Raw genomic sequence first — 57,671 nt, forward strand, 5'->3', positions numbered from 1 at the left:
GATCAAGTAGAGGTACTGAAAGGGGCCTCTTCCGTATTATATGGCTCTTCTGCGTTGAATGGTCTGATCCATGTGAAAACGAAACGCCCCGGATTAGATCCGGTAACACAGGTGAACGTACAAGGAGGATTGTATGGGAAGCCACGCCAAGACGGGACGCCTTTATATGGAGGGTTGGATCTCTCTCATTCCCGTAGGATCAAGAATTTTGATTTGACAGTGGGGGCTAATACATTCTTGGACGACGGGTATCGGCAGGATAATTACAACCGCCGTGTCCGGGTCGGTGGGAATCTTACGTATCACGATCCCCGGGTACAAGGGTTGAACTATGGTGTGAACGTGAATTACTTGTATAACGATTATACAGGTTTCTTTATCTGGCGTTCTCCGGAGGAACCCTATATTCAATCTCCGCTGGCGAATATGGGACGCCGTGAGAATACATTTTATATAGATCCCTTCTTGAATTATACGAATTCGGAAAAAGGGACGACTCATCGTTTCAAGGGGCGTTTCTTCCATCGGGGAAGCCGTATCATCACGCATACCACGGATAAGTCTCTTTTTGACATAACGAATAATATGGGTTTTGATATCTCATCTGTTCCGGAGATTATCAATATGGCGCAAAACTGGCAAACCGAGTTATTGCCGACCTTCTTACCGTATTTGCCGGAGGTGATGAACGGGAAGGTGAGCGGATTGATGGGTGAATTGGGCAAGCTGGGAAATCATTTTTTCCCGACAGCTACCTCGGCGGATTATATGGACTTGATTTCTTGGGTGATGGGACGTACTCCGCTACCCGATAAGAATAACGTAGGGGCTTGGTTGGTAGATGCCATGAAGCCGGTGGAGAAAAAGGCGCCGGAGGCTACGGATCATACTTATTCCTATAATCTGGATTACCAATTCAGCAAGAAGTTCGATCATTCACAACTCACGGTTGGAGGTACTTATGAGCGTATTCATGCGGATTCGAAAGTGACCGGGCAGCATAGTAGCGATAATGTGGCTACCTTCCTGCAATATGATCATAAATTTATCGATCGTTTGAACGTCTCGGTCGGTGTTCGTCTGGAGTATTACCGGGTCGATGATTTCTACAGGGAAGCGGAGACGAAGATTTTCGGGGCGAAGGTTCCGATAAAACCTGTTTTCCGTGGAGGCTTGAATTATGAGTTGGGTGAGTATAGTTTTATCCGGGCATCTTTCGGACAGGGATACCGTTATCCATCCGTTACGGAGAAGTTTATCCTGAAGGATATCGGAGGTGTGGGAGCTTTCCCGAACGCTGAATTGAAAGCGGAGCAAGGTTATAATGCCGAACTTGGTTTCAAGCAAGGTTATAAGTTCGGCAATTTGAAAGGCTTTATCGATGTGGCCGGCTTTTATACCCGTTACAAGGATATGATCGAGTTCCGTTTCGGCCTGTTTAATAATAAGACCTTCGATTATATCGATGGGCTTTCCAAGTTGTTCAATGCGTTCTCTAGCGGCGACGGCTTAGGAATCGGCGCTCAGTTCACGAACGTAGGCCGGGCGGAGATTTATGGGGTAGACTTGTCTACCTCGGGTGTGTATGAGTTTAACCGTGATACTCGTCTGGCATATACTTTGGGGTATGTTTATACGAATCCGATCGATATGGACGTGGATTCACGGAACGCGGAGGAGGAAGCGAATGATGACTTAATGGCGATGCGTTCGAAATCGAATGACAGCAAGTATTTAAAATATCGCCAGAAACATTCCGTAAAGGGGGTATTCGATCTGGAATGGAAACGGTTTAATATCGGAACGAATATGTCATGGAAAAGCAAGACATTGGCGGTCGATTATTTTATGGTCGATGAGCGTATGAAGGCGGAGCCTAACCTGATGGATTATATGCGTTCGATGCTATTCGGAAACTTACATGATTATTGGGCAGAGAACAATAAAGGATATTTCGTCATGGATATGCGTGTCGGGATGAAAGTGACGAAGAATATCCATGTACAAGGACTGGTGAACAACCTCTTAAACAAGCGCTATAGCGCTCGCCCGATGGATGTCGGCGCACCCCGGACTTTCATCCTGCAAGTGGGAGCCAATTTCTGACAATTCACCCAGTTGTAGAGACGGAGCGTGCTCCGTCTCATCCCCTCACAACATATGATAACTTTTCAACTCATTTCGTAAACGAATCGCTTGATTGTCCGTCACCTTATCCATCAGTTTCCAGAACCTTTCGCTATGGTTCATCTCTATCGTATGGCAAAGCTCATGCAATAATACATAATTCACCAAATGCCAAGGAAGAAGCATTAATGATTGCGAGAGATTAATGCTCTTCTTCATTGTACAACTTCCCCAATGCGTTTTGCTATTATTGATTTTCACCCCGGTCAACATAAATCCATGTTGCCTTGCCAATAGCGTGATACGTTCCGGCAACAACCGTTTCGCCTCGTGGCGGAGCGCCTTCTCCAGCATGGATTTCAGTAAGGATTGCACCTCTTCCTCTTCGAAACGAGTCTCATTCGGACAAGCGATATGCAGTACCCCATCCTCCAATCTCATGTAGAAATTACTTCGCTCGGTGCGGAAGATATGCAAGCGGAATGTCGTAGCCTGTAACTCCGATCTTTCGTCGAGCAGGGGCCGGGCCGGATACTTCTGGAGCGCTTTTACCAGCCGGGCCTTGTTCTCCATGATAAAAGCGATCATACGTTTCTCGTCTCCCCCGGGTGGCATCGTGGCGGTTATCTTTCCTTTTGATATCTTGAGCGTGTATCGAGTGGCCCGGGGAGTGGTACGGAGCGTTATGACTCCCAAATCCTTGTCTTGTATATCCTTTTCCATTCCTGCCACAAAAGTAATACATTGAGAGAAACAATAATACGATGGAATTGATTATCTTCGCGATCGTAAAGGTTAAAAACATAATCAATATAATAAATTAGCAATCATGAGCAAAAAAGCACTTTTAATTATCTGTGATGGTTGGGGAATTGGTGACAAAGGTAAAGACGACGTGATCTTTAACACGCCGACTCCATATTGGGACGAGTTATTGAAAACTTATCCAGCCTCACAGTTGCAGGCTTCTGGCGAGAACGTTGGTTTGCCTGACGGACAAATGGGTAACTCTGAGGTGGGCCACTTGAACATCGGTGCTGGCCGTATCGTTTACCAAGATTTGGTGAAGATCAACATCGCTTGCCGCGAGAATACGATCATGGAGAACCCGGAGATCAAACGTGCTTATGGCTATGCGAAAGAGAATAATAAGCAGATCCACTTCATGGGCTTGGTTTCCGATGGTGGTGTACATAGCTCTTTGGAGCATTTAATGAAACTGACGGATATCGCCAAGGAATACGGAATCAGCAAGGCTTATGTACATTGCTTCATGGATGGCCGTGATACGGACCCGAAGAGTGGTAAAGGCTTTATCGAGACGTTGGAGAATCATCTGAAGACTACCGGCGGTAAGATCGCTTCTATCATCGGACGTTATTACGCTATGGACCGTGACAAACGTTGGGAACGTGTGAAAGAGGCTTACGACTTATTGGTCGAAGGTAAGGGTAAGCAAGCCGAGTGCATGGTAAAAGCGATGGAAGAGTCGTACGCCGAGGGTGTAACGGACGAGTTCATCAAGCCGATCGTTCACGTTGAGAACGGAAAGCCGGTTGCTGTTATCGAGGAAGGCGATGTCGTGATCTTCTTCAACTATCGTAACGACCGTGCGAAAGAGCTTACGGTTGTATTGACTCAGCAAGATATGCCGGAGGCTGGTATGCATACGATCCCGGGCTTGCAATATTTCTGTATGACTCCGTACGACGCTAGCTTCAAGGGTGTTCATATCTTGTTCGACAAAGAGAACGTAAATAATACGCTGGGTGAGTTCTTGGCAAACGTAGGTAAGACTCAGTTGCATATCGCCGAGACAGAGAAATACGCTCACGTGACTTTCTTCTTCAACGGTGGCCGCGAGACTCCGTTCGATAGCGAGGAGCGTATCTTGGTCCCTTCTCCTAAAGTGGCTACTTACGACTTAAAACCGGAAATGAGCGCTTTCGAGGTGAAAGATAAATTGGTGGACGCTATCAATACGAAGAAATTCGATTTCATCGTAGTGAACTACGCCAACGGTGATATGGTAGGCCATACGGGTATCTACAAAGCGATCGAGAAAGCGGTCGTAACGATCGACGCTTGCTTGCACGATACGGTTGAGGCCGCTAAAGCCAACGACTATGAGGTAATCATCATTGCTGACCATGGTAATGCGGATCACGCCTTGAACGAGGATGGCACTCCGAATACGGCTCACTCCTTGAACCCTGTTCCATTCGTTTATGTGACAGCCAACAAGGACGCTAAAGTAGAGGATGGTATCTTGGCCGATGTGGCTCCTTCAATCCTTCACATCTTGGGCTTGAAACAGCCGAAGGAGATGACTGGTAAGTCATTGATTAAATAAGAGCTAGGCGCATCTTATGATCCAGATAGATGACACTTTAGTAAGTCTTGACGTTATCGAGCGTTATTTTTTATGTGATCTTTCCAAATGTAAGGGGGTATGCTGCGTGGAAGGAGATTCCGGCGCTCCATTAGAGGATTCGGAGTTGGCGAAGCTCCAGAAAGTATTGCCCATTATTTGGGATGATTTATCCCCGAAAGCTCAAGAGGTCATTCATAAGCAAGGCGTAGCTTATATCGATGAGGAAGGCGATACGGTTACCTCTATCGTGAACGGCAAAGATTGTGTCTTTACCTGTTACGACGCCGATGGTACTTGTAAATGCGCTATCGAGAAAGCATACCGGGAAGGTAAGACGGATTTCTATAAGCCTGTTTCTTGCCATCTTTACCCGATACGTGTCACTCAGTATCGGGATTTCAAGGCCGTGAACTATCATCGCTGGAGCGTTTGTAAGGCAGCGGAGATCTTAGGAAAGAAAGAGCAATTACCGGTTTATAAGTTCCTCAAGGAGCCCTTGATCCGTAAGTTCGGCCAGGCTTGGTATAAGGCCTTGGAAGAGTGTGCGGAGGAATGGAAGAAGCAGCGTGAGGAGTAGCTTTTAGATCGTTTATAAATATAAAAAATCCCTTCAGTCTCTTCCTTTGATAACTATACGTTAAAAACGGATGGAGGCTGAAGGGATTTTGTTTTATAGTCGCTCTATTTCCTCAAGGGAAAGGCCGGTGCATTTTTGGATGATAAGAGGGGTTATTCCCTCGGCTTTCATATTACGTGCCGTAGATTCTTTTCCTTTTTGCAATCCTTCTTGCAATCCTTCTTCCATTCCTTTTTTCATGCCTTTCTCAACGGCGAAATCCAAGGTGTTATAATAATCATTATACATCTTCCACTCCGCCTCGTACTGCGCCCGTTGTTTGGGGGTGAGGTTCGCCATGGATCCGATGCGTTCCAACCGTTCGAATATGGCCTTGCGTGCCTTGAAAGGCATTCTGTCTAATGTATCCATATGCTTTAGTACATAAATCCAACGTTCAAAATCTGTCTCGCATTCTTCCTCCTCTTTGCTGAATCGAGGAAGCTCAATATAGATTTGGCGGAACTTGGGGTTGAATACCTGTCCGTTCTCCCGGTCCGCCAATATGATGTCCCTTCGGAATTTTCCCTCCTTCCCGTTTTTGTCTGACCCGTTCTCTTCGTCGAGCGTGAAGTTCAAGAAGAATACTCCGTACACGGCCGCCAGCTCATAGTCCCATGTTCCCTTTATACCCTGTTCCACCACCGAGTGCGAGAGGTAGTATAAGGCCCTGTCCTTGAAGTGGGGCTGTTCCCTGTTCTGCATCTCGATTATGATCCGTTCGCCCTTGTCGGTCTCGCAATGGATATCGAAGATGACTTTCCTTCCTTGCTCTGTCTCGGGCAATCGCTCATTGTTCATGATCCTCAGGTCCATGATCGTATGCTCCCCTTCGAGGAGGTCATTCAGGAACTCGATTAGTATGTCCTTGTCCATTTCCCTACCGAATATGTGCTTGAAGCCGAAATCGGTGAAGGGGTTGATAAATTTTCCCATAGTGTTTATAGGTTTTAGTGATTAATAGGATATAGATGGCTCTTTTCCATCTTTGGCGATAAAGATACGATTTTTATTATATGGGGCATTCATTTAGGCTTTAAAAAAACACGAACGTCTTTTTTCGGAAACACCTTGTGTAGTTTGAGTGAAGACGAGATATAGTGAACGCATAAAGGATACAGCCTTAAAGCTAAAGGTGGGTTAATGAGGCTTTCCGCGTCAAATGTAAGCCAGAGCTTATTTTAAATGCGGGAAACATGTGCCTGTACAGGCCTTGATAACCAATAAACGGGCCCTCTCATTGGCTGTTGAAGTGAATAACTAATCACTTGGAAAGCCTCTTTATACCGGAATCAACAATGTCTTCTCAGTGGCTTTGGGATGCGGTTCAGTTATCCTGCGGGGCTTTTCTATGTCGATTATTCTGTTATAGCCCTTGCGGATGGATGGTAAGCGAAGCGGCGATAATCATGACAGTTTGTGCGAAACAAGGCTGTTTGTTTGACATACCTCTTCTTTGGAGAAGTCTAACCAGAGAGAAGAAATAGGTGAAAAGGGCCTTTTTGTCTCTTATTTATAGGTAAAAGGTCGCTTTTCCGGTGAGAAAGGTGGTGTTTGCCCACGCGAATATATGCGTTAGCCGACGCAACCGTATGTTTTAGCCGACATAACCGTATGTATTAGGTGATACATACGGTAGTAATCCCTATCGCATACGATAGAAATAGCCTTCACATACGGATGAATTATAGGTTTTAGCCTTAAGAATATGAATTAGGATGAATAATTTTCGCCAGAATGAAAGGGCGTATTCCGTTATCTTATTATGGAATAACTACTTGCGAATATTTTTTCTCGTTTTACGGAACTATATGTATAATCTCCCGGAAAATTCGATTCTCAAGGGCTTTAATTTACAAAGTGTCATAATGACAATCCGTAAATTCCGGATGACTTGTTTAATATAATATTAATGTACGCCTGTACATTATTAATGCTATACTATAAAAGTTGATGAATAATAGATTGAAATGATATCTGGAGTATGGAAACGACTAGTTTAAACGAACGATTCTTTTAGTCATTTGCAAAGGTACGCGTTTCTTCGATACTTGCAACCCTTCCGGGCTATTTTTTTACAGCTTATTCTCTTTCTTATCAATAGGATAGGTTATCCTTTACGAAACAAGCGATTCCTTCAACAAACCTTTCTATTTACCCCTTATAAAACGCAAGATTAAAACCTTCGTTTAAACTAGTCGTTTTTGAATGACAAAGCAATCGATACGATAACGTAATGAGCTGATTATCTTAATAAACACTAGTATTAATATTAATTTTAGAATTATGAACAAAAAGTTTTCTACTCTTTTGGCTGGTGCTGCGCTTCTGGGTGCGGTGACGGCTAATGCGGGAGGACCCGTGAAGACTGTCGCTGCTGATGGTTTATATCAGTTGGCGGTTGATGTCACTGGGGCAACTACTGGCACAGACAAGGTCCTTACAATGGACAAGGACGGCAAGCTTCTTCCGTTGACGTATAATCAGATTGCTGCAAATCCCGACACTCTTGCGTATTCCTTGTGGTGTGTTGAGGTAACTGCTGAGGGTTATGGAAAAGCTCCTGTCTACAACTTCACGAATAAGGCTACAGGTCAGCGTTTGGATGTTGCGTATGCCGGTACAGCGCTGAATGGTGCGGCTAAACCTGCTTCGGGTGCTACATATGCTGCAACTGGTGCTGTCGTAGGTGGTGAGATGCAAGATTGGGCTTTCTCTGCGACTTATAAGGATGCGATGAACCCTGCTACTTTGTATTCTTATTTCCACGCAGATTCAGTGGTTGGTCTTAAGCTTAATACATCAAATGTATTCGTGTTAGGAAAAGCGACTGCTACAACTGCTCAAGCAGATGCTCAAACTGGTTCTGTATTTACTAAATTCACTTTGGTAGAACCGGATTCAATCGTAATGAACGCGAATGCTGTTAATACAATCTTCGGAACTCAAACCGCTGATAAGGGTGTTAAGCTGACATTCGTTGACGACAAGAATAACACTACTTTGAAGAATTATTTCACGGACGACGCTAAGTTCTTCGCTGTAGATGCAGAGGATAACGGTACGGTAGACCCTTCTTGGTTGCGTATCATTACAGGTAAGAAAGCTGATTCTACTTTCGTTTATGTAGATACTGCTTATGTAAATGAGAATGGTGCTCGTTTCTTAGGTTTCAACACAAAACAACTTACTTATGCTAAATTGAACGCAGCTGGAACGACGAAGCATACAGTAGCTGATACATTGGGCACAGCTTTGAAAGATCAATCTAAGTTCCGTTTCGTTTACTTCCCTGCAAAAGATAGCTTGGTTATTCAGGTTAAGCAAGTTACTTATACGAAGGATGGCAAGAACGGTAAGTTTGGTGCGGCTATTGCAGCTAATACTGCGGAAATCATTAAGTTAAAAGCCGATGGTACGTTTGACAGTACTAATTCTGTTAATGCTACCAATGCGGATGTTGATCAATATGGAAAAGCAAACTACGTAACTGTTCAAGACTTGGTTAAGGCTGACCAAATCCGTATCGCTACGATCTATTTCAAGAAAGAGGTTGAGATCGCTTTGAACTATAAGGGCTGTGGCACTTATACGACAACGAAGACTTCTATCGCTGATGGCGTATATTTGATCAAGAGCGCTAAGACTGGTAAGTATTTGTCAGTCCCTATCCATAACGATACTACTTGGGTTAATAACGTAGAGCAAACGAATACAGCAGAATGGGTGACTTTGGACTTACAGGATGCTAATCATATGCCGGCTTATCAATGGGTTGTATTGAAGGTGAACGCTACGGATAAGAATAATGTTTCTCCGATCAATGCTTGGAACCGTGAGTATTCTCCAGCAGTTACTTATTCTGGTATTCAGTTGAATAAGAATGTAGGTGCTAAATATTACTATGCTTCAAACTTCGCTGGAGATTCTTTGGAATTTGTACCGGTAGATAAGAAGTACTATAGCGATAAATATCTTGGTTACAAGAATCTGTCTGAAGAAGAGTTGATGATCAACAAGTATACATTCAACTACTGGCATCCATATGCGACAGACAAATACATCGCTGTCGTGAAAGATTCTACGATGACTGTAAAGGATGGTATGACTGCGTTCAAGATCCAGACTAAAGGCAAAGAACATGCTTATGGTTATAATCCTTCCGCTATCAATGGTGACAAGGGCAGAATCCCGGGCTTGGCTCAGTTGGTTAGAAAGATGTACCAGATTTCTTATGATGGAGCGATCTTCGGTAACTACGATGAGGCTAAAGAGAACAAATACACTGTAAGTAAGTTGAATGCATCTTCGGATTCGGTTTACTTCAAGGAGAACAACTGTATTGAGTTGGCGGAAGGTGCTGGCTATAATCATTACTATGCGATCTTGGAGGCTAGTACAAATGGTATCATCCGTAACTATAAGGCTGGTGTTTCTGACTATGACGCTAACGCTTCCTTGAAGGCTCAGACCTTGAAAGAGACAAGAACTTCTGCTTTCTATATCGCTCCGGATCAGACTCCGTTGTATCGTCAGTTCGATAATAAGCTTGTAGGTGAGAATGCTGATAACTCAACAGATAGCTTGTATTTCGTTGAGTCTATTCGTCAGGAATACTTGATGGATGAGTGGAACCCGAACTTGACTACGGAGACTGTTGATTACGCTGGTATCTGGAATAAAGATAAAGCAAATGGTAAATTGGCCTTCCGTATCGATACCGCTTGGTTGACTCGTGGCGCAGGTAAGGTTAAACCTCAATACTTGGTTTCTGCTTATCGTGAGTTGATCGAGGGTGAGAAGATCATTCCTTGTACGGAGACTACAAATAATCACATCACTGCTGACGGTAAAGTTACAGACGATCCATATCAATGTGTACATGCCGTTCATGTGAAGACTCCGGCTTTCATCTATGGTAAGTATTTGGTTAACTTCTCTGACTCAGCTAAAGCAAACATCGCTGCTTCTGTTAACCCGTATTTGTTCAATACCAAGGCTGTTTCTAACAGTAGCTATACTCGCGTAGGTTTCGTTCCTGCCGTTCAATACGGTGATACTTTGTTTGTTTTGACAGGCAAATACAAAGGTATGACTGCTGAGCAATTGAAGAACGAGGGTATCGAGGCGATCAGCGCAGACTACCACAAGAACTACGCTAGCTTCATCAACGTATTGACAGGTGACAAGCATAAGAATGTAACTTGGTCATTCCGTTATGTAAATCCTGATTTGGCTGCTATCGCTTATGTAGATGGTAAAGAGGGTGAGAACAACTCATTCTTGATCGAGTCTAACGTATATGGCGCAACTGATACTCAATATCAGACCGTAGCTGGTGACGCTTCTCGTGCAATCGCTCCTAAAAATGCTGCCGCTTGGTTGAAGATGCATAATGGATGTTTAGTATTGACCGACAAGGCCGCTACATTCGAGGCTGCTAAGACTGGTGGTGACGGTGCATTGGTATTCAACGCATACCAGAAGACAGACGCTGAGGATATGGTAACTTCTAACGATGAAGTTTCTGTAGAAGGCGTATCTGTAGTAGCTGGTAACGGTACTGTAACTGTTCAAGGTGCCGCTGGCAAGTCTGTAGTTATCACTAACATCTTAGGTAAGGTTGTCGCTGAGACAGTTCTTACTTCTGATAACGCTACAATCTCCGTACCTGCTGGTATCGTAGCAGTAGCTGTTGATGGTGAAGAGGCTGTTAAGACAGTCGTTAAATAAGATAAGCCGTATAGCTTAAAATAATAGAGGCGGGGAGACCCGCCTTTATGTAATATATATAATTAAATAACTATGCCACAATAAAAAAGTATCCCGTGACGGGTGAACACGTGGCATATTAATACTAAAGTAATTAAAAGTTCTTCCGCAGGTATCCTCGTGAGAAGAGAGAGCGGATCAAAAAACAAGCCCCGTGGGATTTATCCTATGGGGCTTTTATTTATCGTATCGCCACCTTGCGTACCGTATCGCCAATGCGGATGATATAATATCCCTTTGCGATATCTACGACATATTCGGCGGTGGACTGCTTGACTTCGATTTCTTTCACCTTGATGCCTACGACACTGTAGATTTCCAAGATACTCCCGACAGGAGCGTTCTCTACCTTGATGCGATTCTCGTAGGCCGTGATTTCGATAGGAGAGGGATCTTCTTGCCTAGAAGCAAATGTCTTGACTCCCGATTTATTAGCTTGCGCGTAAACCGGATAACTTGCGGAGAATGCAAGTGCCAAAGCGATGATATGTATAAGCTTCATTTACTTGTCCCTAAATTCGTACAAATGTAGAAAGTTTTCTGCATATTAGAAAGTAATTAGCTTTATTTCGTAAAACGGATGTATGATTATACGCTAAGCCTCATACCTTCCTCTCCTAAGATCGTGCCGGGAAATATCTTGTCTGCTTCTTTCTTTAACGGTGCCATATCCTCGTAACGAGCCGAGTAATGACCGATAACCAATCGCTTCACTTGGGCTTTATAAGCAATCTCGGCTGCTTGGCGGGCGGTAGAGTGGAAGGTCTCTTTCGCACGTGCGGCGTCACATTCAGCGAAAGTCGCCTCGTGGTATAATAAATCCACCCCTTCAATGATGGGGATTATAGATGGGTGAAAAGCTGTATCCGAGCAATAAGCATACCGTTTGGGAGCGACGGCAGGGCGGGTTAAGCGGGCATTCGGGATTACCTCTCCTTCCGGGGTGACGAAATCAGCGCCCCTTTTGATCTCTTGCATCATACGGACGGGAACTTGATAGAAATCTGTCATCTCCCGGATGATATGCGCTTCTTTGGCTTTCTCGGCGAATAAATAGCCACAACAGGGTATACGGTGCTTTAACGGAATGGAATAAACGCTTAAGGAGCGATCTTCCATAACTAACGAATGAGTTGTCGGATCGATTAGGTTAAAACGGATCTCATAAGGCAACCCTTTGCAAAAGATATCAAGTATCGGACGCATATAGCTCTCGATCTCTTTCGGCCCATGAATAACAAGTTCTCCATTACGTCCCAGCATACCTAATGTAGAAATCAATCCCGGTAGCCCGAAGCAATGATCTCCGTGTAGGTGGGAGATGAAGATATGATTTAAACGGCTGAATTTTATACGCATACGACGCATTTGCACTTGCGTGCCTTCCCCGCAGTCGATCATGTATAGTTTATCTCGTAAATCTACTATTTGAGAGGTCGCCAGATGGCGTGTCGTGGGCAATGCGGAACCGCATCCCAATATGTTTATATCAAAATCAGCCATTTGTTGTCTATGGGAATAATTGAGTGCAAAGATAATACAAAAGCATTTCTGTTCTGTGAAAAATAACAAAAAAACAAAGTGTAATGTATGCAGGATGAGGTGGATTCCATATATTTGTTTGCTGTCCTTCGGGAAAGCGAATATACAGTCGGTAAATAGACTTAAGATATTTTTTTCTAAGCCTTAACTAACTTTTTCTTTTTGTTTAAAACGGTTAAATGTAGAAACGGCCAAGCGTGAGCTTCGCCGTTTCCTTTTTTTATTGTTATTTTGAAATCTAAATACCTATATCTAATAAATTATGTCATTTAACAATCTACGATTATGAACAAGAATTTTATCTCTGTTTTTCTTCTGATGCTCGCTATGGGCGTATCTGTTATGGCCCAGAGTTATGAGGAAGATTTGGCTTTTTTTAAGGAACGAGTAAAGACTTTAGGCTCGGATGAGTTCGGAGGGCGTAAGCCTTTGACCGAGTATGAGACGAAAACAATCCATTACATCGCTGATGAATTTAAGAAACTAGGTCTTCAGCCTGCTAATGGCGATAGTTATTTCCAGCCGGTGAAGGAAATATCTACTTTTACCCGTCCGGTAAAGAATAAGATCACGGTGAAATGCGCGAAAGGCTCTATGGATTTGAAGTTCTCGGATGATATTGTCGTTTGGACGAACCGGGGGACTGAAAAGGTAGTTATTCCTACTACGGATTATGTGTTCTGTGGGTTTGGTATTAATGCGCCGGAATATGGTTGGAACGATTATGCGAATGTAGACGTGAAGGGGAAAATCGTTATCGCTATGGTGAATGATCCCGGTTTTTATGATACGTCTTTGTTTCGCGGAAAGAACATGACCTATTATGGTCGTTGGACTTATAAGTTCGAGGAGGCGCAACGCCAAGGTGCTGCAGGTTTATTGGTTCTTCATAACGAGGCGGCCGCTTCGTATGGTTGGAAGGTCTGTCAGGCTTCTCACGTGCAGACAAATATCGCTCTTTGCTCGGAGACAATGAATGCGGAAGCTTTGGGCATGAAGGGATGGCTCTCGGAGGAGGCTTGCAAGAAAATGTTCGCCCTTAGCGGATTGAATTTTGATGAGACGATTGCCGCGGCGAAGAAACCGGGTTTCAAGAGTTTTACGATGAAGGCGAAGAGTAAGGTTATATTAAATGTAAAGATGACCGTAGGCGAGTCTCATAATGTGGCGGCTGTTTTACCGGGCACGGACTTGAAAGATGAATACTTGGTTTTTACCGCTCATTGGGATCATTTTGGGATCGGTACTCCGATAGATGGGGATAGTATCTATAATGGCGCTAGTGATAATGCTTCGGGTGTGGCTACCTTAATGCTATTAGCTAAGAAATATCAATCATTGCCTGTTCGTCCTCGTCGCTCTATCGTATTCGTGGCGGTGACTTCCGAGGAATGTGGCTTATTAGGTTCTCAGTACTATTGTGAGCATCCTTTGTTCCCGTTATCTAAAACAGCTATTAACTTGAATTTTGACGGCACTGCTCCGCGTGAGCGTACCCATGATGTTTCTCTCCGGGCAGCGGGCAAGACGGATACAGATGCCTTGGTGATCGCTATGGCCTCGGCACAAGGGCGGACCGTGAAGGTTATCACCGAAGATCCTGCGGGTGGTTATTTCCGTTCCGATCATTTTAATTTCGTGAAAAAAGGCGTACCTACGATTTTAGTTGGTGGCGGTAAGGATTACGTGGATAAAGCACGCCATGAGGCTAAACCGAAAGTTTACCGGTATCACCAACCGAATGATGAGTATGATGAATCTTGGTGGGATTTTGATGGGGCTATGGAAGATATGAACTTAATGTTTAGTATCGGTTTAGTTATCGCCAACAATGATGAGATGCCTAAGTGGACAAAAGAGGCGGACTTCCAAAGGCAATAAATTAATGTGCCAATGTAGCAATATGCCAATATGCTAATGTGTCAATTAAGATACTATCACTTGCATTCTCACTGGCACATTGACATATTGGCACATTGGCATATTATTTAATTTGCACATTATTTAATAGGTATGACCTCCTTCTTGCATTTCCTTACTATTGATCTTATGTAGATCAAGCGCTCTCCAAGCATAGAAAATGTAGGCTAATACGAATGGGACGAGAATAGATACATAGCTCATTACTTTCAACGTGAATGGGCTTGAGCAACTATTCTGGATCGTCAATGAACTTTGTAGATCCGCCAAAGATGGGTAGTAAGCCGTATTATTCCATCCTGCGCAAAGTAATAAAGCTAATACGGTCAAGACAGTCCCTGCTCCCGCGAACCAGATGCCTTTTCTCCAAGTCTTCGAGAATATCGTTTTCCCTATGCCGAATAACACGCCAACCACGCCAATCAATAATACAGCTAACACGATTGGCATCTTGATCAGGTTCATAAAATACTTATACGGTTGCATAAATACTTCTCCGGTATCCGGATTTACGGCAAAACCGTCCACCAACAATAAACGGATCAAGAATGTCAAGAAAAAGACGAGGAACAAGATTGTCTCCGGTATCAATTGTTTCCGGCTTTTAGCGACAATCTCTGGATCATCGATATTGTTGATAAAATAGAGTAGGGCCAGAGCTCGTGCCAAGAAGAAAACTGCCAGTCCTAGGCACAAATTCCAAAATACCAAAGCCGCCTCTAATCCATGCCAAGGATTGGCCCACGTGGAAATGACGGGCATGGCTACATCAGTCAACTGTTCTTTGTTAACAATAAATTCGGCGCCGTTAAAGAAGGTCGCTACAGCGGTTCCGAGTAAGATCGGACCTGCTATACCATTGATCATAAGAAATACTTGATACGTCTTTTTCCCGAGTAAGTTGCCTTTTTTCGCTTGATACTCGTAAGATACAGCTTGTATCACGAAGCAAAGTAAGATCAGCATCCATACCCAATAGGCTCCGCCGAAGCTTGTGGAATAAAATAAAGGGAAAGAGGCGAAGAAAGCACCTCCGAAAGTGACCAACGTAGTGAAAGTAAACTCCCACTTACGCCCGGTCGAGTTCAATAACATTTTTTGCTGTATCTCCGTCTTGCCGATAGTGAAGAGTAGAGATTGGCCTCCTTGTACAAAAAGAAGGAATACTAATAGCGCTCCCAGTAGAGATACCAGAAACCACCAGTAATGTTGTAACAATATATATGTACTATCCATAGGACTTTCTAATTAAGAATTGATATTTGAAAATTGAAAATTAGTGGGCGGCAGCTTCCGGCCCTTTCTTGATGGCCTTAACCATGATTCCAATCTCTGCGATCAGCAGGATCGTAAATAAGATAAGGAACAGGTAGAAAGTGGTCTGTACCGAGGACGGGTTTAACTTGGATATCGAAGCGCTGGTCGGCAAGATATCCTGTATAGCCCAAGGCTGACGTCCTACCTCCGCTACGATCCAACCGGCTTGTCCCGCTATATATCCTAAAGGTATAGACCATAGGCCCACGTATTGCAACCAACGTGTATTAGCGATTTTCCCTTTTTTATCCCATATCAACGTAATAATGAATAGTAAGATGAAGAAACAACCAAGGATCACCATCACACGGAAAGAATAGAATGTCAATCCTACATGCGGGATTAACTCTGCCGGATCCTTAATATAACCATATCCGAAATAGGGGAAATTCTCTTCCAAAGTTACCCTGTATTGCCCGGCGGCTGCGGTATCTTTATCTTTGACCGCTTTACGATAATCAGCTAACGCTTTGATAGCGGCTTTACCTTTCTCAATTTTTTCTTTGGCGGAGAGCGCTACCGTTCCCTTATTGGTCGTATAGCCTCCCTCTATCAAGTTTACGATACCCGGAATGTATGCGTTGATGTCACGTTCTGCTAAGAAGGAGAGGAGCTTGGGGAACTTAATGTCAAAAATAAATGCGTTCTGGTTATCCAGATAACTCGTCTTTGCCGGATTTAAGATGCCGATACCTACGAGTCCTACTCCGTTGCCACCCTCATAAAGACCTTCCATGGCGGCTAGTTTCATCGGCTGCTTTTGAGCGACTTGGTAAGCGGAGCCATCACCCGTCCAGATAATAAGGATGGAGGCTACCAACCCGAATATAGCGCTGACCTTGATACTTGACAAAGCGAATTCGGTATTCCGTTTCTTTAATAAATACCAGCAGCTGATTCCTAGTACGAACAAGGCGCCTACGATCCAACCGGACAATACCGTATGGAAAAACTTATTAATGGCGACAGGCGATAAGGCTACGGCCCAGAAATCGAACATCTCGTTACGGACCGTATCCGGATTGAAATGCATACCGACCGGATATTGCATCCATGCGTTAGCGATCAAGATCCAGAGGGCGGAAAGAGTAGCGCCGATAATCGTCAGCCAAGTGGAGGCGAGATGGAAGCGTTTGCTAACCTTGTCCCAGCCAAAAAACATAACAGCGATAAAAGTAGCTTCCATAAAGAAGGCGAGAATTCCCTCGATAGCCAAAGGTGCCCCGAAGATATCCCCGACAAACCAACTATAGTTAGACCAGTTGGTTCCGAACTCGAACTCGAGGATCAATCCCGTAGCGACACCGATAGCGAAATTGATACCGAATAATTTCATCCAAAATTGGGCGGTCTTTTTCCATGCCTCATTACCTGTCCGATAATAAATCGTCTCCATAATAGCTTGGATGACGCCAAGTCCTAGTGTTAGTGGCACGAAGAGCCAATGATACATGGCCGTAAGGGCAAATTGAGCCCTCGACCAATCGATCAATGAAGTGTCAATGTTTTCAATCATATTTATTAATGTTTTAAGGATTTATTGCCCGTTGTATGAGTTCGTTCGATACGTGGTTCTCCTTCTCACTATCGCTATCGAATTGCCCGAGATAATTAGGAAAGAAGAATAATCTCAAGATAAAAAACATGATAAACAATTTGACTAGAATGATTAGCCAAAGAGTCTTGCCCAGCTTCATCTCCCGGAATCCTTCCAGATAAAAGCGATATATTCGTATGAATGCAGATTCTTTTTTCATATAGTTGTTCTCATTTAAGATAACAGTTGTTAATATGAATATGTTTTCATGTTTTTACAAATATATCCAAACTGCGTTAATAAAATACCCCCAATCCTATAGATAATATTTATGAAATTATAAATAAGATCTATCCTGTCTGTTAAAAAAAACTATTTTAAATAAGAAAGCGGTCTTTTGATCTTGTCAATAATACAGCATTGGCTATATTTGCGACAATTTGTTGCCTGTAAAGGTGTAAGACACATGAAATATCATTGTTAAGTGCTAATCTATAAAAAATTATTACTATGTCAAACATTACTAGAAGATCTTTTCTTCAAAAAGGTACGGCTGCCGCAGCAGCTTTGACTATTGTTCCGAGTGCGGTCCTAGGTAAAACCCATGGTCATATCGCTCCAACTGATAAATTGAATATTGCCGGTGTAGGTATCGGAGGTATGGGTAACGCTAACTTAAAGAACATGGAGACTACCGAGAATATCGTAGCTCTTTGTGATATTGACTGGAAGTATGCGAAACCGGTATTCGACCGTCATCCTCAAGCTAAGAAATACTGGGATTATCGTAAGATGTATGATGAGATGGGTAAATCTATCGACGCTGTGTTGGTAGCTACCGCCGACCATACTCATGCCATGATCACGGCTGACGCTATGACGCTTGGCAAACACGTATACACTCAGAAACCGTTGACTCACTCTGTTTATGAGTCCCGTTTGCTTACGAACTTGGCTAAGAAGTATGACGTAGCTACTCAGATGGGTAACCAAGGTTCTTCATTGGCTGAAGGTGTAGATTTGATCTGCGAATGGATTTGGAATGGTGAGATTGGTGAGGTTACTAAAGTAGAATGCGCTACCAACCGTCCTATTTGGCCGCAAGGTTTGAACGCTCCTGAGAAAGTAGATAAGATTCCTTCTACATTGAATTGGGATTTGTTTACGGGTCCTGCTAAATTGAGACCGTTTAATAAGACATATCATCCTTGGAACTGGCGCGGATGGTGGGATTATGGTACAGGTGCGTTGGGTGATATGGCTTGCCACATCTTGCATCCGGTATTCAAAGGCTTGAATTTAGGCTATCCGACAAGAGTACAAGGTTCTTCTACATTGTTATTACAAGACTGTGCTCCTAACGCTCAGCATGTTAAGTTGGTATTCCCGGCTCGTGATAATATGCCGAAGGTAGCTATGCCGGAGGTTGAAGTTCACTGGTATGATGGTGGTATGATGCCGGATCGTCCAGAAGGATTCCCTCAAGGTAAGGAATTGATGGGTGAAGGTGGTGGATTGTGTATCTTCCACGGTACGAAAGATACATTGATCTGCGGTTGCTACGGTGTTAACCCATGGTTGTTATCTGGTCGTAAACCGAACGTTCCTCAAACATTGCGCCGTGTGAAAGATGCTATGAAGGGTGGTCACGAACAAGACTGGATCCGTGCTTGTAAGGAAAGCGCTGGTAGCCGTGTTCAGACGAAGTCTAACTTCTTGGAGGCTGGTCCGTTCAATGAAATGGTTGTAATGGGTGTATTGGCTGTTCGTTTACAAAGATTGAATAAAGAATTGTTGTGGGATGGTCCTAACATGAGATTTACGAATATCGATCCGAATGATACGATCAAGATTATCCAGAAAGATACCTTCGAGGTTATCGATGGCGACCCGAAATTTAAGACAGTGTGGACGGATCCTATCAACGCTCAAGAATTTGCTGCAGGTTTGATTAAGCACAATTATCGTGACGGTTGGAAGCTGGTAGATATGCCGAGATAATAGTTTTAACTCAATAAATAAAATGAAAAAGTCAGTATTATTAGCAAGTGCTGCTATCATGATGTGTTATTTTACATCTTGTGGTGGTGGAAAGAAAACAGAAGAAGCTCCTGCAGCTGCTGAGACTACAACAGAAGCCGCAGCTCCTGAGTACAAGCTCATGACAGATCTTCCTACTGTAGATATCACGACTTTCCCGAAAGATAAAGAGGGTAGATATGTGATCTTCGATGGTAAGACATTCAATGGCTGGAGAGGTTATGACCGTGCTGACGTTCCGGGTGCTTGGACAATCGAGGACGGAGCGATCAAAATCAATGGCTCTGGTGCTGGTGAGGCTGGTGCTTCCAACGGTGGGGACTTGATCTTCGCTCATAAGTTGGGTAACTTCGAGCTTGAGTTCGAATGGAAAGTAGGTAAAGGCTCTAACTCTGGTGTATTCATCATGATTCAAGAGGTAGAGGGACAACCTTCTTACATCTCTGCTCCTGAGTACCAAGTATTGGATAACGAGAACCACCCCGACGCTAAGTTAGGTAAGGATGGCAACCGTAAATCTTCTTCTTTGTATGACATGATTCCTGCTAAACCGCAGAACGCAAAACCGTTCGGTGAGTGGAACAAGGGTAAGATCATGTGCTATAAGGGTACAGTTGTTCACTATTTGAATAGCGATGAACCTGTTGTTGAGTATCACTTGTGGACTCCGCAGTGGAAAGAAATGTTGGATAACAGCAAATTTAGCAAAGACAAATGGCCGTTGGCTTATGAGTTGTTGTTGAATTGCGGTGGCGCTAACAAAGAAGGTTTCATCGGATTTCAAGACCACGGGGATGATGTTTGGTTCCGTAACATTACTGTTAAAGTTTTGGATTAATCGTATCAAGCACATTTTAGCATAAATAACGCCCGAGGCCTAAATCTATGATTTTAGCTTCGGGTGTTGTGTTTTTAATAATCGACTTTTTCTAAACCAATTTTTTAGGACCAAGAAATGAAAATAGAACAAGGTTACACGAAAGCGCAGATGACTTGGCTGATGATGCTGCGTCTTTTTATAGGTTGGCACTTTATGTATGAAGGCCTAGTAAAAATCATGAACCCAAAATGGACATCTCTACCCTATCTACTCGATTCAAAGGGTCCCGCTGCTTCATTTTTTATCAAATTGACTCAAGACGACAGTTTGATGACAACTATCAACCTCTTGAATGAGTGGGCTCTGTTATTGATCGGCCTAGGCTTGACTTTAGGCTGTTTGTATCGTTTATCTTCTGTTGGAGGTATGATTCTTCTCGCTATGTACACGTTATCCCACCCCTCTTTTGTGGGAGCGAGCTATATGATGCCGTTTGAAGGCTCTTATTTATGGATTGACAAGAACCTTGTGGAGTTCGCCGCTTTAGGCTTGATGTGCGTATTCCCTACATCACAAATCATAGGATTCGATCGTGTGTTAGGACGTGTGTGTCCGATATTGCATAAACTTAAATTTATTTGATACCCATGGCAACAGAAGATGCAAAGAATACTCCTTCTCAGGAGCAAATGCCCGATAAAGGACGTCGGGACACATTGAAGACATTGGCTACAGTGCCTATCTTAGGTGCTTTGGCATATGGCGTTTACCAAAAAAGGAAAGACGCTTTAAGAGGCCGTAACATATCAGATGTATTTCAGGTAAGTAACAGACAGGCCTCCTATTTGGAGCCGCAAGGCGATGGCAAGAAGATCCGTATCGGTTTGGTCGGCTTCGGTATTCGTGGAAAGCAATTGATGCGTGCCGCAGGTTTCGCTGAGCCTTCTTGGATCGATAAGATGAAAGAAGCTAATAAGTTGAATAAGAAAGACACGCGTTATCAGCAATATATGGAGCAAGATGATCTGAATATTGAGATAACCGCGGTTTGTGATATATTTGATGTATATGGTGAGGCCGCTGTATTGACCGGTTCCAATATCCATCGTGAGGGTAGCGGCGGTAAGTTCGGGCCTGCTCCGAAACGTTACCGGACTTATCAAGAGTTGGTAACGGCTCCGGATGTGGATGCCGTTATTATCGCTGGTCCGGACCACTGGCATAGCACGATCGCTATGGCTGCGGCACGTGCCGGAAAGCATGTGTATTGCGAGAAACCGTTATCATGGACGGTTCCTGAGACGTATATGGTTCGCCAAGTGATCAAAGAGACCGGCGTTGTATTTCAGTTAGGTCACCAAGGACGTCAGACCGACTGTTATCAGAAGGCCGAGGAGATTATCGGTAACGGATTATTAGGCCCTGTTAACTTGATCGAGGTTTGTACGAACCGTAACTCTCCAAATGGTGCTTGGGTATATGATATTATCGAAGGCTCAAATCCTAATACGATTGATTGGAAGCAGTTCGAGGGTGATCCTGAGCGTATTAAGGAATATATGGATTATATGACATCCAACAAGCTTGAAAGATATATCGGTCCGGACGAGCGTAGCAAGTTCAGTCTGGAACGTTTCTTCCGCTGGCGTTGCTGGTGGGATTATAGTACAGGTCTTTCCGGTGACTTGTTGACACATGAGTATGACGCTGTCAACCAGATCATGCATGTGGGTATACCTCATTCCGCTACTTCATCCGGCGGTGTTTATTTCTTCAAGGACGGACGTACGGTACCTGATGTATTGCAGACTACTTTCGAGTGGCCGGATCGTGACTTGACGATGTTGTATAGCGCTACATTGGCAAGTAGCCGTAACCGTGGCAAGGTGTTCATGGGGCATGATGCTTCTATGGAGGTTTCCAATATCTTGGCTATTACGGTTGACCAAGATTCCACTCGTTATGCGGATAAGATCAAGGAAGGTATTATTCCTACAGATACTCCGTTCTATACCTATGTACCGGGACAAAATAGCTCGGATTCCGTTACATCTCCTACGGAGTTGTATTTCGCTAAACGTGGTTTGCTGTATACGTATGTAAATGGTAAACGTTATGATACGACTCACTTGCATATCCGTGAGTGGCTGGAATGTATCCGTCAAGGCAAGACTCCTAGCTGTAATATCGACGCTGCTTTCCAAGAAGCTATGACTGCCCACATGGGTACGCGTGCTTATCTGGAAGGACGTACGATGTACTGGGATAAGGACAAAGAAGAGATCGTAAGAGGTGAACTTGCGTAAGTATCTAAAAAGACGATAAATAACTTTCCCAAGAAGCGAACTTCATAAATGGATGGAGTTCGCTTCTTTTATTTGTGCATGTATAAAATTTCTTCTCTTTTTTGTAACCGATTTGTGATTACTCATGTCTTATTGATAAAAGCGAATAATTTATTAAACCTTTAAAGAATAAAAGATATGAACGAGTTGTGGATTCCTATTTTAGGTGTTATTTGTGCGGTAGGTATGCCGGTATTGTTAGGTATTATCGCTAGTTACATGACCATTAAAAGTAAGCATGAGGAAAAGATGGCGATGATCGAGAAAGGAATTGTGCTGGAAGAGGCTATGCGCCCCGAGAGAAGGCCTAATCGTTATAATACCCTGCGTAACGGTATTTTTATGATCGGTTTGTCATTGGGTGTGATTGTCGGTATGATGCTCGACTCTGCTTTCACTTACGATAGCGATTGGTTCTTTTTGTTAGTTCCGGCTATTACGATTATGTTCGGTGGAGTAGCTTTTATAATTTATTTCTTTCTTTCCCGTTCTTTAATGGAGAAGGAGAGATTGGAGGACGAGAAGAAAATGCGTCTGGAAGAATAAACGATACCGAATGGATGAGCGAAAGTGGATAGAACGTATTTTGGCAGGGGACACGCAAAGTTTCTCCTGCCTTGTCGCGAAGTATGAGAAGATGGCTTATACCATCGCTCTTCGTATCTTGGAAAATCGCGAGGAGGCAGAAGAGGCCGTACAGGATGCGTTCGTGAAGATGTATCGTGCTCTTTCCGATTTTCATTTCGATAGTAAGTTCTCAACATGGTTTTATAGGATCGTGTATCGTACGGCGTTGACGGCCTTGAGACAACAGCGTATGTTCGTGAGTTATGAGGAGGCGGGCCCTGTAGACCTTTCGAATGACGAGGTTGAATCGGCTACGGCTTTATTAGAGCGTGAGGACCGGAAAGAGATGATCGCACGTACGCTGAAAAAGCTTCCGGCTGATGAGGCCTTGTTGCTTACTCTTTATTATTTGGAGGAATGCTCGGTGGAAGAGATCTGTCAGATCACTGAATTGAGCGCTTCTAATGTGAAAGTAAAACTATTCCGTGGGCGGAAACGGTTTTATGAAGTGTTGCAAGATAAAATGAAATTAGAGACAGCTGATTTGTTATGAATATGAATGAGAAAGATATTGATCATTTGACACGTAAGTTGATGCGAGGGACGGCGGAACAACCTTCGGCCTCATTAAACTCCCGTATTATGGCATTGATTATACAAGAGAAGAAGCGGGTATATAAGTACTATATCAAGAAACGATTTACACCTGTAGGCATTTTTAGCATATTTGTCGCTTATATGCTTGTGTTAGTAGGCATCTTGTATTTGGTTAAGCTTTCTCCGGGCGGGGCGGAAACGGTTTTAGGCTCTTTGCGAGCCTATTTCCCGATTGTTTTAACGATTGCTTCCGGGATCTCTTGTTTCTTCCTGTTTACACAACTCGATAACTGGTTGAAGAGAGAAGAGATACGCCGGCAAAACACCTCAAAATAAAAATATCCGGTTGTAGAGACGGGGCATGCCCCGTCTCTACAACCGATTAATTGGCCTTGACTTTTAGATTTCCATATCGATTTCCTTCGAAGTGAATCGTCGGTTGCTTTCCACCATTAATCTCATAGGTGTAATTCTTGTCACGATCCTCATCGTCAAAATGCTTGCGGGTGATATTGAAACCGTTCACGTCGCAGCTTGAATACTTCATGTTCTCCGCTACTATCCGGAAAGAAGTTTTTGCGGGAAGCGCTACCTCTAAATTCCCATAATGAGATTCTACGTTCACCTTCGAGAAAGAGGGAGACAAGTTTCGTATCTTTAAGTTACTATAGCTAAGGCTACTTACATTCAAGGCATCTTTAAGGGTCCCAATTTTAGCGTCGCTGTACTTAATCTCCATGTCTAGTCTGCTTACGCTTTCAATGGTGAGATTACCATATTTAATCTCCATGCGTAAAGATTGTATATCCTGTATATCCAGATTGGAATATTTGCTGTCTATCGTTAAATCTTTAGCGTTGCGAATCTTGGCGGTTCCTACGTAGCCCAGATCCAGTTGGGCGTCCTGCAGATTTCCTACCTCGATGTTACCATATTTGGCCTCTATCATTGCGTTGGCTGTGAAATTACCCGCATTCAGGTTGCCGTATTTTACATGGATATCCATGTTGCCGTTATTATCGCTTGGCAAGTTGATATTTCCATATTTCTGGTTCAAGTCTGCGGCGAGCTTAGGAGGCATCTGGATATAATAATTGATCGTCATGGACTCATTATTTGAATTGCTATTCATCTCCTTCTTTATCGTAGTGACCGCTGAGACAATACCACCTATCTTCTTGGTCTCGATTTGGATACGGTCCAAGTTCTCTTGAGCACGTTCCTCGCTGCGAGCCTTACATTCTACCTCAACCCGTATAGCTACCGTATTCTGATTCCAGTGGGTAACGGTGATGTTTCCATAACGATTTTCTACTTGGAGACGATCACCGGCGCTTACGCTGTAGGATTGGGATATCTCTTTTTTCTTGATCTTCTCTTGTGGCCTAGCTATTGCCGATAGATTGCATAGCAGCAATACGAAAGTCAGCAATACGGCGGGACTCAATTTTACGTGTGTCGTGTTCATGATTGATATGTATTAATTGTTATTACTATTTCTGGTTATCCGTGACTTGTTCCATTTGCTTAAGCATCAGCGTGAGGCCCTCCAAGCTATTGCTGTAATGCTGGGTCATGGCGAAGAGACCGTCGTTGGAACAAGGCAAGGTAGGGAGTATCGTTTCCTCGAACATATAATTATCCGTGAGGATCCGTTTGCTCTCTTGCAATAACTCTTCCGCTCCCGGTGTCCGGTCCTGTTTATACAACTTCTTCATCTGCGTCAATACGTCGTTCATTTGCATATTGTAATATAGACGTAGTTCCTCGATCTCTTCTTGGGCCTCGCAGGTCTGGGCCGTGGTCTTTTGTGCGGGTTCCGGCAGACCGGTCCCTCCCGGCAAGCGGAATAAGAGCAACAAAGCGATAGAGGCAGCTATGGCAAAGGCCGATAGGTTGTATAGGGCCGCACGGTTTTTCCGTGGCTTCGGCAGTTTTTGCTCGAAACGTTCGAAGTGACCTTCGGGAAGCATCTCATCTTCCTCGAATGCGTCACGGTTTGCGTCTATGAAATTCTTTAGTTTATCCATGTTTAATTGGCTGCTATAATGTCTAACAATTTCCGCTTAGCGCGTAGGTACTGGCTACGGACACTTGGCGGTTGGATTTTCAGGATAGAGGCGATCTCTTCCATATCATATCCCTCAAAGAGGTAAAGCGAGAGGATTATGCGATAGCCTGCCGGCAACTTCGTGGTGGCTTCCTTTATCTGTGCCACGGAATATTGGATTTCTTCCTCGTCCGGTCCGTCCGTTTCCGGTTCGGCCAGATTGTCGGAAAGCTCCTCTTGGTCCGGTGCTTGGCGGCGTACATAATCGATGGCCGTATGGATGGCGATACGATGCATCCATGCCTCAAAGCATTGCCCGTCATGATATTGGTCCAAGCGTGTGAAGATCTTGAGGAACGAGTCCTGCATGGCTTCTTCCGCCTCGGATGAGTTGCCTACGATACGCAAGCAGGCTATATACAATCGCTGTGCGTATTGTTTGTACAACTTCAGTTGCGAGCTCCGGTCTCCCCGGCGGCAACCCTCGATCAGATGTTCGGTTACTTTGTCCATTTGTTTATATAAACGAGAGTGATGCCTTGACCGTTGCATCTTGTAGCGTAAAAATACAAAAAAAAGAAAGGCATCATCTCGACGCCTCTCCTCCTGAACTAAATGATAAAAATAAAAGTTATGTGGGAAGGTTTATTTCATGTCTGTTATATTGGAGATACTATCGTTCGTATAGCCTTGCGAAGTACCTTCCATTTTTGTCTTATCCGAATTATATTTCAATTTATAAGCCTGTTTCCCGTCGGAAGTCCAATAGTTTACGACAAGATCGACCGTCTCTCCTTTGGTATCTGGCAAGGAAGACAAGTTGAACGCCACACGTCCGGCCCCGATCGTATATTGGGGATCATCGTAAGCGTTATGCCTAAACTCCAGCGTATAAGGATCATTCTCGGCATCCGGTTGGATCAGGTTGATAAAGTGGGCGGTCTTGCCTCCCCAGAGTGTCTCGAAATAGATATTCAAATATCCGTCTCCGATCCACATATTATTGTTATAAATACTTACCGGGTCCGTACCATAGATAGAATCATTAGCCGCTCCCTCGTTCTTAGCGATGGATTTCGTAAGGATGTTATGGATCGCGTTAACCTTGACATAATGGGAGAAACCTCCTAGATTACTTTGGGTGGAATCCGCCAATATCGTGAAGTTCACCAAGGCACGTTGGTTAGGCTTCGGCTGATAGTTCGGATAGTTCGTGGCGGCGGGCCATAGCTTATCTCCGTCGTCCAGCCGTAAGTAATATACGTTATTACCTTCCGGTACTACGGTAGCGACCGCTATCCAGATATCACCTAAAGAATACGAGTCATCGTCATCTAAGCAAGAGGGTAGGGTGAGGGATACTAAAGCGATCCCGATAACCAATAAAAAAGCTCTCAACGTCTTCATTCCTTTTGTTTCTTAAAAAGTTCACATTTCATCGTTCTATGAGGAAAGATGTAAGTTCGGGATGAAATGCTGCAAAAGACGTTAATAAAAGATGTTAAGAACCAAGGGATTCAACGATTAGCCGTGCCGTACGCTTTGAAGCCCCGGGCATTCCTAGCGTATGGATAATCTCGTCGTATCCGTTTAGCATTCGTTTTTGATAGGCTGGATCTTGTAGGATACGTCCTAGCTCGTCTTGTATTTGCGATTCGGAGAAGCGGGCTCCAAATAGTTCCTGTACGATCTCCCGTCCCCCGATCAGGTTCACGAGGGATATGTATTTCGTATGGAAGAAATGCTTGAAAATAAAGCTGGCCAACTGTCCGGCTACGACATAGTAGCAAACGACTTGCGGAACCCGGAACAGGGCGGTTTCCAAGGTTGCCGTGCCGGAGGTTACCAAGGCGGCGGCGCTATGTTGTAGCAAGGGATAGGTTTTACCGAACACAATCTTGGCGGGATAAGAGCCTATGTATTCTTGATAGTAGGCGGGATCGATGCCCGGCGCTCCGGCTATTACTGGCTGGTAGTCGGGATATGCGGAGGCTACTTTCAGCATGGTCGGTAAATTATCCTTGATCTCTTGTTTGCGGCTACCAGATAGCAAGGCGAGGATAGGCTTGTCGGCCAATCCTTCCTCTTTGATAAATGCATCTTTGGGAATCGCTTGATGCTCCTTGTAATAGGCGACGGAGTCTACGGAAGGGTTTCCTACGTAATCTACCGAATAATTAAGCTTCCGGAAAAACTCGGTCTCAAACGGCAGGATGCAGAACATACGATCTACATAACGCCGGAAGTCCTTGATGCGGTATTGCTTCCAGGCCCATATCTTGGGGGATATGTAGTAATATACCGGGAGTCCCAACTGGGTTTTCACGTATTTGGCGATCTTCAGGTTGAATCCCGGATAGTCAATTAAAATGACGACATCTGGCTGATAGCGGCGGATATCCTCTTGGCACGTCCTCATGTTATTTAAGATGGTGCGCAAGTTCAGCAATACCGGGATAAAGCCCATGAACGCCATTTCCCGGTAATGTTTGACAAGGGTTCCTCCGACGGCTCTCATCAGATCGCCGCCCAGAAAGCGGAACTCGGCCTTCGGGTCATTCTCTTTCAAGGCTGCCATCAAATTCGAGGCGTGCAGGTCTCCGGAGGCTTCTCCGGCTATCAGGTAATACTTCATGAATTGAAAATTGAGAATTGAAAATTAAAGGATCCAGTTGTTTAGGGTGGCCATGAAGTCGTAGTCCGTAACGTCGATCTTGCAGGGGACTAGGGAGGCGTATCCGCTGTCCAGCGCAAGCATATCATTGTCCGGGTGGATGGGTTTGGCGCTTTCGAAAGCTCCTGTCAACCAGAATACGGGCTCTCCACTGGCGTTCTCGGAACGCTTGAATTCACGTACCCAACGACCGTCAGCTTGGCGACAAACTTTCAATCCTTTCACTTGCGGTAGCTTCGGCACGTTGAGGTTTAAGTAGGTTCCGTGCGGTAAGCCTTCTTTTAATACCCGGCGTGCCAGCATACGTCCAAGACGGCAGCATTCGGAGAAGTCGGCATCGGCCGCATGGTCCAGTAAGGATACACCCATGGAAGGGACGTTGAAAATACAGCCCTCGGCGGTGGCACCCATCGTTCCGGAATAATTTACGCAGATAGCCATATTCCCCCCGTGGTTGATACCGGAGACTAACAGATCGGGCTTGCGCTCCAAAACCTCATTAATCGCTAATTTAACGCAATCAACCGGTGTCCCGGTGCAACTATAGATGGTAAGTCCTTCCTCCTTTTTCAACAAGGTATACTTGATAGGAACTAAAGATGTAATGGCACTACCCATCCCGGAACGAGGTCCATCGGGAGCGAATACCACCAAATCGCCTAGATCTTTCAGGCACTCAATCAATTCGTTAATACCTTTGGCCCATACGCCATCATCATTCGTGATCAGAATCAACGGTCTCTCGTTTGTCATATCGTTTTATCCTTATAGTTGTCGTACAAAGGTAACAATAATTTGCGAACAATGGTTGGGGTGTGAGGGATGGGAGTTGTCCTTTCGCCTAATCAGTTGTTGATCAGGCGAAAGGTCTCAGATTATTATAGTTTCTCTATTTCTTCTATGGAGAGGCCGGTGGCAAAGGCGATTTGCTCTATACTAACTCCTAATTTCTTAAGATTAAGTGCTATGGAGTGTTTCTCTTCCTGTCGTCCTTCTGCTTTTCCTTTTTGCAAACCTTCTTGCAAACCTTCCTGCAATCCTTTTTCCATCCCTTTTTTCATGCCTTTCTCGACGGCGAAGTCCAAGGTGTTGTAATAATCATTATACATCTTCCACTCCGCCTCGTACTGCGCCCGTTGTTTGGGGGTGAGGTTCGCCATGGATCCGATGCGTTCCAACCGCTCGAATATGGCCTTGCGTGCCTTGAATGGCATTCTGTCTAATGTGTCCATATGCTTTAGTACATAAATCCAACGTTCAAAATCGGTCTCGCATTCTTCCTCCTCTTTGTTGAATCGGGGAAGCTCAATATAGATCTGGCGGAACTTAGGGTTGAATACCTGTCCGTTCTCTCGGTCCGCCAGCACGATGTCCCTTCGGAACTTTCCTTCGTTCCTGTTATTGTTTGGCCTGTTCTCCTCGTCTAGCGTGAAGTTCAAGAAAAAAACACCGTACACGGCCGCCAGCTCATAGTCCCATGTTCCCTTTATCCCCTGTTCCACCACCGAGTGCGAGAGGTAATACAAGGCCCTGTCCTTGAAGTGGGGCTGTTCCCTGTTCTGCATCTCGATTATGATCCGTTCGCCCTTGTCGGTCTCGCAATGAATGTCAAAGATGACCTTCCTTCCTTGCTCTGTCTCGGGCAATCGCTCATTGTTCATGATCCTCAAGTCCATGATCGTATACTCCCCTTCGAGGAGGTCGTTCAGGAACTCGATTAGTATGTCCTTGTCCATTTCCCTGCCGAATATGTGCTTGAAGCCGAAATCGGTGAAGGGATTGATAAATTTTCCCATAGTGTTTATAGGTTTCAGTGATTAATAATGAATAATAGTATAATAAGACGGGGCACCCTGTCTTCCGGTTGTAAAGATACTACTTTTTTAATAGGATAGGCATCGTTTTAGCTTTTAAGAAAACACGTACGAGTTTTTTCGGAAACACGTACATGTTTTTCGAAAAACTCGTACGTGTTTTTTGAGAGGCATAATGTAACTACTTCAAATACCGGATCAGCCGATAAATCGTGGGGATAATTTTCCTGAATGTATATTCCACCAAGGGATAGTATGGCCAGGCACTACATGATCTGATCATTTCACATTCGTGAAGAGATCTTTTCACCTACGTGATACAATCGTTTCGCATAGGTGAAAAGATTGTATCACAACCGTGAAACGATTTCATGGGTAGATAGAGCAAGCTACTGCCGATAATGTTTGTATTAAATAGAAAGACTCAACGGTAACAACTCTTCGTAGGCATCTCTGCGCTCCCTTTCACAGCCTTTACAACATATCACTGACATAAAGCAAGTTGGCTGACGTGAAACGTGCGATAAACAAATTGAAGTGTAGATAAAAGTACATTGCGAGATTATCCCCACGATTTATCGGGTGAGCCTAAAAAATTCGATTCTCCGGGAGTTAAGAATACAAGATGTCAAAGTGTTATATTTTGATATAGATATAAATGTACATGTGTACATTAGTATAGGAGAGTAAAGTTTATATGATTAATAAATATTTTTCTAGTATAGAAACGACTAGTTTAAACGATCGATTCTTTTAGTCATTTGCAAAGGTACGCATTTCTTCGATACTTGCAACCCTTCCAGACGATTTTTTTATCGCTTATTCTCTTTCTTATCAATAGGATAGGTTATCCTTCACGAAACAAGCGATTCCTTCAACGAACCTCCCGTTTCGACGCTCAAAAAACGCAAGATTTAGACGATCGTTTAGACTAGTCGTTTTTAATAGCAAACGACGATTTTCAATTAGTCTAACAGGTTGATTATCTTAATAAACACTAGTATTAATATTAATTTATTTATTATGAACAAAAAGTTTTCTACTCTTTTGGCAGGTGCTGCGCTTGTTGCTGCGGTATCTGCTAATGCGCAGAATCTTGCTGATGTTAAGGACGGAGTGGCTCTTGACATTAACAAAAGTGCACAAGCTTTGCCTACGTATGACAAAGATACCAAGGGCGGCCTTTATCAATTGAGAGATGCGAATGATCAGATCTTGATGATGAAGGAAGTGAATGGCGAATATTCATTGGTCGCAATGAGTGCCAATGATAAGGATTTCGTTTTGAAAAATACGTTATGGTGTGTGACTACTCAGCCGTATAGTCAAGGTCAAGCGGTAAAATTCGATTTCATGAACAAGGGTACTGGCATGATGTTGGATATCGCTATGGGTGATGATCTGAAAAGTGCGGATGGTAAGAAGGGCTATTGGTGGAAGCCTATAATCGGTGGTGAGATCTCTGGTTGGGCCTTTTCTTCTGTATTGAATAAGTTGGAGAAGAATGTTCCTTTGTATTCTCACTTTAGCACAGACTCTGTTATTGGTTTGTTGAACGATAACGGAACTATCAAGGTCGCTAAATATGCCTTGAATGATGTAAAGGTAGATCCTACAGCTGCTACAGACGTTACAGATCTTTCAAACCTTTCAACTGAAGCGAAGAATACGTTTTCTGGCTTTACTTTGTATCAAGCAGAAGATATCGTATTAGATGCGGATCAATTGAATAAGATTTTCGATTTGCAGGATGCTGATGCGGGTGTTAAATTGAATTTCTCTCCGGATGTTAAGGGTACCAGCTTAAAGAATCCGTTCAACGAGAAGGAATTTATCGCTGAATCTACAGGTGATAACAAGTATTACGATGTGAATGCTAGCAGTACTGCGACTTTGACAAATGGCGAATGGCTTTATGTGACACGTAAGAACGATGATAATAAGGACACTTATTTGAAGGTCGATACAGCTTATACAAATGAGACCGGTGCTAAGTTCTTGGCTTATGGCTGGACTGGTCCTAGCAAAACACAAGAGGCTATTGATCGCTTAGGGGATTTACAAGATCAACATAAGTTCTTATTTGTTTATTCTCCTAGCAAAGATGAATTGAAGATCTATGTGAAAAAGATCACTTGGAGAGGTGATGATGATAAGGTAAAATATTGGAAAGAGATTTATCAAAAGACAGACAACCAAAGAAATAATTGGCGTGTGTCTTTGCAAGATTTGATCAAGGATGAGACTCGTATCTTGACCGTTGATTATTCCAAACAGAATACAACCATCAAATTAGGTTATGGTGGTTGCGAGGCCGATCAATCAAAGACCTCTGTTAAGGATGGTGTTTACTACATCATGAACAAGAAGGGTGAGTACTTAGCTTCTCCGATCTATGAGAATGGCGTGATTCGTTGGACTACTGTGAATGCTGATGAGCAAAATGTAGCTCATATGCCAGCCTATCAATGGGTTGTTTTGAAGACAAACGCTAAAGATCAGAATAATCTGTCTTCAGTAACGGCTACTAACCGTGAGTTTGATGATGCGAAAGGTACATTTAGCCTGTATAAGAATGCCGATACGGAATATATATATACAAAGAGTGATGTAGATTTAACGCAAGGTGGTGGAACTCATGAGAAATTTACAGTAAATGCAAAGAGTGACTTACGTTTTGTAGAGGTTCCGGCTGAGGCTGTATCTGATTCTTTGTTAGGTTATAAGAACTTAACGAACGATGAGTTGAAGGTTAATAAATATACATTTAATTACTGGCATCCGTATGCGACGGATAAATACATCGCTAAGTCTTCTAAAGACTCAACTTTGACAGTTAATGTTGGTGTATCTGCCTTTAATGTAGATACTGCTAAGAGAAGTGCAAACAGCTCTGTATATGCGGTAGAGAAGTTTGGTTTCAAGGTTGAGAAAGAACATCAAGATCGTATCAAAGGCTTGAAACAACTTTATAGAACGGCTTATGTAGTGAAATTAAATGGTATTGGCTTAGCTATCAATAAAGAGGATAAGTTCAATGTACCTACTCATAACGATTACAGATCAAAAGAAGGTAATGAGCCTGTCACTCCGTTCTTCTTCAAGGAAAATAATGAGATTAAGGAAACTGGCAAATGCTACTATGCTATTTTGTCTACAACTAAAGACGATAATAATGTAAATGATGTACATTATTCAATCTCTAGAGAAAACAAGGCTGGTGTATCAGACTATGATGGTTCTGCTACATTGAAATCTCAAGTATTGAAAGAATCCAGAACATCCGCATTCGCTATCGAACCGGATGAGACTCCGCTTTACCGTCGTTTCAATTCTCTTGAGCTTGAAGGTAATGAAGGTGACAAGGCTGATACATTACGTTTCATCGAGAAATATCGTAAAGAGTACTTGCAAGTTGAGAACAACAAGAATTTCATGAATGGTGATATCGATTTCTTAGGTATCTACACTCCGGATAAGACGGAAGATGGCTTGTCATTCATCGTTGATACGGCATGGGTAAATCGTGGCGCTGGTAATATCAAACCTCAGTATTTGATCTCAATCGATCGTAACGACTTCGAGGGTACACCGGGTGTTCCTTGTACATATACTCACAATCACTTCGACAACGAGGGTAATAAGGTAGAGGCTGATAAGTGCTCTCACGCAACTCCTGCTATCCCCGGTTTCGAGAGAGGTAAGTATTTGATCAACTTCCATGATTTCGCTTTGAAACATGATAAGGCTAATACTTCCGATGCGAAGAAAGACGCCGCTTATATGTGGAAGAAATATGATCGTGCCGGTTTCGTAGAGGCTGTTCGTGTAGCTGATACATTGTTCATCTTGAGAGACGAATTCAAGAACTTGAAGAATGAGGAGATCACGATTGAGGCTTTAAATAAGGCTGAGGAAGCAGCTTGGGCTGCTGCTAAGAAGGCTGGTGTAAGCAAGGATAACTTCGTATCTTACAAATATGTTTTATCTGGTGACAACCACAAGTATGTGACTTGGTCAATGCGTTTCGTTAACAGAAATGCTGCCGCTAATGAGGTTGAGGCTGATAGATCATTCTTGTTCGAATCAATGCAGGCAGATGGTCTTGACATCGCTCCTACAAAAGCTGCTTGGTTGAAAATGCAGAATGGTTGCTTGGTATTGTCTGATAAAGATGATTCTAAGTTTGACGAAACTGCTACCGGTGGTGATGACGCTTTAATCTTCAACGTAGAGCAAGGTGACGATATCGCTACAGACAACGAGACAATCGAAGCTGTGGAAGGTGTTTCCATCACAACTGATAACGGTACTGTAACTATCCAAGGCGCCGTTGGTAAGTCAGTAGTTATCTCTAACATCTTAGGTAAGGTAGTCGCTGAGACAGTTCTTACATCTGATAACGCAACAATTGCCGTACCTGCCGGTATCGTAGCTGTAGCTGTTGATGGTGAGGAAGCTGTTAAAGTGGTTGTTAAATAATTAAACAAATAGATAGGTCAAGAGATGGGGGAATCCCCCATCTCTTCCTTTAAGAAGATATTTATAATTCTGAAATTCCCGTGCGGAGATAGATTCTTCAAGTACACCGCGATGGTAGAACATGCGGGGGTATTAATACTAAAGTAATAAATTAAAAGCTCAGGTCACGAGAACTTCTGTGAAGAAATGTCGTGACCTTTTTTTGTACTCTTAAATCTCGTGCTATGCTTATATCTACTCAAGAAACATTGATCTATAAATCAATTAGTCCGGAAGACATTTATTGTTATACTCCCGGAATCACCGTGACTTCGACGGGACGCTTGGTCGTGACTTTCGACTTGGGCGGCAAGGGGGTAAAAGAAATCTATGCTTCTTCGCAGCTGTACACGGAAAGGACAAGACGGTTAGGTATCGGTAAGATTTTTGTATCGGACGACCAAGGCGCTAGTTGGTGTTTTATCTCGGATTTTAATTTTTGGCATGCCCGCCCTTTTTGTATAGGGGAAAAGATATATATCATAGGAAACGCAGGCGATTTATGTATTATATGCTCGGAAGATGATGGGAATACGTGGAGCGTTCCCTCGTTTCTCTCCCAAGGTGAGAAATGGCATTCTTCTGCCTGTAATGTTCTTTTCGCTAACGAGCGGGTTTACTTGGCGATGGAACAGCGTTTTTATAACTCGGAGATAGAAGGCTGGAATGTGGCGGGTTTGAGCCCTACCTTGCTATCTTGCTCTATTCACGATGATTTACTGGATGCGTCTTCTTGGCGACGTTCCGATCCTTTTGTTTTCAGGGATAAGGTACATTTCCCGGAAGGGGTTGGCATTCCTTTTTACGAGTCATTGACCAATAAGCCGCTGGAATTGGCTCCCGGTCGTTTTAATGCGCCCACTGGATGGCTGGAGGCTCAAGTGGTTCAAATAAAGGATAAACATCATATTTGGTATGATCCGGAGGGGAAAACGTTCCATATGTTTCTTCGTGCGCATACCGGAGGGATTGGATACGCTTGTTTATTAAAAGTGAGGGAAGATAAGAACGGCCAGATGGTAACTGGCTTTCAAGAGACTCCTTCCGGACAGACCTTGCTTTTCTTGCCCTTTCCCGGTGGCCATTTGAAATTCTTTATAGTGTATGATGAAATATCCCGATTGTATTGGATGGCATCCAATCAATCTTTCGATTCTATGCGGACGATAAGCTCATTACCTGAGACTTCCCGGTATGGACTCCCGAATAATGAGAGGCATCGTTTACAATTATTATTCTCGAAGAATTGTGTGGACTGGTGTATGGCTGGGATGATCGCTTGCCAAGGGAATGAATTATATTCAAGAAATTATCCTTCGTTATGTATCGTAGGTGAGGATATGCACGTGGTTTGCCGTGCGGCGGATGATCATACAAAGGACCCTCAATACTCTGATTGTATTACATATTATAAAATTAAACGGTTTAGAATGTTAATCTATTAAATGAAGTGATTATGGAAAAAGTACTGATTGTAATACCGGCTCGGTATGATTCAAGCCGGTTGCCGGGTAAGCCTTTGGTTAAGATTAAAGGTATAGAGATGATAAAACGGGTCTCGGATATAGCGTATTTTGTATGTCGCAAAAATGAGTCTTGTTCTTATTTGGTAGCTACGGATGATGAGCGCATCGTCTCGTTTTGCGAATCCCGGGAGATTCCGGTGATGATGACTTCCACGAATTGTAAAAGTGGTACGGAACGTTGCTATGAGGCGGTAAGGAAACAGGACACCAATCCCGGACTGATAATAAATCTGCAAGGCGATAATCCCACGTGTCCTCCTTGGATCTTGCAAGATCTGATCGATACATGGAGAAAGGAGAAGGCGGAGGTCCTTACCGCCTCGGTCTTGTTGGGATGGAGCGAATACGATCAATTACTGGCGATGAAAAAGGAAACCCCTTATTCCGGCACGACGGTATTGGTGGATCGGCTGGGATATGCCTTAGCTTTCTCGAAACAAACCATACCCGCTATCCGTAAGGAAGATCAGGCTAGGGATCTTTTGCCTAAAAGCCCTGTCAGGCGGCATGTGGGTTTATATGCGTATAGCGGTCGAGCCCTCGACTCTTATTTCTCATTACCTCCGTCTGTGTATGAACGCTCTTATATAGAAGGATTGGAACAGATGCGCTTCTTAGAGAATGGCATCAAAATGAGGGTCGTAGACGTTGATTATCGGGGACGTGAGACAACAAGCGGGGTTGATTCCCCGGAAGATGTCAAACGGGTTGAGGAAATACTTGAGAAATATGGAGAGTTCGATCTTTCGTGACTTAGATGGAATCGTAGATTCTATTTTATCTCCCTACCATACTTTGGAGGAGGTTCTACCTTCTGGCTGTGATGCTGGTCCGGTATGGATGGATTTTGACTGTTGGGTAGACAGCCAAAAGGTGGATATGCGGACATCGGAATCACCCTTACTCTTGAATATATGTGGTATACCCGCATCCGGTAAATCGTATTGGGCGGAGGAATGGCTATCTGAGAATGGGCCTTGTTTGCATATTGCTTTCGACGCTATCATGGAGGCATTATCCGGGTATCAAGCAGATTACTCGCTAGATAGGGAGAATGCGTTCTTACGTTGGGAACTTCCTGCTCGTTTTTTAGGTTACCGTCTTCTTTTGTTGGGATTGAGGAATGGGTGGCCTATTTTATTTGAACATAGTAATGCGTTGAGAGAACATGTGGATTTGTATAAGAAGATAAAGAGTCTTGGATATCGGATTCATATGGTGTGCATCGATGCGACACCAGAAATGGTTATCAAAAGATTGGCTCGGAGGAATCGTTTTTTCCCGGAGGAGCAAGTAAAAAAACGTTGGGATTGCTTGATAGATTTGTTACCTGAATATCAAAAAATAGTAGATGACTTTAAATTAATACAACCATGGAAAAATGTAGAAAACTTGTGATCGTACGGCATGGTAATACGTTTCGTGCGGGAGAGACTCCGACTCGGGTTGGAGCTAGAACTGATTTGCCTCTGGTAGAGGAGGAACGAGCTAGATCTGCGGGACGTTATTTACGTGAAAAGGGGATTGTGATCGACAAGGTGATTTCGGCCCCCTTAAAACGCACCTTGGAGACCGCTAACTATATCTTGGAGGAAATGAATGTGGATTTGCCTATCATTCAAGACTTACGTCTTAAAGAGATTGATTATGGGCCGGATGAGAATATGGTAGAAGATCATGTAATAAAACGTTTGGGATCTCTCTATTTAGAAAAGGAGGGAATGGACCGGAAAGACCTAACGGAAGATCGGATCGTGGAGAGGGGACTTTCCGTGATCGCCCAATGGAATGAGAAGGCCGTGGTACCGTTAGGATGGAACGTAGATGTAGAGAAACTGATAAGCGGTTGGCAGGATTTGGCGGCTAGTATCCCTGATGGTGAGACTTGGTTACTAGTCTCTTCCAATGGAGTGATGCGTTTCTCCCCCTATATTCTGGGGAATTATGAGGATTTCTGTGCGACTCATGATATTAAGGTTCCGACAGGTGGGGTTTGTATATTCGATTGTGTGGGTGATCATTGGAGGTGTACGGATTGGGGAATAAAGGCTTATAAACTTTTTAAATGATAAATCATGGAAGATATATGGAATATAACAGCTTTGGTAGTTAGTGTATTAAGTGTGCTTTTGTCTCTTTATGCTTTAAGACAGGCTACCACTAAAAATACCTCGGATATGTATCTGTTCTTTATCTCGCAATATGCGAAGGAGGACATGAAATTGGCTTTACGTAAATTGAAAGATATAAAGCGGGGGGTATATCGGTTGGAACAATGGGAGAGTGATATGAAAAATAATTTGCCGAAAGCCTTTGAGTATGACGAGGCGAGACGTTTGGTGAAATATTTTTATGATACTTTAGCCTATATGAAGTTGGAGAAACTAATAGAGGCTCGTTTTGTAAGATTGATTTGCTTGAAGAAAGGGGCATGGCTTTATCTGGACACAGTCGAAGCCATGGAAAAATTTTTTGACAGTGGCTATGATAAAAAGCCATATGCGGTTATTCGGGATGTATGCGAAAATTTACGAAAGGAAGGGTGTTGTCCTCCTTAGTTCATTATTTTCGGCTTTTGGTGATTTAATAAAGCCTTGATCGAAGAAACGATCGGGGCTTTTATATTTATTTCTTAATTTGCCATGACAATATTCCGCAAGTCGAAACCGAATTGAATATACTCATCCTCAGTTATTTGCCTCTCTGTTGTCAGGATGATTAACGCATGCCCTCGATAGGTGTTTCTGTAAGGGGGATGGAAATGGTTGTAATGGTTTTCGAAGAAGCCGCATTTTTTATAGAACTTTAATCGCTTGGAGGAAGTTTCATCCGTAATAGGATCGATCTCTAATAAGATAATCTTATTCAGGCGTTTATTAAAATCCTCCAGCAATAAACCGCCGTATCCTTGTCCCCTAAAGTTCTCATGAATGGCGAAATGTTCGATATATACATAGGTGCTAAAATCCCAGTATGAGATAAAGCCGATAAAGAGGTTGTCTTTCAGATAAGCCACTAGATGATAGTTGGGAGATTGGAAGGCCTGTTCTTGTTGTTCTTCTGTTCGCTGCTCAAATAGAGGGAAACTTGCCGTATATATTTGCTCAAAGGTAGGATAGAGAGGATCTTGCTTTCGCGTTATTTCTAGTATGTCCATATGACTTCGCTTTATTTTGATGCGAAGATAATAATCTAAAAACATTGTCATGTCATATTAAAGCTTTATTTTTGGATGATCTTATAATTAAGATATTGTATACGATGATAGCGTGGTTTCGTTATATATGTTTAATTGTTAGCCTTATAATCACCCTGCCGGAATTACTTTCGGCACAACGTCTGGTTTCTCAACGTCAAGAGGATGTAGAGGCCGGTCTTTTATATAACGAGAGCGTCTACATCCTATCTAATTATTCTTGTCTATCCTCCAATTCCCCGGAAAAACTTTCTTTGGACGAGTTATTGCGGAAGCAGATCGAAGGCTTTTATTTCTATTTGAAGCGGGATACGGAGACAAATGTATTGTTACTAAGGAAACCTGATGGTACGTTTACTCCTTTTAGTGAATCATTGGAAGCCATTAAGACGGCCTTGGATGCGGACTCCACTAAGGTTATGACGCTTTTCCTCGATTTCTATGTAGAGATGGAGCTGGAATCCTCTTTTAAGGAAATAGGCTTGATGGAGTATGTACTTGAGTATGATACGAAAAACGGATGGCCATCCCTGAAGGATATGTTGAGTTCCGGAAAGCGACTGGTCGTTTTCGAGGTTCAGAAACATTTGAACAGTCCTTCATGGTTGCATAATATGAGGGATTTTGTGGAGCATACGGACGCTGATTGGGGAAATCAACCGGAAGGGGTTGAGAGTTTTGATGAGCGGCTGAAAAAGAATTTGTCTTTATTTACCGGATATAAGTTCTTGGAGACTTCCCGGGGAAATAGTAATGATATCTCGGCTTTAGCCCGGCAGACACCCTATTTAATAGAATCGTTTAAAAGAGCGTGGATCCGGGATGGAAGGGTTCCCAATTTTGTGTTAGTAGATAAGTATTACGCATGGTTGGATGTCTCGTTGGTTACTTTCCGGAATTTCGATATCATTTACGGCGCGGTTACGAATAACAATGAGTTGCTTAACTACGTGAATTGGGATGGGATGTCTAATTATACGACGGGTAAATATTGCTTTCCGCTAGAGCCCGGAGCCGAGTTGATGCTTTCCCCGATCTCTCCGGGCTATAGGATAGAGCCGGCTACGGTTTATATCTCCGGTACCCAAAGGAAGGCTTTCGCTAGCGATTTTAAGGCTAGACCTTTGCGGATTGACGAGGATATAGAGATTTATTTACCGTTTGAGGGCGATGAGAAAGATGGTTCGTCCAATCATAATCTCACGGTATCTAGGAATGTCGAGTTTATTCAGGACCCTATACGGGGACAGGTCGCTTCCTTGGAGAATCAGGCCCGTGTGGATTTACCGACCGCTTCGGAACTTCATATGCGGGATCATGATTTCACTGTCGGCGTTTGGTTGAAAATACCTAAGTACCTGCCGGAGAAGGAGGATTATTGTATTCTGGGAGCTAAGAACAGTACTTATCAACAAGCGTTGCATCTACTGATACGGAACCGGAAACCGTATATGGGATTCTTTAACAACGATCTGGTTGGTAACACGGAGATCGAGCCGGGTAAATGGTATAATGTCGTATGGCGGTATAATAAGCGGAATGGGGAGCAGGCTATATTCGTAAATGGAAAACTGGACGCGATCTCTTTTGATCGTCCGGCTTATCTGGGTAGTGATAGCTTATATGTCGGTTTCGTGAATTTCAGCCAGTCCTCGAACTTCGTGGGTGTGCTGGATAATCTTTGTATTTGGTCTCGTGTGTTGAGCGATAAGGAGATATTGGGATTGAGCAACCAGTTATTAGATTTACATATATCGAATGCGATTACTTGGTTGGATGTCCTTGGAATTGGGTTGATTTTGATGGCTCTGGTCTCGATAGCTTATCTAGGCTATCGGAAGGTGAAAGAAAAGCCAAGGCAGGATGAGGCTGATGCGGGAACGGTTGCGGAGGAGGGAATCGAGGAAGGAATCGAGGAGCCGGATCGTTCTTCGCGAGAGATGTCGGAGGAGATTGAGGAGGTTCCGGTTCTGCGCAATTATATCCGATTGTTTGGAGAGTTCTATGTGTTGGACCGGGATGGAAATGATATAACCTCTCTATTTACCCCAAAATTAAAACAGCTGTTTATCTTGATTATGCTTCACTCTTCCCGTGGAGGTTTCGGGATATCGAGCAAGGACTTGACACGGATGATTTGGGGGAATGACAACCCCTCGAAAAGTACGAAGAGCCTTCGAAGCGTATCTATATTGAAACTCCGGAAGATATTGGAACGTATCGATACGGTCGAGGTTCTATTTAACGCGAATCGATATATTCTCCAGCTTTCGGAAGATGTCTATTGCGATTATTTGGCTTGTTTGGATTGGCTGAAAGATAAACGGGTACGGACTCAGCCGGACTTTGAATATTTCTATGATATTATCAGCAAAGGAGAAGTGTTCAAAGGGGAATCGTTTGATTGGATGGATGATTTTAAAAGTTATATCTGTAATAGTACGGTGGATGTCTTGTCTCGCTTTATCGACACTTACTCGATCGAGGATGAGGCGGATCGGGTGATCCAGATAGCAGACCAGATCCTTCTGAACGATCCTTGCAACGAGGAGGCTTTGCTCTATAAGATCAAAGCCTTGATTTACCAGAACAACTTCAAATTGGCCCGTTATGTGTACGACCGCTTTTGCGCTTTATACCAAGAGATGTATGGCGAGGCTTTCCCCTCTTCTTTTGAGCAGGTCGTACCGTCTTCGCTGATGAGTCAGCAATCTCCCCAGTAATATTATAGTGTGCCTGCTCATTGGCAGGACTGTGCCATCGCTATTGTCACACCTGTGCCATCGTTGTGGCAAGACCGTGCCACCGTTATGGCATGCCTGTGCCATCCGTGTGGCACTCCTCTGGCATTACAGTGACAAATGTATGCACCCCACTGATAGCGATCCTTTCGAATAGGGAGGCAGGTGCTATGCCTCTGACTTATCGAAGATTTTTATAAATATTTCTTGATTTATTTATGTCGCTGTTATTGCGTGAATTATGCTTTGTGCGGATATGAAATTTGCCTTAAATTAGCCCTAGGTTAATGCCTTGTTTAGCGTTCGTTAACTCATGGTTTACTGCTCCTCCCTATATTCGCTCTCGTTGTTTCGCACGAGGAAGCGAAGTTGTGTTTTACTATATATATTTTTTTTTCGACTTTAAATTTAATACTATGAGTAACACTATGTCTGACAAGAATTCGGTGAACTTCACACGTAGGGAGTTCTTAGGTACAGTAGCTGCAGCGGCGGCGTTTACAATCGTACCTCGTTCCGTTTTGGGTGGACCGGGCTATACGGCACCTAGCGATATGGTCAATTTGGCCGGTATCGGTGTGGGTAGCCAAGGTGGTGGCGATATACAGAATATCGCTACTCCGGATGTACCTATTAAAAGGAGATCTTTTGGTGGAGGCGGTATGCTGATGCAACCTTATGCGGGCATCCAGCCACCCAGACGGGAACGAAGAGCGTCGGATAATCCTGTGCAAATGGGAGATGCGGAGAAACAATCGTTTAAGCATGCGAATATTTATGCGCTATGTGATGTAGACCACGATTACTCCGGACATATCTTAGCGGGATACCCGAAAGCGAAGAAGTATACCGATTTCCGGGAAATGATCGACAAGGAGAAAGAGATCGATGCGGTATTGATCGGTACTCCGGACCACACCCATGCGGTTATTGCCGCTTATGCGATGAAAGCAGGTAAGCATGTATTTGTAGAAAAGCCGATGGCTAAGACGATTTATGAGACCCGCTTTTTGAGGGATCTGGCAAAGCAAACCGGTGTTGTTACCCAGATGGGTAACCAAGGGCATAATATTGAAGGGACTATGCAGACGGTCGAATGGATTCAAGGTGGTGTGATCGGTGACGTAAGGGAAGTTCATTTGTGGACAAACCGTCCGATGTGGCGCCAAGGTTATTTTGATCGTCCGGCGGGAGTGGATATACCGTCTAATCTTAACTATGACGTATGGTTGGGTCCGGCCCCTGATAAACCTTATAATCCGGAGATGCTTCATTTCGCTTGGCGTGGATTATGGGATTACGGTACAGGCGCTATGGGGGATATGGGAGCTCATACCTTCGACGCTCCGATTTGGGCGCTTAATTTGGGTATGCCCACGAAAATACAAGCTACTTCCACCCCTTACAATAAGGACTATCTGCCACAATCGGAATGCGTGACGTATGAGTTCCCGGCTCGTGGGAATATGCCTCCGGTAAAGGTAACTTGGAGTGATGGGGGTATAAAACCGGCTCGTCCGGCGGAGTTGGAACCGAACCGCCAGTTAAGGGAAGCGCTTTATATAGGCGATAAAGGTCTGATCATGCATGGTACCCATGGAGCGGAGCCGCAACTGATACCGGAAAGACCGGGGTTCGTAGCTCCGGCGAAGACATTAAAGCGACCGAGTAATATTTATGTGGATTTTATCGAGGCGATAAAGGAAGGTCGCAAAGCCGCTAATGATTTTGAGGTATCCGCTAAATTGACGGAGATTATGTTGCTGACGAATGTCGCTGTCGCTGCGCAACGGTTGGATCTTACGTTGGAATATGACGCAGAGAATATGAGAATCACGAATTGTCCGGAAGCGAACGATTATTTCCACTATGAGTATCGTAAAGGCTGGAGCCTGTAAGGGACTTTCTTCTAAGGGTTAAGATTAATTTATAAATTGAATGGTTATGAATAAAGATGTGAACAATGGTCAGTCCAGACGTGAGTTTCTAGGAAGATCGGTCGCTGCTTTGGCGGCCGCGTCTTTCCTTCCGAGTGCTTTCTCTTGTACGGGGAAGAGTGTGGCGGCTCCCGCTCCGGTTGATACGGCGGCGGAGGCAGGCAAGGTTAACTCGAAGTTCGGTGGCGTGCAAATCGGCACGATCACTTATAGTTGGCGTTCCATGCCGGGTGGATTGGAGAATATCATCAAGTATTGCCAAGAGGCGAATATCAGTTCCATCGAGTTGATGGGAGGTGATCTGGAAGCTTATTTAGGAGCTCCGGAGAATCCGATGATGAAATTCTTCCGTCAGCAAGCTCCTCAACCCGCGGCGAAACCGGGTGAGAAACCTGCGGCTCCTCGTCGGATGGGTCCCCCGAAGTTTACTCCGGAGCAGCAGGCTGAGATCGATAAATATAAGGAAGAGGTGAAAGCGTGGCGTCTCGGGCTGGATCTATCGAAGGTGGAAGGTGCCCGTAAGTTATTGAACGAAGCAGGAATATCGGCGCATATCGTGAAGATGGAACCTTCCCGTATGGGTTCGGACGAGGAAATCGATTATGCGTTCAAGGTAGCCAAGGCCATGGGCGCTAAAGCCGTGACGGACGAGATTAATTTGGAGACGGCGAAAAGAGTCGCTCCATTTGCCGAGAAGCATGGGATGTATATGGCTTTCCATAATCATATGCAATATGCCGAAGAAGGCTTTAGTTGCGATCCGATCTTAGCGGTCTCTCCTTCTATTATGTTGAATTTTGACGCGGGCCACTTCTTTGGCTCTACAGGTATCCATCCGAATGAGATGATCAAGAAATATCATGATCGGATCTATAGTATCCACTTGAAAGATAAGACGGGGCCTACGACAGGGGACCAGCCGAATACGAATCAAGTATGGGGACAAGGGGAGATGCCGTTGGAAGACGTGCTCTTGTTGATCAAACAAGAGAAATGGCCTATCTATTGCGATATAGAACTGGAATATGATATCAAGCCTTGGTCTGACTCCGTGAAAGAGGTAGGCACTTGCGTGAAATATGCTCGACAAATATTGATGTAGATTATAGAATGTTGTCTTTGGTATGTCATTAATAGGTATAACGAAAGGGCCGGTTCCTGATGGAGCCGACCCTTTATTTTTCATTTATTGATCTCTTTTACCAAATTGGGCGCGCACTTAAAATGGACAATGGTTCTGGGGATCAACATTAAAGTCTCTCCGCTTTTCGGGTTTCTAGCCAACCTGCTTGTCTGCAAGCGGGGAGTATAAACACCGAAACCCTGTATACATACCTTTTCTCCGGCTCTCGTTTTCTCTAAGATGATGTTATTCAGTTCTTCCAATATGTACCGGATTTCTTCTTTGTCATTACCGACTCTTTTCGATAATTCCTCGATTAGCTGACTTTTATTCATATCGTATTATTTTTTGAGAAGTTTGTTCTTTGCTCTGTTGTTAAATATTTTTTTCTGTATTGCAAAGGCGATAAGCCCGTGTGCCTCCGAAAGAAGCGTCCCAACGAGGATTGGTTCGAGAACTGCGTCTTCTCAACAATCTCTTGGATATTCAAGGTAGAGTTGGTGAGTAATCCTTTTAATTCTAGGATCATATATTCCGTAATCCAATCTTTGGCGGATTTGCCGCTTACCTCCTTAACAACCATGGTCAAGTATTTAGGGGTGATGCATAGAGAGTTCGCGTAGAACGTCACGCTTCTGTTCACTTTGTAATTACTCATGACCAATTGAAAGAATTTGTGGGTCAGTTCTTTCTTGTGTACATCTATCGTTACCGTGCTGTCTAAAGAATTGATTTTATAATGATTATATATATCAAGGAATAATATGCGAAGTAAGAGTATGACCGACTCTCTTCGATACTGGTTTTCCGGATCGACGGCTTTTCTTATAAGTAATTCAAAGAAGTCTACAAAGGAAAGAGTTTCCACGTCTTCCATCTCAAAATAGTAATGTTGCCTCATATAGAAAAAGAAATGCGGCGAGAAACGACTGATACCGCTTAATATATCAGAATAAAAGGATTCCGTGATCGTGAAATATCTGATTTGGAAATCTACGCTAACGTCCGTTAATGCGACCAATTGCCCCGGCAAGATGATGATGAGCTCTTTGGGGGTTATAATGTGCTTGTTGGAATAGATATCAATTTTAGCGTTTCCTTTTACACAATAGATGACAATCCCTAATCTTATATAAGAAGGGTAAGTGGTAATAGGGAGTTCTTTGGAAAGTGTAAAGATCTTGAAGTCCTTCTCCAAAGAATAATCAATACCACTATTCGGCTCAACTATTTTTTTAATATTTCCCGACATTCTTTTTGTCTATGTTTCTTATGTAAAATTATAACTTCGTCTTTTACTATATTTATCTAGTGGTTGTTTGGTATAATATTACAGAAATATAGGTCTCGTTTTGGCGTTTTTTAAAGTTTGGCTTAAATGATACCTTGAAAAATAACCGTTATTGGATGTTTTTGTTTGTAGGTCTAATACTTTTTTGCAAGTACGGTTGAGGTGATGTTAGGGATAACTTGTATTCTAAGGGCTGTGCGAGCTGGATGGAATATGTGTTAGGAAATATTAGTAATTAAGGTTAAGGACAAGCATGCGAGACAAGAACGGGAAGGATTGCCTCGCACGACAGGCTTAGATCGTCTTTTAGATAAACTTGAGTATATCTTCTGCCTTTTCCGCTATATGATCGGGTGCGTATTTCTCTAATTCCGTACGAGGGCGAAAGCCCCATGTTACCCCACAGGAGGTCACTTTGCTGTTGATGGCGGTTTGCATGTCTACGTCCGAGTCACCGACATAAAGAGCGTACTCTTTGGATATGCTCGCTCGTTCTACGATCTCATTGACGATACTGGGATCTGGCTTCGCCTTTACTCCTTCACGCTGTCCGAGAACCTCCGTAAATTGTATGGAAGGGAAGAAATGGGCGATGAGCTTACGGGTAGCGGCTTGATATTTATTAGAAGCGACCGCCAGTTTTATCCCTCTTTCCTGCAACAAGGCTAATAACTCAGGGATACCGGGGTAGGGAACGCTGCGATCTGTGTTATGCAGATCGTAATGCTTCAAGAACTCTTCCCTTACCTTTAGTATATTCTCTTCCGTCTTTTCACCTTCGGGTAACGCACGTTCGAATAATTTGTTGATGCCGTTTCCTACGAAGAAGTTATACTCCTTTACGTCATGCGTCGGAAAGCCGTTTTGCCGCAACGCATGGTTCGTGCTATGGGCTAAATCCGCGATCGTATTTAATAATGTTCCGTCAAGATCGAATATTACTAACTTTTTCATTTTAGTTTTCTGGCAAAATTAATGGAATGTAGAGATATACTTTCCCTTTCGACTGATAAAATAGATGAACCGATTTAAAAATAGATAAAAGTATTAGGTCATATATAAGATATTTGTATCTTTAGGACAGGAATAGAAATCCTTTGTAATATATTGTATAACCTAAAATTGGAACATCATGGGAAAGAATCAATTAATTCACGGGAATGAATTTCATTTGCTGAAACAAGCTGAGATTCATAAAGCTACAGGTAAATTAGTCGAGTCACTAAACTTGGCAGCCGGTTCTACGGGAGGTTTTGATATTTATAAAGTTGTAGAGGCTTATTTTACGGATTTAGAGAAAAGAAAGGAGATCAATGATTTGTTGGGTATTTCCGAGCCATGTGAGACACGTGTCACGGAAGAATGCTTTTCTTAAATAAGCCGCAGTAGGAATAACATAGAAAAAGGAGATACCTGAATCAGATATCTCCTTTTATTATATCTCAAAGAAGGATCAATTACTTACCAGAAAGTTTTTCTTTCAAAGCAGCCAATTCCTCGATGTCACCTAATGTAGTCTTTTCAACCGGACCGGTTACCATTCCAGATTCCTCTTCTTTTTTACCACCACGTTTTGAGGATGCCTTCTTTTCAGAAGTTGCCTTAGCGCCTTTTTGCTCATCTTCAAAGATGCGGCTGTGAGAAAGGATGATACGTTTAGCTTCCTTGTTGAACTCGATTACCTTGAATGAAAGTTTCTCATCTACTTGAGCTTGAGAACCATCTTCTTTTACAAGGTGCTTCGGAGTAGCGAAACCTTCTACGCCGTAAGGCAAAGAGATTACGGCACCCTTATCCAATACTTCGATGATTGTACCTTCGTGGATAGAACCAACCGTGAAGATTGTCTCGAATACATCCCAAGGATTCTCTTCCAATTGCTTGTGGCCTAAGCTTAAGCGACGGTTTTCCTTATCGATTTCCAATACTTGAACTTCGATCTCTGCTCCGATCTGAGTGAATTCAGACGGATGTTTGATCTTCTTCGTCCAAGACAAATCAGAGATGTGGATCAAGCCATCAACACCTTCCTCGATTTCTACGAATACACCGAAGTTAGTGAAGTTACGAACCTTAGCCGCATGACGAGAACCTACCGGGAAGCGCTCCTCGATGTTTTCCCAAGGATCAGCCTTCAATTGCTTGATACCAAGAGACATCTTACGCTCGTCGCGATCCAAAGTCAAGATTACGGCCTCAATCTCGTCACCAACCTTCATGAAGTCTTGAGCGGAACGCAAGTGCTGTGTCCAAGACATCTCTGAAACGTGGATCAAACCTTCTACGCCCGGAGCGATCTCGATGAACGCACCGTAGTCAGCCATAACGACAACTTTACCCTTAACCTTGTCACCAACCTTCAAGTTCGTATCCAAAGCATCCCATGGGTGCGGAGTCAATTGCTTCAAGCCAAGAGCGATACGTTTCTTCTCGTCGTCGAAGTCCAAGATAACAACATTGATCTTCTGGTCAAGCTGAACGATTTCTTCCGGATGAGAAACACGTCCCCAAGAAAGGTCTGTGATGTGGATCAAACCGTCTACGCCACCCAAGTCGATGAATACACCGTAAGAAGTGATGTTCTTGACAGTTCCTTCCAATACCTGTCCTTTCTCCAATTTGGAGATGATATCTTTCTTCTGTTGTTCCAACTCTGCCTCGATAAGAGCCTTATGAGATACAACAACATTCTTGAATTCTTGATTGATCTTAACAATCTTGAATTCCATAGTCTTACCTACAAATACATCGTAGTCGCGGATCGGCTTCACATCGATCTGAGAACCCGGCAAGAACGCTTCGATGCCGAATACGTCGACAATCATACCGCCCTTCGTACGACATTTGATGTAACCTTTGATAATTTCGTCTTTTTCAAGAGCCTCGTTAACACGATCCCAAGAACGTGTAGCGCGTGCTTTCTTGTGTGAAAGGATCAATTGTCCTTTTTTGTCTTCTTGGCTCTCGATGTAAACCTCTACCTCGTCACCAATCTTTAAATCCGGGTTATAACGGAACTCGGACATAGGAACAACACCGTCAGATTTGAAACCGATGTTTACAACAACCTCACGTTTGTTCATAGAAGTAACGGTACCCATAACCACTTCTTTGTCTTTTACCGTGTTCAGGGTCTCGTCATACGTTTTTACAAGATCGTCCTTGCTTACTTCGGTGTAAGTCTCGCCTTGCTCGAAAGCGTCCCAGTTGAAATCTTCAACCGGCTGGATGTTTTTTAAATTTTCCATTCTTTAATTGTTAATACTAAGTTTGTTTTAATTAGTAAGTTAGACTTTATGTTGTCATCTCTCAAAAATCGGGGCAAAGGTAATGCTTTTTTTCTGATTGACAAGAGTTTTGAGGGGTAAAAACATTCATTTGGGCCGTGTTGGCTGTAATTACGGAAAGCTGTTGATTTTTATTGATATTTATTTTGTAAGTTTGCGAATTGTAAGCGATAAATCAATGAGTAGAGGATTTTTAAGAAAGTCCAGCGTCAATACTTTTATAGGAATAGTGTGGATTTTGTTTGCGGTGGGCACAAGTGCGCAGAATGCCGTGAGTAAATTTCGTGCGGATAGCATACGCCAATCTTTATCACGTATCCAAAAACCTCAGGATAAGATACCCCTTCTTAAAGAATTAATCGGCTTGTACTGGCAATTGCCGGAGGAGGTGCCAGCGTTGAAAGAGATAATCGATATCGCGATGCCTTTGGATTCCATCGGGATCGTATACGATGCGATGGCTGGCTTGAGTCGTTATTATTATAATGTAGAAAATAGGGATAGCCTATTATATTGGGTGGGGCAATTGGATTCGTTGGCCTCAAAAAGGCATGAGAGTCCCAGAGGGTTGTTTTTATCCGGTAGCTTGGTTTGTCAGGATTATCTATGGTCCGGCAATTATGAGCTGGCTATGGACAAGGCCATGCAATATCTGGATTTGGCCCGGGAAAGTAAGAACGATTACGGCCTGCTACGGGCTTATCGCGATCTAGGGATGGTGTACCAGCGGATTAAGAAAGACAGTGACGCGGTAGAGATCTTCGGGAAAGGCCTGCACTTATTGAAAGGGGAGAAGGCGAATCCTGCTTTCCGGATTATGTATTTGTCTAATATGTTGGAATCTACCCTGCTATTAGGACGTTTGTCCGAGTCGGAGGCGCTCTTGAAACAGTATGATCATTTATTGGATTCCTTGGAAAGGAAGTATAATGGGGAGGGAAAGATTTTTCCGGTAAAACGTCATCGTTGCTTGATGAGTTGCTATTATTGCGAGCTGTATACCATGAATGGGAATTCGGGAAAGGCACAGGCGTATTTGGATCAGGCGACCGCTTATTTGGATAGTTCTTTTGGGGATAGGGTGGAGGCTCAATATCTGCGGACAAAATCATTTTATTATTGGAAGGAGAAAGATTATAGGCATGCGTTGTCCGCTGTCAATCTGGCTTTAAAGATCAATCGTGATCTGGATAAGTTGGAGATGAAGAAAGCGATATTGCAATCATCCGGCCAATTGCAAGAGGCGGTCACTATCTATGAGGAGATCATCAATAAGACGGAGACGATCAACACGGATGCCTTCGACCGGCAAATCGAGCAACTCCGTGTATTGAATGACTTGAATGACCTGGAAAAGCAAGATCGGGAGTTGAAGCTGAAATCGGAGCAAGAAGCTTTGAAGCAGAAGCAGATTGTCGTATCTATCGGTCTTCTATTGGTCTTGATGGGCCTACTCTATATGTTGTGGCGTATTTATATGCATACTAAGAGGTTGAGAAATGAGTTGCTTCAGGAGAAAGACTCCTTGATCGCTTCGGAGAAGCAACTGCGGGTCGTGACGAAAGAGGCGGAGGCGGCGAACAAGAAGAAAAGCGCCTTTATCGCCAATATCAGCCATGAGGTGCGTACGCCGTTGAACGCCATTGTCGGGTTCTCGGAATTATTGGCGAGTAGCGAGTATAGCGAGGAGGAGAAGATCCGGTTTGCCGGGGAGGTGAACCATAGTTCCGAGTTGCTATTGAATCTGGTGAACGATGTCCTGGATTTATCCCGTTTGGAATCCGGCAAGATCAAGTTCAGCGTGAAGCCAAACGATCTGGTCGCCTGTTGCCAGAGGGCGTTGGATTCGATTCGCCATCGGGTGAAGCCCGGGGTCCGATTGACGTTTACTCCCTCGCTTGAATCTTATACCTTGAATACGGATGCCTTGCGTTTGCAGCAGTTGTTGACAAATTTGTTGTCGAATGCCGCTAAATTCACTTCCGAGGGAGAGATTAATCTCTCATTTGCCGTGGATGAGAGCAAAGGTGAGGTTCGTTTCTTCGTTACGGATACGGGCTGTGGAATCCCTGAGGATAAGTGTAAGAAGATATTCGAGCGTTTTGAGAAATTAGACGACTTTGTTCAAGGTACCGGTTTGGGACTTTCTGTTTGCCAGATCATCTCGGAACAGCTTAAAGGTTCTTTATCCGTAGATGTCTCTTATAAGGGCGGTGCCCGGTTTGTCTTTATACATTCAACGAATTTAATTGAAACCCCTATATGAGACTGATGAATCTATTCAATAACAGGATATCTATACGTATAGGGGTGGTTATTATGATCTCCCTTGTATTTTGCGGCTCGATGAAATCTTCCACGCCTCCTCCCGGCAAGGATCGTTTAACAGAGATCGACAGCTTGGAGAGGGTATTACCGGGCTGCCCGACGATAGCGTCTACTTTACCTATATTGCAGCGGTTGGCTTTGCTTTATCGGCAAGATCCCAAAATGAAAGATTATTATCAACGTCTTTATGAGAACGCGATGGCGGTGGATTCCATATCTATCGCATATAGGGGATTGAAAGGTATGGCCGAGTATTATTACAATCAGTCTAAGCGTGATAGTTTGGTCTATTGTTGTAATATCGTAGATTCTATGGCGAAGGCCCGCCATGAATATCCGTATGTCTTGTTTGAGGTGAAGAGTTATTCCAGTCAAGATCTCCTTTGGCTAGGGAATTATGAGTTGGCAATGAGTGAGGCGATGAATCTGTATCGGTTGGCGAGCAATCTGAATCATAAATACGGCTTGCTTCGCTGTTCGGAGACTTTGGGGCTGATTTACCAACGTATCCGTAGGGATAGCGATGCCGTAGTCTCTTTTCAGGAAGGTTTGGATTTATTGAAGGATATAAAAGATGTTCCCGATATCATGGATACTAAAATCCGGTTAACTTCTTATCAATTGGAAAGTAGTGTCCGAACGAAACAATATACGTTGACGGAACGAATCTTGGAACAATATAAAGCCCTGCTGGATGAGCAATATGAGATTAATCAAGAAAAAGGTGATGTTTTGCTACTAGAGCGGGAGTATTGGCTGCTTTATTCTTTTTACACGAGCTTTTATCTTTCGAAAGGAGATTTGGCAAATGCCAAGAAAGCGTTGGATAAAGCCTCTTCCTATGTCGGCAATAGTTTGGTAGAGGAGGACTATGCAATCAATACTTATCTAGCGGTTAAGGCTCGTTATTATAAGGCGGCTGGAGATATCCCGTTGGCACTGCGTTATATAAATGAAGTGTTGGAGACAGAGCGATTACCCGAAGATATTCAGTTCAAGGCGGATATCTTAAAGGAGCAGGGCCGACTCGAGGAGGTTATGGCTCTATATGATGAACTTTATAGAACGCTGACGAAAAGGCGGGGAACTTCTTTTCTCCGGCAGGTGAATCAATTGCGAACCTTGCATGAGTTGCATGAAAAGGAATTGAAAGAAACGGAACTGAAGGAAGCCGGGTTACGTATCGCCCGGAAACAAGATTTGTTGGTGTTTATCTTATCTATATCGGTCGTGTTATCGATCCTCCTCTATATCTCGTTTTTATACTACCGCCATCTACGATCCTTGAAAAACCAATTACAGCGAGAGAAAGACTTGCTTTTGGAATCCCAAAGACGATTGATGAGGGAGAAAGCCCGTGCGGAAGAGGCCAGCCTGATGAAAAGCGCTTTTCTCGCTAATATGAGCCATGAGATCCGGACCCCGTTAAATGCGATCGTAGGTTTCTCCAGTTTGCTGGTGGAACCTTCTACCGATGCGAAAGAGCGGGAGGAATATTCGTCTATCATCCGGAATAATACGGATTTGATGTTGAATCTGGTAAACGACGTATTGGATTTATCCCGGATGGAGACTGGAGACCTTCATTTCAATATCAAGGATTATCCGCTTTTGGAGTGTTGCCAAATGGCATTGGAGAGTGTACGCTACCGGATGCCGGATGGGGTTAAATTGACTTTTTCTCCCGCTGGGGAACCAATCGTGGTACATGTAGATAATCTGCGCCTGCAACAACTGTTGACAAACCTGTTGACAAACGCCGCTAAATTTACGGAGAAAGGTGAGATTAACCTATCGTTCCAACTTGCGCCGGATCGGGAAAAGGTATACATAGCCGTTACGGATACGGGTGCCGGTATTCCCCTTGAAAAACAAGCTGCGGTATTCAATCGCTTTGAGAAGCTGGATGATTACAAACCCGGTGCGGGTTTAGGACTTTCTATCTGTCTTTTGATCGCCGAGCGGCTGAATGGTTCCTTGTCCATAGATTCCTCGTATACGGACGGAGCTCGCTTCGTGCTTATCCTTTCTTGTGAAATAGATTCCTCAATTTATAATCCGCCAATAGAAGTATGAGCGTGATGGCCCCTATGTATAAATAGAAAGCCAAGGCCGATGTGCTTATTGTGGGGACGGCTATCTTGGGTATCTCCATATATACGAAAGATACGATCGCAAGGGAAATCATGATAAGCGAGGCCACGATCGCCGCTAACAGGCTGAACCGTTCGTCACGTTTCTTCGCCTTTGCGGACTCAAGCATGATTTGTCGCATTACGTTCGAACGGAACGAGGCGGGAAGCTCCTCCTCCGGTATGCGTTTGAATAAATCCCCCAATAAATCGGGTTGTTCCTTATTTGTGTTTATCTTACTCATGATCCATTTCATTTAATAATACAAACAATTTTTTTCGGATGCGATGTAGCTTGACTTTAATATTCGAGGCGGTCAAGCCGGTGATAGAGACCAGTTCTTCTATTGTTTTTTCTTTCCAATAAAAGAGCAAGATCAAGGCCCGTTCGTCCGGTAGAAGTTGTTCAAGGGCGACTTCCAATCTTTGAACCTGTTCCGTGGATTCGGTTTGTCCGAACAGGTTCGTAACCTCCTCCTCCGATACGTTTTCAAGTGTAGTCTCCTCAATCGGTAGAAACTCATATCTCTTCTTCCTGACCGACGAGATCGCCGTGTTGTAAGCGATCCGGTAAATCCATGTGGAGAAACTACAATCCCCTTTGAATGAGGCGAGGTTTTTGAATACCTTCATAAACGTATCTTGCGCCAACTCCTCAGCCTCCTCTTGGCTTCGTACCACTTTGAGGATCAACGAGTGAATCGGACGGCTATACTTGTCCAAAAGGCAAGCGAAACATGCCACGTCCCCCGCTTGTATCCTTTGTATGTAATATGTATCGGTATACAATTCCATTGTACTTAATGGACGCAAGCCGGGTAAATAGGTTACAACTTGCGGTAACAAAAATAAAAAATATTTTTCAGCCCGGAGGTGTAACCTATGGGAAACTGTTGCGTCAAATTAGCAAACAATATGAATGAATCAATTAAAATTATACAGTTATGATGGATTTTATTTCTGTTCCGCTAGTTGTCGGAATCGTTTGTGCAGGTATTTACGGATTATTTGAGTTGTTTGTTCGCAAGAGGGAACGTTTGGCGATTATCGAGAAGATCGGTGATAAACTGGATGCCTCTGCTTTCGATGGTAAATTGGGACTGCCTAACTACATGCGAAACTTCTCGTTCAGTAGCTTAAAGGCCGGGTGCCTTTTGGCGGGAATCGGATTAGGTTTGTTGGTAGGCTTTATTATTAATATGTGTATGGCGACAAATTCTTATTATGATGATGGTTGGTACAGGCATGAGGTAGCGGGTACGGCTTATGGGGCTTCGGTTCTTTTGTTCGGGGGAATCGGCTTGATAATAGCGTTCGTCATTGAGCTGAAACTAGGTAAGAACAATAAGTCATAGGCTTGCCGGTATAGACGTAGCGTGCTGCATGCAGCACGCTACGTCTATACTACAGGTAGATCTCCCCGAAGAATTCAGGACAATGGAAATTAGGCTCGGGAAGGTCGATCGGACTCCAACTTACGAAATGCGGATTCATTGTCTCATCGGCGCATTTATAGAAGTTCCCTAGTATTTTCTCCGGCAGATTACTAGGATCTAACCCCATCAACTTGAGTGGTATGACTACGATCAAGTTCCATGTATGAATACCTTTAATCTCCTCGAATGCCCTTCTTCTCACGGATGGGAGTCTTATGATGCTTTTATACTCTTCTTGCGAAAGCGACGTCTTGATATCCCGTGAGGTACGGCGGGCGGCATCGCAAGTCCCGATACAATTAAACTCGAAATTCATATAATGCGAGTCACCTTCCTTTTTCATGAAGAACTCCACGCAACTATCCTTATGGACCGAGGAATTGTCCATCTCATAAGACGCCTTTAGCGAATTACCCTGCACGCTATATCGTATATATAGATTTTTCTCTGTCCGAGCTATATTAAAAGCGGTGATCGGCTTATATGGATACTCATGCCAATTGGCATGGGTGAGGAACTCACGTTGGGATTGCACCTCAAGAATCGGTTCTATGGATGTTATATCGAGTACATCCAGAACGGGGATAACAGGAACTTTCAGTCTTTTCATTTTAACTATAGATTTGAAGTAAAGGCCATTGTAAGTAGGAGGTCAATAAAACCGATAGGGCACCGATAATAGACAATACGATAATGACAGAGCCCACGATCCGGTTCAGTAACCAAATGCCTCTAACGTTGAACCATTTTCTCAGTTTTCCAATAATATATGTTATGCCGAACCACCAAAGAACGGCCCCTAACCCTATGCAAACAATGCCCAATACCAGCAGCCAAAACGAATGTTCAGGCAGCACGAAACCAAACCGGGCGAATAATCCGATATAGAGCAAGACGATTAACACGTTGCTAAAGGTAAGTAGAAAAGCTGTAATAAAGTCTTGGGTGAACGATAATTTTTTTTCTCGGTGTTTCTTTAGGTTCCTAGTCGGGTTGCTTTGGAAGATATAATACCCGAAAATGCCGAGAACGATACTTCCGATCAATTGCAGGGGCGCTTGGTTCGCCTCCACGAAGTTGACCACAACTCCCATGCCCAGACAAGTCAGTGCCGCATAAATCACGTCGGATAGAGCGGCCCCTAATCCGGTGACGAACCCGTGCCAACGTCCTTTATTTAGTGTTCTTTGTATACAGAGCATACCGATGGGGCCCATGGGGGCCGAAACCAATACACCTATAATGATTCCTTTACTAACGATTCCTAGCATTAAGTTGAGTCTCTTCTAGTTTCTTGGGCAAAGATACATCCATTCCGCGATAAAAAAAAGGTAAAAAACGTAAGATACTGTAGGGACGAGGCTCGCTCGTCCCTTATTTCGGGAAATTGGGACTGTACAATAGGGTCGTATCGAGAGTCATCAATTTACCGTCTTTCACGAATGAGTCTCCTCGCTCGGACAGATGCTCTACCATCATCTTGCGTAATTCGGACAACTTATTCTGATAGGCTGCGTCCTCACTAAGGTTATGTGTCTCTCCCGGGTCTTCCCGTAAATCGAACAACTGCTCGCTTCCGTTGTGGAAATTCCAGATATACTTAATCTTCCCATCGGTAAGGGCTGCCCAGTAATTATCGTCGCTATAGCAAGTGGCATGCTCCATGTCTATATAGGGGCGCCATTGTTCCTGCTGGCCTTGGATCAGCTTAAGTAAAGACCGCCCGTCCATATCGGGAGGAACCGACCCGCCGGCGATATCGATAAAGGTAGGCAAGAAGTCTCTCAGTTCTACAGGTTGTTCTATGCTGCTTCCGTCCGGTATGGATTTGGATATACCGGCGGGCCATTTTACGATATAAGGAATATGGGCCGAACCCTCGTACGGATAGGTTTTCCGCCAATGATAATGATCGCCCAACATATCGCCATGATCCGCCGTGAAACAAATCAGGGCATTGTCGTACATACCTTTGTCTTTTAGGGTCTGGATGATTTGCCCTACTTGATCGTCGATAAAGGTGATATTGGCGTAATAATGG

49 protein-coding genes (2 of these 49 running past the window's edge) are annotated in these 57,671 nt (G+C 43.7%); 25 read left to right on the forward strand and 24 right to left on the reverse strand.

All coding sequences use genetic code 11. The features are described from left to right. On the forward strand, window positions 1-2,106 hold the 3' portion of the coding sequence (locus NBH16_RS02440; RefSeq protein WP_122382788.1) for a TonB-dependent receptor. Its footprint begins 609 nt before the window's first position; 2,106 of the gene's 2,715 nt are visible here — the last part of the coding sequence; its start codon lies beyond the left edge, outside the window; it ends in the stop codon at window positions 2,104-2,106. Window positions 2,107-2,151: 45 nt separating this feature from the next. Here the strand turns inward: NBH16_RS02440 and NBH16_RS02445 are convergent, their stop codons facing one another. Continuing rightward, window positions 2,152-2,850 carry a M48 family metallopeptidase gene (locus tag NBH16_RS02445; protein ID WP_250788057.1) on the reverse strand — a complete coding sequence of 233 codons (699 nt, stop codon included), beginning with the start codon at window positions 2,848-2,850 and terminating at the stop codon, window positions 2,152-2,154. A 106-nt stretch (window positions 2,851-2,956) separates the two neighbouring features. Here NBH16_RS02445 and gpmI point away from each other — a divergent pair, with 106 nt between their 5' ends. Together gpmI and NBH16_RS02455 are read left to right on the forward strand one after the other, a co-directional pair. Then, window positions 2,957-4,480, forward strand: a complete 1,524-nt coding sequence (gene gpmI, locus NBH16_RS02450; RefSeq protein WP_005866663.1) for a 2,3-bisphosphoglycerate-independent phosphoglycerate mutase — start codon at window positions 2,957-2,959, stop codon at window positions 4,478-4,480. 16 nt (window positions 4,481-4,496) lie between these two features. Further along, the gene (locus NBH16_RS02455; RefSeq protein WP_087343531.1) at window positions 4,497-5,078 is read left to right on the forward strand and encodes a DUF3109 family protein; all 582 of its coding nucleotides are present in this window, start codon (window positions 4,497-4,499) and stop codon (window positions 5,076-5,078) included. A 93-nt stretch (window positions 5,079-5,171) separates the two neighbouring features. Here NBH16_RS02455 and NBH16_RS02460 read toward each other — a convergent pair whose 3' ends face one another. Then, window positions 5,172-6,053 carry an Rpn family recombination-promoting nuclease/putative transposase gene (locus NBH16_RS02460; protein WP_250788058.1) on the reverse strand — a complete coding sequence of 294 codons (882 nt, stop codon included), beginning with the start codon at window positions 6,051-6,053 and terminating at the stop codon, window positions 5,172-5,174. 1,350 nt (window positions 6,054-7,403) lie between these two features. On the opposite strand from NBH16_RS02460, the gene NBH16_RS02465 reads away from it, so the two are divergent. Beyond that, a complete protein-coding gene (locus NBH16_RS02465) occupies window positions 7,404-10,850 on the forward strand; it encodes a DUF6383 domain-containing protein (protein ID WP_158533115.1) in 3,447 nt (1,148 codons plus the stop codon). Window positions 10,851-11,070: 220 nt separating this feature from the next. On the opposite strand, the gene NBH16_RS02470 is transcribed toward NBH16_RS02465, so the two are convergent. Then, window positions 11,071-11,391: a T9SS type A sorting domain-containing protein gene (locus tag NBH16_RS02470; protein ID WP_005861068.1), complete on the reverse strand. Its 321-nt coding sequence runs from the start codon at window positions 11,389-11,391 to the stop codon at window positions 11,071-11,073. A gap of 86 nt (window positions 11,392-11,477) precedes the next feature. Then, window positions 11,478-12,392 carry a ribonuclease Z gene (locus tag NBH16_RS02475; protein ID WP_005861069.1) on the reverse strand — a complete coding sequence of 305 codons (915 nt, stop codon included), beginning with the start codon at window positions 12,390-12,392 and terminating at the stop codon, window positions 11,478-11,480. Window positions 12,393-12,716: 324 nt separating this feature from the next. Between NBH16_RS02475 and NBH16_RS02480 the strand changes: the two genes are divergently transcribed. Further along, complete coding sequence (locus NBH16_RS02480; RefSeq protein WP_005866675.1) at window positions 12,717-14,312, forward strand: M28 family peptidase; 1,596 nt, start codon at window positions 12,717-12,719, stop codon at window positions 14,310-14,312. Window positions 14,313-14,435: 123 nt separating this feature from the next. On the opposite strand, the gene NBH16_RS02485 is transcribed toward NBH16_RS02480, so the two are convergent. From NBH16_RS02485 to NBH16_RS02495, 3 genes are read right to left on the reverse strand one after another with little or no spacing between them, the layout of a single operon-like run. Further along, window positions 14,436-15,587, reverse strand: a complete 1,152-nt coding sequence (locus NBH16_RS02485; protein ID WP_250788059.1) for a cytochrome d ubiquinol oxidase subunit II — start codon at window positions 15,585-15,587, stop codon at window positions 14,436-14,438. Between the two features lie 40 nt (window positions 15,588-15,627). Further along, window positions 15,628-17,184 carry a cytochrome ubiquinol oxidase subunit I gene (locus tag NBH16_RS02490; RefSeq protein ID WP_250788062.1) on the reverse strand — a complete coding sequence of 519 codons (1,557 nt, stop codon included), beginning with the start codon at window positions 17,182-17,184 and terminating at the stop codon, window positions 15,628-15,630. Window positions 17,185-17,197: 13 nt separating this feature from the next. Next, the gene (locus tag NBH16_RS02495; RefSeq protein ID WP_005861078.1) at window positions 17,198-17,425 is read right to left on the reverse strand and encodes a DUF4492 domain-containing protein; all 228 of its coding nucleotides are present in this window, start codon (window positions 17,423-17,425) and stop codon (window positions 17,198-17,200) included. Between the two features lie 290 nt (window positions 17,426-17,715). Between NBH16_RS02495 and NBH16_RS02500 the strand changes: the two genes are divergently transcribed. The 7 genes from NBH16_RS02500 to NBH16_RS02530 all read left to right on the forward strand — a co-directional run bounded on the left by NBH16_RS02500 (window position 17,716) and on the right by NBH16_RS02530 (window position 23,910). Beyond that, a complete protein-coding gene (locus NBH16_RS02500) occupies window positions 17,716-19,206 on the forward strand; it encodes a glycoside 3-dehydrogenase (protein WP_036615329.1) in 1,491 nt (496 codons plus the stop codon). Window positions 19,207-19,228: 22 nt separating this feature from the next. Then, window positions 19,229-20,083 carry a 3-keto-disaccharide hydrolase gene (locus NBH16_RS02505; protein ID WP_005861081.1) on the forward strand — a complete coding sequence of 285 codons (855 nt, stop codon included), beginning with the start codon at window positions 19,229-19,231 and terminating at the stop codon, window positions 20,081-20,083. 117 nt (window positions 20,084-20,200) lie between these two features. Then, complete coding sequence (locus tag NBH16_RS02510) at window positions 20,201-20,707, forward strand: DoxX family membrane protein (RefSeq protein WP_048927913.1); 507 nt, start codon at window positions 20,201-20,203, stop codon at window positions 20,705-20,707. Between the two features lie 5 nt (window positions 20,708-20,712). After that, window positions 20,713-22,371, forward strand: a complete 1,659-nt coding sequence (locus NBH16_RS02515) for a Gfo/Idh/MocA family protein (protein WP_005861085.1) — start codon at window positions 20,713-20,715, stop codon at window positions 22,369-22,371. A 177-nt stretch (window positions 22,372-22,548) separates the two neighbouring features. Further along, window positions 22,549-22,956 (forward strand): DUF6249 domain-containing protein, encoded by a 408-nt coding sequence (locus NBH16_RS02520; protein WP_005861087.1) that lies wholly within the window; start codon window positions 22,549-22,551, stop codon window positions 22,954-22,956. 10 nt (window positions 22,957-22,966) lie between these two features. Next, window positions 22,967-23,530, forward strand: a complete 564-nt coding sequence (locus NBH16_RS02525; protein WP_008773926.1) for an RNA polymerase sigma factor — start codon at window positions 22,967-22,969, stop codon at window positions 23,528-23,530. A gap of 2 nt (window positions 23,531-23,532) precedes the next feature. Then, window positions 23,533-23,910, forward strand: a complete 378-nt coding sequence (locus NBH16_RS02530; protein WP_226769929.1) for a hypothetical protein — start codon at window positions 23,533-23,535, stop codon at window positions 23,908-23,910. Between the two features lie 46 nt (window positions 23,911-23,956). Here NBH16_RS02530 and NBH16_RS02535 read toward each other — a convergent pair whose 3' ends face one another. From NBH16_RS02535 to NBH16_RS02565, 7 genes are all read right to left on the reverse strand, one after another. Next, window positions 23,957-25,042 carry a DUF4097 family beta strand repeat-containing protein gene (locus NBH16_RS02535; RefSeq protein WP_005861094.1) on the reverse strand — a complete coding sequence of 362 codons (1,086 nt, stop codon included), beginning with the start codon at window positions 25,040-25,042 and terminating at the stop codon, window positions 23,957-23,959. Window positions 25,043-25,067: 25 nt separating this feature from the next. Continuing rightward, window positions 25,068-25,604, reverse strand: a complete 537-nt coding sequence (locus NBH16_RS02540) for a hypothetical protein (protein WP_048927914.1) — start codon at window positions 25,602-25,604, stop codon at window positions 25,068-25,070. Window positions 25,605-25,606: 2 nt separating this feature from the next. Then, on the reverse strand, window positions 25,607-26,137 hold the full coding sequence (locus NBH16_RS02545) for an RNA polymerase sigma factor (RefSeq protein WP_048927915.1): 531 nt from the start codon (window positions 26,135-26,137) through the stop codon (window positions 25,607-25,609). A gap of 132 nt (window positions 26,138-26,269) precedes the next feature. Further along, entirely contained in the window at window positions 26,270-27,031 is a 762-nt protein-coding gene (locus tag NBH16_RS02550) for a NigD1/NigD2 family lipoprotein (protein ID WP_250788065.1), read from the reverse strand. Window positions 27,032-27,125: 94 nt separating this feature from the next. Next, on the reverse strand, window positions 27,126-28,259 hold the full coding sequence (lpxB, locus tag NBH16_RS02555; RefSeq protein WP_196009644.1) for a lipid-A-disaccharide synthase: 1,134 nt from the start codon (window positions 28,257-28,259) through the stop codon (window positions 27,126-27,128). A 24-nt stretch (window positions 28,260-28,283) separates the two neighbouring features. Continuing rightward, window positions 28,284-29,051: a 5'/3'-nucleotidase SurE gene (gene surE / locus NBH16_RS02560; protein WP_195300755.1), complete on the reverse strand. Its 768-nt coding sequence runs from the start codon at window positions 29,049-29,051 to the stop codon at window positions 28,284-28,286. Between the two features lie 125 nt (window positions 29,052-29,176). Further along, window positions 29,177-30,094, reverse strand: a complete 918-nt coding sequence (locus NBH16_RS02565; RefSeq protein ID WP_250788068.1) for an Rpn family recombination-promoting nuclease/putative transposase — start codon at window positions 30,092-30,094, stop codon at window positions 29,177-29,179. 1,041 nt (window positions 30,095-31,135) lie between these two features. On the opposite strand from NBH16_RS02565, the gene NBH16_RS02570 reads away from it, so the two are divergent. The 6 genes from NBH16_RS02570 to NBH16_RS02595 all read left to right on the forward strand — a co-directional run bounded on the left by NBH16_RS02570 (window position 31,136) and on the right by NBH16_RS02595 (window position 38,717). Further along, the gene (locus tag NBH16_RS02570; RefSeq protein ID WP_250788070.1) at window positions 31,136-34,594 is read left to right on the forward strand and encodes a DUF6383 domain-containing protein; all 3,459 of its coding nucleotides are present in this window, start codon (window positions 31,136-31,138) and stop codon (window positions 34,592-34,594) included. 224 nt (window positions 34,595-34,818) lie between these two features. Beyond that, window positions 34,819-36,078 carry a sialidase family protein gene (locus NBH16_RS02575; RefSeq protein ID WP_008780660.1) on the forward strand — a complete coding sequence of 420 codons (1,260 nt, stop codon included), beginning with the start codon at window positions 34,819-34,821 and terminating at the stop codon, window positions 36,076-36,078. 11 nt (window positions 36,079-36,089) lie between these two features. After that, entirely contained in the window at window positions 36,090-36,911 is an 822-nt protein-coding gene (locus tag NBH16_RS02580) for a 3-deoxy-manno-octulosonate cytidylyltransferase family protein (RefSeq protein WP_250788071.1), read from the forward strand. Continuing rightward, on the forward strand, window positions 36,889-37,557 hold the full coding sequence (locus NBH16_RS02585; protein ID WP_034527662.1) for an AAA family ATPase: 669 nt from the start codon (window positions 36,889-36,891) through the stop codon (window positions 37,555-37,557). Before NBH16_RS02580 ends, NBH16_RS02585 begins: the two co-directional genes overlap by 23 nt. After that, complete coding sequence (locus NBH16_RS02590; RefSeq protein ID WP_008773916.1) at window positions 37,533-38,228, forward strand: histidine phosphatase family protein; 696 nt, start codon at window positions 37,533-37,535, stop codon at window positions 38,226-38,228. The genes NBH16_RS02585 and NBH16_RS02590 overlap by 25 nt, the downstream gene beginning before the upstream one ends. Before the next feature lie 6 nt (window positions 38,229-38,234). After that, window positions 38,235-38,717, forward strand: a complete 483-nt coding sequence (locus tag NBH16_RS02595; RefSeq protein ID WP_005861117.1) for a hypothetical protein — start codon at window positions 38,235-38,237, stop codon at window positions 38,715-38,717. Between the two features lie 74 nt (window positions 38,718-38,791). On the opposite strand, the gene NBH16_RS02600 is transcribed toward NBH16_RS02595, so the two are convergent. Continuing rightward, window positions 38,792-39,316 (reverse strand): GNAT family N-acetyltransferase, encoded by a 525-nt coding sequence (locus tag NBH16_RS02600; protein ID WP_121961257.1) that lies wholly within the window; start codon window positions 39,314-39,316, stop codon window positions 38,792-38,794. A gap of 71 nt (window positions 39,317-39,387) precedes the next feature. Between NBH16_RS02600 and NBH16_RS02605 the strand changes: the two genes are divergently transcribed. The 3 genes from NBH16_RS02605 to NBH16_RS02615 all read left to right on the forward strand — a co-directional run bounded on the left by NBH16_RS02605 (window position 39,388) and on the right by NBH16_RS02615 (window position 45,135). Continuing rightward, complete coding sequence (locus NBH16_RS02605; RefSeq protein ID WP_008778476.1) at window positions 39,388-42,078, forward strand: LamG-like jellyroll fold domain-containing protein; 2,691 nt, start codon at window positions 39,388-39,390, stop codon at window positions 42,076-42,078. Window positions 42,079-42,524: 446 nt separating this feature from the next. Further along, window positions 42,525-43,994, forward strand: coding sequence for a Gfo/Idh/MocA family protein (locus NBH16_RS02610; protein WP_010185273.1), 1,470 nt, complete (start codon window positions 42,525-42,527; stop codon window positions 43,992-43,994). Window positions 43,995-44,040: 46 nt separating this feature from the next. Beyond that, window positions 44,041-45,135, forward strand: a complete 1,095-nt coding sequence (locus tag NBH16_RS02615) for a sugar phosphate isomerase/epimerase family protein (protein ID WP_009276440.1) — start codon at window positions 44,041-44,043, stop codon at window positions 45,133-45,135. 80 nt (window positions 45,136-45,215) lie between these two features. Here NBH16_RS02615 and NBH16_RS02620 read toward each other — a convergent pair whose 3' ends face one another. The 3 genes from NBH16_RS02620 to NBH16_RS02630 form a co-directional block, all read right to left on the reverse strand. Beyond that, window positions 45,216-45,491, reverse strand: coding sequence for an HU family DNA-binding protein (locus NBH16_RS02620; RefSeq protein ID WP_005866712.1), 276 nt, complete (start codon window positions 45,489-45,491; stop codon window positions 45,216-45,218). Further along, window positions 45,488-46,408: an AraC family transcriptional regulator gene (locus tag NBH16_RS02625; protein WP_008773911.1), complete on the reverse strand. Its 921-nt coding sequence runs from the start codon at window positions 46,406-46,408 to the stop codon at window positions 45,488-45,490. Before NBH16_RS02625 ends, NBH16_RS02620 begins: the two co-directional genes overlap by 4 nt. Window positions 46,409-46,753: 345 nt before the next feature. After that, window positions 46,754-47,401, reverse strand: a complete 648-nt coding sequence (locus tag NBH16_RS02630; RefSeq protein ID WP_036615292.1) for an HAD family hydrolase — start codon at window positions 47,399-47,401, stop codon at window positions 46,754-46,756. Window positions 47,402-47,579: 178 nt separating this feature from the next. On the opposite strand from NBH16_RS02630, the gene NBH16_RS02635 reads away from it, so the two are divergent. Then, entirely contained in the window at window positions 47,580-47,822 is a 243-nt protein-coding gene (locus NBH16_RS02635; RefSeq protein ID WP_005861135.1) for a hypothetical protein, read from the forward strand. An 82-nt stretch (window positions 47,823-47,904) separates the two neighbouring features. Here the strand turns inward: NBH16_RS02635 and rpsA are convergent, their stop codons facing one another. Further along, window positions 47,905-49,695, reverse strand: a complete 1,791-nt coding sequence (gene rpsA, locus NBH16_RS02640; protein ID WP_005861137.1) for a 30S ribosomal protein S1 — start codon at window positions 49,693-49,695, stop codon at window positions 47,905-47,907. A 217-nt stretch (window positions 49,696-49,912) separates the two neighbouring features. Between rpsA and NBH16_RS02645 the strand changes: the two genes are divergently transcribed. Both NBH16_RS02645 and NBH16_RS02650 read left to right on the forward strand, forming a co-directional pair. Beyond that, window positions 49,913-52,000: a tetratricopeptide repeat-containing sensor histidine kinase gene (locus NBH16_RS02645; RefSeq protein WP_229040438.1), complete on the forward strand. Its 2,088-nt coding sequence runs from the start codon at window positions 49,913-49,915 to the stop codon at window positions 51,998-52,000. Next, entirely contained in the window at window positions 51,997-54,138 is a 2,142-nt protein-coding gene (locus NBH16_RS02650; protein WP_048927925.1) for a sensor histidine kinase, read from the forward strand. Before NBH16_RS02645 ends, NBH16_RS02650 begins: the two co-directional genes overlap by 4 nt. Here the strand turns inward: NBH16_RS02650 and NBH16_RS02655 are convergent. Both NBH16_RS02655 and NBH16_RS02660 read right to left on the reverse strand, forming a co-directional pair. After that, window positions 54,083-54,439 (reverse strand): hypothetical protein, encoded by a 357-nt coding sequence (locus tag NBH16_RS02655; RefSeq protein ID WP_005866723.1) that lies wholly within the window; start codon window positions 54,437-54,439, stop codon window positions 54,083-54,085. The genes NBH16_RS02650 and NBH16_RS02655 overlap by 56 nt on opposite strands. Next, window positions 54,432-54,989 carry an RNA polymerase sigma factor gene (locus tag NBH16_RS02660; protein ID WP_008773907.1) on the reverse strand — a complete coding sequence of 186 codons (558 nt, stop codon included), beginning with the start codon at window positions 54,987-54,989 and terminating at the stop codon, window positions 54,432-54,434. The genes NBH16_RS02655 and NBH16_RS02660 overlap by 8 nt, the downstream gene beginning before the upstream one ends. Before the next feature lie 149 nt (window positions 54,990-55,138). Between NBH16_RS02660 and NBH16_RS02665 the strand changes: the two genes are divergently transcribed. Then, window positions 55,139-55,549 carry a DUF6249 domain-containing protein gene (locus NBH16_RS02665; RefSeq protein WP_008773906.1) on the forward strand — a complete coding sequence of 137 codons (411 nt, stop codon included), beginning with the start codon at window positions 55,139-55,141 and terminating at the stop codon, window positions 55,547-55,549. A 49-nt stretch (window positions 55,550-55,598) separates the two neighbouring features. Here NBH16_RS02665 and NBH16_RS02670 read toward each other — a convergent pair whose 3' ends face one another. The 3 genes from NBH16_RS02670 to NBH16_RS02680 all read right to left on the reverse strand — a co-directional run. Further along, a complete protein-coding gene (locus tag NBH16_RS02670) occupies window positions 55,599-56,240 on the reverse strand; it encodes a carbohydrate-binding family 9-like protein (RefSeq protein WP_005861151.1) in 642 nt (213 codons plus the stop codon). Between the two features lies 1 nt (window position 56,241). Further along, complete coding sequence (locus NBH16_RS02675) at window positions 56,242-56,901, reverse strand: LysE family translocator (RefSeq protein ID WP_005861153.1); 660 nt, start codon at window positions 56,899-56,901, stop codon at window positions 56,242-56,244. Window positions 56,902-57,004: 103 nt separating this feature from the next. Then, on the reverse strand, window positions 57,005-57,671 hold the final stretch of the coding sequence (locus NBH16_RS02680) for an arylsulfatase (RefSeq protein WP_121962102.1). The gene runs 896 nt beyond the window's last position; the window shows 667 of its 1,563 coding nt (coding positions 897-1,563); its start codon lies off the right edge, out of view; it ends in the stop codon at window positions 57,005-57,007.

This window comes from Parabacteroides sp. Y3-G-102 (genome assembly GCF_023656845.1).
In the GTDB taxonomy this organism is placed as follows: domain Bacteria; phylum Bacteroidota; class Bacteroidia; order Bacteroidales; family Tannerellaceae; genus Parabacteroides; species Parabacteroides distasonis.

Excerpts from the sequence above, each read along its gene's own strand:
- rpsA (WP_005861137.1), bottom strand. The coding sequence starts at position 49,695 with ATGGAAAATTTAAAAAACATCCAGCCGGTTGAAGATTTCAACTGGGAC.
- NBH16_RS02535 (WP_005861094.1), bottom strand. The coding sequence starts at position 25,042 with ATGAACACGACACACGTAAAATTGAGTCCCGCCGTATTGCTGACTTTC.
- gpmI (WP_005866663.1), top strand. The coding sequence starts at position 2,957 with ATGAGCAAAAAAGCACTTTTAATTATCTGTGATGGTTGGGGAATTGGT.
- NBH16_RS02610 (WP_010185273.1), top strand. The coding sequence starts at position 42,525 with ATGTCTGACAAGAATTCGGTGAACTTCACACGTAGGGAGTTCTTAGGT.
- NBH16_RS02505 (WP_005861081.1), top strand. The coding sequence starts at position 19,229 with ATGAAAAAGTCAGTATTATTAGCAAGTGCTGCTATCATGATGTGTTAT.
- NBH16_RS02510 (WP_048927913.1), top strand. The coding sequence starts at position 20,201 with ATGAAAATAGAACAAGGTTACACGAAAGCGCAGATGACTTGGCTGATG.
- NBH16_RS02455 (WP_087343531.1), top strand. The coding sequence starts at position 4,497 with ATGATCCAGATAGATGACACTTTAGTAAGTCTTGACGTTATCGAGCGT.
- NBH16_RS02655 (WP_005866723.1), bottom strand. The coding sequence starts at position 54,439 with ATGAGTAAGATAAACACAAATAAGGAACAACCCGATTTATTGGGGGAT.
- NBH16_RS02445 (WP_250788057.1), bottom strand. The coding sequence starts at position 2,850 with ATGGAAAAGGATATACAAGACAAGGATTTGGGAGTCATAACGCTCCGT.
- NBH16_RS02570 (WP_250788070.1), top strand. The coding sequence starts at position 31,136 with ATGAACAAAAAGTTTTCTACTCTTTTGGCAGGTGCTGCGCTTGTTGCT.
- NBH16_RS02565 (WP_250788068.1), bottom strand. The coding sequence starts at position 30,094 with ATGGGAAAATTTATCAATCCCTTCACCGATTTCGGCTTCAAGCACATA.
- surE (WP_195300755.1), bottom strand. The coding sequence starts at position 29,051 with ATGACAAACGAGAGACCGTTGATTCTGATCACGAATGATGATGGCGTA.
- NBH16_RS02470 (WP_005861068.1), bottom strand. The coding sequence starts at position 11,391 with ATGAAGCTTATACATATCATCGCTTTGGCACTTGCATTCTCCGCAAGT.
- lpxB (WP_196009644.1), bottom strand. The coding sequence starts at position 28,259 with ATGAAGTATTACCTGATAGCCGGAGAAGCCTCCGGAGACCTGCACGCC.
- NBH16_RS02580 (WP_250788071.1), top strand. The coding sequence starts at position 36,090 with ATGGAAAAAGTACTGATTGTAATACCGGCTCGGTATGATTCAAGCCGG.
- NBH16_RS02545 (WP_048927915.1), bottom strand. The coding sequence starts at position 26,137 with ATGGACAAAGTAACCGAACATCTGATCGAGGGTTGCCGCCGGGGAGAC.
- NBH16_RS02460 (WP_250788058.1), bottom strand. The coding sequence starts at position 6,053 with ATGGGAAAATTTATCAACCCCTTCACCGATTTCGGCTTCAAGCACATA.
- NBH16_RS02495 (WP_005861078.1), bottom strand. The coding sequence starts at position 17,425 with ATGAAAAAAGAATCTGCATTCATACGAATATATCGCTTTTATCTGGAA.
- NBH16_RS02500 (WP_036615329.1), top strand. The coding sequence starts at position 17,716 with ATGTCAAACATTACTAGAAGATCTTTTCTTCAAAAAGGTACGGCTGCC.
- NBH16_RS02515 (WP_005861085.1), top strand. The coding sequence starts at position 20,713 with ATGGCAACAGAAGATGCAAAGAATACTCCTTCTCAGGAGCAAATGCCC.
- NBH16_RS02540 (WP_048927914.1), bottom strand. The coding sequence starts at position 25,604 with ATGGATAAACTAAAGAATTTCATAGACGCAAACCGTGACGCATTCGAG.
- NBH16_RS02630 (WP_036615292.1), bottom strand. The coding sequence starts at position 47,401 with ATGAAAAAGTTAGTAATATTCGATCTTGACGGAACATTATTAAATACG.
- NBH16_RS02595 (WP_005861117.1), top strand. The coding sequence starts at position 38,235 with ATGGAAGATATATGGAATATAACAGCTTTGGTAGTTAGTGTATTAAGT.
- NBH16_RS02575 (WP_008780660.1), top strand. The coding sequence starts at position 34,819 with ATGCTTATATCTACTCAAGAAACATTGATCTATAAATCAATTAGTCCG.
- NBH16_RS02650 (WP_048927925.1), top strand. The coding sequence starts at position 51,997 with ATGAGACTGATGAATCTATTCAATAACAGGATATCTATACGTATAGGG.
- NBH16_RS02600 (WP_121961257.1), bottom strand. The coding sequence starts at position 39,316 with ATGGACATACTAGAAATAACGCGAAAGCAAGATCCTCTCTATCCTACC.
- NBH16_RS02645 (WP_229040438.1), top strand. The coding sequence starts at position 49,913 with ATGAGTAGAGGATTTTTAAGAAAGTCCAGCGTCAATACTTTTATAGGA.
- NBH16_RS02675 (WP_005861153.1), bottom strand. The coding sequence starts at position 56,901 with ATGCTAGGAATCGTTAGTAAAGGAATCATTATAGGTGTATTGGTTTCG.
- NBH16_RS02590 (WP_008773916.1), top strand. The coding sequence starts at position 37,533 with ATGGAAAAATGTAGAAAACTTGTGATCGTACGGCATGGTAATACGTTT.
- NBH16_RS02490 (WP_250788062.1), bottom strand. The coding sequence starts at position 17,184 with ATGATTGAAAACATTGACACTTCATTGATCGATTGGTCGAGGGCTCAA.
- NBH16_RS02585 (WP_034527662.1), top strand. The coding sequence starts at position 36,889 with ATGGAGAGTTCGATCTTTCGTGACTTAGATGGAATCGTAGATTCTATT.
- NBH16_RS02480 (WP_005866675.1), top strand. The coding sequence starts at position 12,717 with ATGAACAAGAATTTTATCTCTGTTTTTCTTCTGATGCTCGCTATGGGC.
- NBH16_RS02670 (WP_005861151.1), bottom strand. The coding sequence starts at position 56,240 with ATGAAAAGACTGAAAGTTCCTGTTATCCCCGTTCTGGATGTACTCGAT.
- NBH16_RS02615 (WP_009276440.1), top strand. The coding sequence starts at position 44,041 with ATGAATAAAGATGTGAACAATGGTCAGTCCAGACGTGAGTTTCTAGGA.
- NBH16_RS02485 (WP_250788059.1), bottom strand. The coding sequence starts at position 15,587 with ATGGATAGTACATATATATTGTTACAACATTACTGGTGGTTTCTGGTA.
- NBH16_RS02550 (WP_250788065.1), bottom strand. The coding sequence starts at position 27,031 with ATGAAGACGTTGAGAGCTTTTTTATTGGTTATCGGGATCGCTTTAGTA.
- NBH16_RS02625 (WP_008773911.1), bottom strand. The coding sequence starts at position 46,408 with ATGTCGGGAAATATTAAAAAAATAGTTGAGCCGAATAGTGGTATTGAT.
- NBH16_RS02660 (WP_008773907.1), bottom strand. The coding sequence starts at position 54,989 with ATGGAATTGTATACCGATACATATTACATACAAAGGATACAAGCGGGG.
- NBH16_RS02620 (WP_005866712.1), bottom strand. The coding sequence starts at position 45,491 with ATGAATAAAAGTCAGCTAATCGAGGAATTATCGAAAAGAGTCGGTAAT.
- NBH16_RS02465 (WP_158533115.1), top strand. The coding sequence starts at position 7,404 with ATGAACAAAAAGTTTTCTACTCTTTTGGCTGGTGCTGCGCTTCTGGGT.
- NBH16_RS02635 (WP_005861135.1), top strand. The coding sequence starts at position 47,580 with ATGGGAAAGAATCAATTAATTCACGGGAATGAATTTCATTTGCTGAAA.
- NBH16_RS02665 (WP_008773906.1), top strand. The coding sequence starts at position 55,139 with ATGATGGATTTTATTTCTGTTCCGCTAGTTGTCGGAATCGTTTGTGCA.
- NBH16_RS02530 (WP_226769929.1), top strand. The coding sequence starts at position 23,533 with ATGAATGAGAAAGATATTGATCATTTGACACGTAAGTTGATGCGAGGG.
- NBH16_RS02520 (WP_005861087.1), top strand. The coding sequence starts at position 22,549 with ATGAACGAGTTGTGGATTCCTATTTTAGGTGTTATTTGTGCGGTAGGT.
- NBH16_RS02525 (WP_008773926.1), top strand. The coding sequence starts at position 22,967 with ATGGATGAGCGAAAGTGGATAGAACGTATTTTGGCAGGGGACACGCAA.
- NBH16_RS02475 (WP_005861069.1), bottom strand. The coding sequence starts at position 12,392 with ATGGCTGATTTTGATATAAACATATTGGGATGCGGTTCCGCATTGCCC.